The sequence below is a fragment of the Prochlorococcus marinus str. NATL2A genome (assembly GCF_000012465.1).
GTDB classification, from domain to species: domain Bacteria; phylum Cyanobacteriota; class Cyanobacteriia; order PCC-6307; family Cyanobiaceae; genus Prochlorococcus_B; species Prochlorococcus_B marinus_B.
Genome location: NC_007335.2, coordinates 1,167,273 through 1,224,943 on the forward strand (window position 1 = coordinate 1,167,273; position 57,671 = coordinate 1,224,943).

Below are 57,671 nucleotides of genomic sequence, written 5' to 3' on the forward strand. Positions count from 1 at the left end.
TAAGGAAATAGCCTTTGGAAATTCAACTTCAATCTGTCTTGCCATACAGAGATAGCTAATTCCTATTTGTCTGTATAAAAAGATATCTTCATCAGTAGCAGGAATAAAACTAACTTCCTTCTTATCAGCGCTAATTTTAGTTGGATTAGATTCTGACTTTATTGAGGAACTACAACTTGATAAAAATATTGAAGCGGCAAAAACAGAAATAGCCAAGATTGTTTTTATTGGAGATTTTTTCATTTTTCTCAAGTGATTTTAGTCCATAAAAAAAATCTGATGAAAAAAAATTTATTAAAAAATCTTTACTTTCAGATAAGATATATATCATACAATAGGGCCCATATAAATAGATTTTATAAAGTCATTAGTTGGGATTCTTAACCCTTATCTCATGGTGATTCTCAACTATTTTCAACTTATCATTAAACCAACTATAAATCGTTCTGGATCTAAATTTATCTTGGTCTATTAAGCGAGTATGTTCTAATACGTGCCAGTTATCATAATTAGACTCAAAGATCAACTCATGTTCATCAACTTGCCTAATATTTGATATCCCTGAAGAATCAGATAAATAAGAGCAATCACGAATTAATTGATGGCCTTGTAATCGAGCAGTTATTTCACCCTCACTTTTATAATTTGGCTTTTTAATAAAAAAATCTTTTTGATCTTCGCACCACCAATTAAACCGATAGCTTTCAAATTCCAAATCACTTTGAATTAACTTACTTACATTTATATACATTTCCAAATTAATAGCCTCTTCTTCATCAAAAAAATATTGTCTTTTAGAATGCCATAAACCAATATTTCGACCAAACCACCTCCTTAAACTACTATCAAAATCAATTCTAAGTCTATCGATACCTACTGAAGATTTTGTAGTTCTTCCAATACCAGATGTATGAGAAATAGCCATTTTCTGGAACTGAGAAAATTTAAAAGGTATCTCTTAATTATTAGCTAATTCCTAAAACGAGTCTCATTACCTTAAGGTATGCGTAATTATTTAGATTGCTCGACACTGTGGATAGTGCCGAAGCTAACGACAGACGGCAGTTAAAACTGTTGCTTGTGGCATCTCGCCACCATCTCTCAAGGAGTGATATTCGTTTGTCAATTGAATATTTAGAAAGAGAAGATTATGGATTTAACGTCACTCTAGATTTTTCAGATCCCTCTGAAAACCCAGAATTACTTGAACTTTATAGATTAGTAGCTCTTCCTGCACTAATAAAATTAAAACCTTCGCCTAGACAAGTATTTGCTGGGAGTTCAATTTTTGAACAAGTTAAAACATGGGTCCCAAGATGGCAACACGAAGGATTAAGTAACTCAATAGGAATAAGTCTTAGAGGCAAAACAATTGAATCCGATCAAACACAAAAAGAACTTTTACTAGAGGATGACCTACTAGTTCTTAGACAAGAAAATGAGACACTCACTAAAAAAATACATTCCCAAGAAAGCCTACTGAGAATGGTTGCTCATGAATTGAGAACTCCATTAACAGCCGCTGGTTTAGCTCTTCAAAGCCAAAAACTTGGTCAAATCAGCATGACTAAGTTTCAAGACGTCCTTAAGAGAAGGCTTGAAGAAATTGAAATACTTTCTAAGGACTTATTAGAGGTTGGCAGTACTCGTTGGGAAACTTTATTTAATCCTCAAAAAGTTGATCTTGCAAGCATATCTGCTGAAGCAATTCTCGAGCTTGAAAAGCAATGGCTTAATCGCAAAATAAAAATAAACACCGATATTCCAACTGATTTGCCATCCGTTTTTGCAGATCAAAGAAGAATGATGCAGGTTTTGTTAAACCTCATTGAAAATGCTTTGAAATTTTCCGAGGACGAAGGTGAGATTTTTATAACAATGCTTCACAGAACAAATCAATGGGTTGAAGTAATTGTTCGAGATAATGGGCCTGGTATCCCCCAAGAAGAGCAACAAAGAATATTTGTTGATCGAGTGAGGCTTCCACAAACTTCTCAAGAGACAATCGGCTTTGGCATTGGTCTTTCAGTTTGTAGAAGAATTGTTGAAGTTCATGGAGGTAAGATCTGGGTGGTTTCTAAACCAACTGAAGGTGCATGTTTCTATTTCACTGTTCCTGTATGGCGTGGCCAAGATAAGGTTCAAGAAGCCTTGACGAGTGGCAACGCGGGCCCGTAACTTTTATTTGTGATAACAATTACTTATTGAGTGATTTATCACTGCATCTGGCCCCATCGTCTAGAGGCCTAGGACACCTCCCTTTCACGGAGGCGACAGGGGTTCGAATCCCCTTGGGGCTATAAATAAAATTTCTTTAAATTTAAAAATTTTATGAGGGAAAACATTGTCAGTTTTTCTCAACCTTTGATTAGATACACATAAGTAGTCCATTCGTAATCCCTTTTTTTTTACTGAAACATTACATAAAAAATAATATTCGGATAATCAGAAAAAAATAACTAATCCCTAAAACTCTCTTAAATATTGGGATCCAAGAAAAGAAATGATCTTGTGACGGTCTCAAAAGGTGAACTTAAAAATTAGTAATATCAAGATAAAACAGCTAAAAGTTACCACTTCTTGGTAATCTCACTTTCTAATTTAAGTTTTTATGGCTTACTCAGAGACAAAAGTAGTACTTGGCGGTCTTGCACATATTCCTATAATTATCGGTTTTTTCTACCTAATTCGCAGGCAATATTCATTTGGTGCAATGCTGCGAACTGGTAAGAATGCTCTAAGCGAGAAAGTAACCAAGGCTACTCCTGCCAAAGCTGCTACTCCTGCCAAAGCTGCTACTCCTGCCAAAGCTGCTACTCCTGCCAAAGCTGCTACTCCTTCAAAAGCTTCTGCGGCAAAGAAACCTCATGCAGATGTACCGGTTAATACCTACAAACCAAAAGCACCTTTCACCGGAACAGTAACTGAAAATTATTCCGCACTTAAGGAAGGAGCAATTGGAAAAGTACAACATATAACTTTTGATCTTTCTGGAGGAGACCCTGACTTTAAATATGTTGAGGGTCAAAGTTGCGGCATACTTGCTGCAGGTGAAGATGCGAAAGGCAAACCCCATAGACCGAGACTTTATTCAATTGCAAGTACTAGATATGGTGATAACTTTGCAGGAAATACACTCTCATTATGTGTTCGCCAACTTCAGTACGAAAAAGATGGTGAAACTATAAATGGAGTTTGCTCTACTTATTTATGCAACCTATCCCCTGGGGATAAGGTCAAAATCAGTGGGCCTGTAGGGAAAGAAATGCTTCTTCCTGAAGAAGAAGATTCAAACATAATAATGCTTGCTACAGGTACTGGTATAGCTCCAATGAGGGCATATCTTAGAAGAATGTTTGAACCTACTGAAATAGAAAAACATCAGTGGAATTTCAAAGGAAAAGCTTGGTTATTTATGGGTGCACCTAAGACAGCAAACTTGCTTTATGATGCTGATTTTGAGCACTACAAATCAAAGTTCCCTGAAAATCTTAGATACACAAAAGCTATATCTAGAGAACAGAACAATACAAAAGGAGGAAGAATGTACATACAAGATAGGGTCCTTGAACATGCAGAAGAAATATTCGACATGATTGAGAATCCTAAAACTCACATTTACTTGTGTGGATTAAAAGGAATGGAGCCAGGTATAGATGAGGCAATGACAACAGCGGCTTCTGCAAAAGGTTTAGATTGGTCTGAACTTAGACCTAAACTTAGAAAAGCAGGCAGATGGCATGCTGAAACTTACTAGATAAATAAAAAGTCTGGAAAGCGATAATTATTAATTACTTTATAAATATTTTTTCTATATTTAACTAATCAATATCAATTTTGTTTTTAGGCATCCGTCCACCAAAAATGGAGGAATGTATGGAAGCAACTTGAATTTAATATTTCTCATCTGATTGGCAAGGAATTTATTAATGAGCATGCCAGTAACAAATCCATTGAGAATAGGGCTTCGCCAAGAGCGAGTAGTACCTCCTCAATGTCTGGTTATATTTGGGGCCTCTGGAGATCTAACACACAGGAAACTAGTTCCTGCTCTATTTGAACTCTTTAAGCAAAGAAGATTACCAAGTGAGTTTGCCATTTTAGGCTGTGCGAGAAGACCTTGGACTGATGAAATATTTAAAGAAAAAATGGAAGAAGCTCTTTCTTCTCAAATAAAAGAAAGTCCAAAAGAGTGGGAATTATTTTCTCAAAATCTTTTTTATGAGCCTGTAGATCTGCAACAACCTGAACACCTAGTAAAACTTGGAGAAAGACTTGAAATAATTGACAAGCTAAAAGCGACTCACGGTCATCGAACTTTTTACCTTTCAGTATCTCCAAAGTTCTATGGAAGTGGATGCAGAGCTTTAGCTGCAGCTGGATTATTGAAAGATCCAAAACGAAGTAGGGTCGTAATCGAAAAACCCTTTGGAAGAGATTTCAATAGCGCTCAGTCACTCAATTCTCTCGTTCAGGGATGTGCCCAAGAAAGTCAAATATTTCGAATAGATCATTATTTGGGTAAAGAAACAGTTCAAAATATTCTTGTTCTCCGATTTGCAAACACGATCTTTGAACCTATTTGGAATAGAAATTATATATCGAGTGTTCAAATTACCAGTTCTGAAACAGTTGGAGTTGAAGATCGAGCTGGATATTACGAATCTTCAGGCGCCTTAAGAGATATGGTTCAAAATCATCTAACTCAAATGCTTGCTCTAACAGCAATGGAACCACCTGGGCATTTTGATCCAGAAGCCATAAGGAATGAAAAAGCTAAGGTTCTTCAGGCAGTTAAGCTTGCGAATGAAGAAAAGCCTTGGGAATGTTGCGTTAGAGGTCAATACTCAAAGGGAGGTAGCGATGAAGAACCACTCCTAGGTTACAGAGATGAACCAGGTGTTGATCCAAACAGCACAACCGAAACATATGTAGCTATGAAGCTTTTCATAGATAATTGGAGATGGCAGGGGGTCCCTTTTTATGTAAGGACTGGAAAACGTTTAGCTAAAAGGCTTAGTGAGGTTGTTCTCACATTTAGAGAAGCACCTGTTCACCTTTTTGATGCTGCAGGTGGGTGCCCAACTTCAAACCAATTAATTCTTAGAATTCAACCCAACGAAGGGGCTGAATTTAGTTTTGAGGTTAAATCTCCAGGGTCAGGGATGAGAAGTAGACCTGTAAATATGGAGTTTTCCTATGATGAATCCTTTGGAGAGCCATCAGATGAAGGTTATGTGAGACTCCTTGCTGATGCAATGCTCGGAGATCCAACATTGTTTACTCGAAGCGATGAAGTAGAGGCTGCTTGGCGTTTATATACTCCTCTACTTGAAAAGATTGAGGATTCTCCTTGGGAATTACCTATTTATCCTTATGAATCAAGGACATGGGGGCCGACTGAATCAGACTTACTTATTGGCAAAGATCAACTTCTATGGAGAAGACCTTGAAAAAATTGAATCCAATTCTTTTATTTGAACCAAATTAGATGTCTCCTCAATTAACCCTACAAACACCCCTTCAGTTACCTCCAACTGAAATTCCTACCTATCTTGAGCAACTATGGTCTCATGATGAGCGAGGAGATAAAGGAGCCAACACTTTTTGTTTAATTGTCTGGCAACCTGCTTGGATTGAACAAAAGCTCGTCAAAACTGGGCATATATCTGGACCCATAGTAGGGAATCAAAGAAATGACCTTATAGAAGCTGCAAGAGAAATCATCTTAAAAGGTGATCTTCCTAACAGTACTTCACCACTAGATTTTAGAGTTCAATCCTCAATTCATGGCGAAGAGTTAATTGAAAATGTAGACGACCTAAGGGGACAACACATTGACACCTCAATTAGTAATTTGCAACCCCGAAGATTAATAACTATTGCACCAACTATTGACAAAGAAAATAATTTAGAAACTTTAGTAGCAGCATATTGCCCACTTCCCGAAGAAAGCGGAGGCAAAACAGCATGCGGCGACGTGATTGTTTTAAGAGGCAATAAAGCTGCTATCAATGATGGGCTTGAAATTGTAGAGAATCTTGTTCCCGAGGAACTTCCATCTTGGCTGTGGTGGAATGGAAGAATTGATGAGGCTCCTGAATTCCTCAATGCACTATCTCTCCCAAATCGAAGATTAATTGTTGATACTGCACTTGGTGAACCAATAGTCTGCTTAAATTTATTGCTTCAAAGAATCCAATCTGGACAAGCTGTTAACGACCTAAATTGGCTTCGCCTTAGAGGTTGGAGAGAAACCTTAGCGATGGTATTTGATCCTCTTCAAAGAAGAAATGCCCTTGAAAATTTACAAAAAATTGATATAGATATTGAGGGCACACAAACAGTTCAAGGTCTTTTACTTGCTGCATGGATTGCCGATCGTCTCAACTGGAAACTAGAAAGTAGTATCTCCTCAAAGAAAGATCAACTGAAAGTAAATTTTCTTCGTCCTGACAAAATTCTTGTTCAAGTTGGTATAACTTCTCTACCAATTGGTAAGCCAAGCATAAATCCTGGTCAAATAGTTGGTCTGAGATTAATTGCAAAAGCCAATAACAAACAAAAAAGCGATATTTGTGTAATCCTCGCATCAGAATCTGGAGAATGCATGAGATTAGAAGCGGGAGGGATGGCAAGAATGGAACTTATTGAACAAGTCGTTCCTATTCAAAAGAACTCTTTAGAAAATGATGTAGCTCGTTTACTTTCTAGTAGTAGAGGCAATACGAGTCCTTTGCTTGAGAGTGCGACACCAATAGCAAAAGAAATGCTTGATTTAGTTAATCAAGCAAACTAAATATAGTCATTAGATGGCATGCGTAATCTCTGCAATATCAAGTAACAGTGGTAAAACTCTTTTAAGTCTTCTTTTAATTTCTTGGTTAAAAAGTATAAATAAAACAGTTCAAACCTTTAAAGTTGGGCCTGATTATTTAGACCCTCAACAACTCACTGCAGTTTCAAAAAAAGCTTGTCGCAATCTAGATTTAGTTCTCTCTGGAGAAAGTTGGGTTAAAGAAAATTTCAATCACTACGGAGGCTTAACTGATTATTCGTTTGTTGAAGGGGTAATGGGATTATTCGATGGAATTGGCAGTAGCTCAAAGGGGAGCACCGCTGAGTTAGCTAAGGTTTTAAACCTGCCAGTAGTCCTTATTGTTGATGCTAGAGGGAAGGCTGCATCACTAGCAGCCTTGATAAAAGGATTTAGAGAGCACGATAAAGAATTAAAAATTGCAGGCGTTGTTCTCAACAATGTTCAAACTCCTAGACATGAAAAAATATTATTTGAGGTTCTTGATCAAATCAATATAAAGTCATTTGGTTCTCTTCCGTTATGCAAAGACTTATATCTTCCAGCAAGGGATTTAGGTTTAGCTCCGGCTCATGAAATTTTAGACTTAGATATTAAAGTTAAAAAGTGGACATCAATAGCCAAAGATTATCTAGATATAGAGAGTTTTAGAAAGCTTTTATTACCTCCAGAATCTAACAACAAAACAGTTAGCTTTTTACCAAAGAAAGAATCAGGCTTTATGCACCCAATAGCTATCGCTGAAGATGAAGCTTTCCATTTCAGGTATCAAGAAACAAAAGAATTATTAGAAGATAACGGAATGCCAACTATTACTTGGAAACCTCTTGAAAACGAACTGATCCCAAAAGAAGCTAGAGGATTAATAATACCTGGAGGTTTCCCTGAGCAACATGCACACCAATTGAGTAATTCAAGAATAAGCCTGAACTCAATAAAGATATTTTCAAAAAAGTATCCTATATACGCTGAATGTGGTGGAATGATGCTTTTAGGTGAAAGTATATTTGATATTGAAGGGAGAGAATATTCAATGGCTGGAATATTACCATTTAAGGCTAAAAAGGGTAATTTAAAAATTGGTTATCGAGAAGCAACAAGTAAAAACAAAAGTCCTATTACCACTCTTGGCAGTAAGTTAATAGGACATGAATTTCATCGCTGGGAAATAATTAATGAACGGTATAATTCAAAAATAAATCCACTATGGGATCTTAAAGGATGGAATATGGAGATTAAAAATGAAGGTTTTTGTAATCATTTAATTCATGCAAGCTGGGTACATCTGCATTGGGCAAGTTCGCCTCTTATTCTAGAAAATTGGAAAAGAAGTGTTATGAATAAGGTCTAAAGCAAATCTATTTGTATAAATAACATTTTACAAATCAATCCATTAATAATTTCTCTAAAAGAGCTTGATTCATCTTGCTTTTATTATCACCAACGATCCATACTCCTTTACTCGCTCTGCTTACAGCAACATATACAAGCCTTCTTCTAAATTCAAGATCTTTCGGCCAAAAGGCATCAGAAGTTATAAACACTTCTCCAAAAGTACTTCCTTGACTCCTGTGTATTGTAAGTACGGAAGCAGGACCTAAAGAGGCGAATGAATCTCTGATAAAAAAGAAAAGTTTCCAAGTCGAGGCACTATTTTTTCGTCCTCTCTCTCTTGCCAAATTGCTCAATTCATTCAAAGAAAGATCCAAATCTTTACGAGCTTTAGAACCTATTTGAGGCATTAACCTCAAAGAAAATTCTTTTTGATCGCAGTTAACTTTAGCTACCTGAGTTTCAATAACTGGTAAAGGGTTTTCAAAATCTTGATGGATTCCTAAAGAGGCCAAGTCAAAACTATTTGGAATAACATCTTCTACCACCATCTCTCTATTGGAACTAATCAAAATATCTGGTTCTTCACCCAGCTCATCCACATTTAAAGACGCATTTACCATTACAGCTTTACGGCTTATTAAAACCTCTCCAGGTAAAACCTGATATTGATCTGCCATCTCACCATGTATAGCTCTTCTTGCATGAGGAACTAAATTATCAACAATACGGTTCGTATAACACAAAATTCTTGCTCTATCGTGATCATCCTCTAAGGAAGATAACCTCAATGCTAATTTAGCTCTTTCAAGCCAACTTGTTCTATCTAATATTCCAACATTACCTTTCTTAGAATTAATAACCTTTACTAATGGTGGTTGCATACAAGGGATTTGCCCGTCTCTAATTACTTTTGCCAATTTCAGAACAGGCCCTTGATGACGAACAACTTCCCTAAGTTCAGTATTTACAGCTCTTTTCATTAAAAAAACTGAGCTAGTACTTTCTCCCACTGGTGGTAGTTGAGCAGGATCGCCAACAAAAACCAAACGAGTCGAATTGCATCTTGCGCATTCAAGAGTTATCTCCAATAATTTGGAATCAATCATTGATGCTTCATCAATTAAAACAAGTCCTAAATTCTCCAAAGAGCTCTCTGTTTGATCTGTTTTTTCACATATTTCTATATCCGCCTGTCTCTTTAACTTAAGTCGAAGCAAACGGTGAATAGTAGAGGGGAACCATGTGGGTTGAATAGATTCATTTTTCAACCCCTCCCTTAGTACACCTACCGCTTTATGAGTTGGTGCAACTACTGTCCAACACAAACCTAACTGATCGACCTTTTTTAATAATTTCATCGATAAATATGTTTTTCCGCTACCTGCAAAGCCTTTCATTACAAAGGGCTTAAAGGAATACGGGGCCTCTAGCCATTCACAGAAAATTTGAAGAGATTTTTCTTGATCCTTAGTTAAAACAACACGATCTTCTTTTGGTTTTACCTCTTTCACAAAGAAACTAATCCAATCATTTGCAAAATATGCAGAGGGGAACCAATGAAAAAAATACCTGGTAAAGCAACAATTGGTCCAAGAATACTTCCTACCAATACCTCAATTTTTGTGTGCCCTAATGATTCTTTCAAAGTAGTTTCTGATGATAATTCGTTGGAATTATCTTTTAAAATTTGATTGACTTTAGCTGCTGTTAAGCCTGCCGACCTTCTTATGCCCGAAGCGTCGTACATCACAATAAAAGCAATTGTTGAAGCCAAAGCAAATACTGGATCATTAAAACCAAGCTGAAGTCCAATTCCTGCAGCAGTTCCTGTTACCAAAGCCGAGTGACTGGAAGGCATACCTCCTGTTTCAATAAGTACTGACGGTCTCCACCGTTGCTTAAAAATTAATTCGAATAATAATTTAGAAAATTGAGCAAGACCACATGCTGCTAACCCCCAAGCCAATACAGCATTATCAAGAATATAAATAAATTGAAATTCGAAAGCTGAATTAAGATTCATCTATCTCTACTTGTAATGTAATCAGCCAATGCAAGAAGAGGTTTTGATTTTTCTGGCCAAGGATCAAGAGCACTTTTTGCTTTAGCTACTAAAAGATCTGCTCTCCTTCTTGATTCATCAAGACCAAGTAATTTGGGGTAAGTAGTCTTATCAGCAATTAAATCCTTTCCTGCCGTTTTTCCCAATACTTCACTACTTGCAGTTACATCAAGAATGTCATCAATTATTTGGAATGCCAATCCAATCCCTCTCGCATAGATACTTAGTGCCTCTAGGAGTTTCTCATCAGCTCCGCCAATCAATGCTCCGCAAGTGACACATGCCTTAAGCAGAGCTCCTGTTTTATGAAGGTGAATGTACTCCAAAGTTTCTAAATCAACTTCTTTCCCTTCACAATCGAGATCAACTACTTGTCCTCCAACAAGCCCAGGAGCCCCTGCCGCTAAAGAAAGCTCACCAATTATTTTCAATAGTCTCTCTGAAGGTATTCCCTCTGTTCGAATTGACACCATCTCAAAAGCTCTGGTCAATAGAGCATCTCCAGCAAGTATGGCCACCGCATCTCCGTAAACCTTGTGATTAGTTGGACGCCCTCGACGAAGATCATCATTATCCATTGAAGGCAGATCATCATGGATAAGAGACATTGTATGAATCATTTCCAGAGCGACTGCTGTTGGCAATGCTTTTTCAAGTTCGCCTCCAGCGAGTTCGCAGGCAGCAAGACAAAGTATTGGTCTCAATCTCTTCCCTCCCGCTAAAAGGGAATAGCGCATAGATTCCCTTAATTTTTCTGGCTTTTCAGGGCCCAGAGACGCATCCAGCGCATCTTCAACGCGAGTTCTAGCTTTCTCTAGATACTCAGCGAAGTCAAAAGAAGCGATTGCTTCCTGCATGCAAAAATTCGATTCTTACCAATTCTCTCAGGACATTGTGATTCATGGAAGTAAATGACTAATAGTTAAAGGTAATCCACAATGTTTCTGCCACCTATCAACAGTATTTGCTAGAAGCATTGTTACTGTCATAGGCCCTACACCGCCTGGGACAGGAGAATAAGCAGCTACTTTATCTTCAATTTCAAATATCTTTACATCTCCACAAAGTTTAGTCTTTTTGAGCTCTTTCATATTTTCTTCATCAGGCGGAAGTCTATGAATGCCTACATCAATAACAACGCAATTCTCACTTACATGATTTTCCCCAATCAAATAGGGCTTGCCAGCTGCTACTACTAGTAAATCTGCCTCCTTTGTCAAAGAAGGTAAATCTTTAGTTTTTGAGTGAGCAATCGTGACAGTGGCATTTGCAGCTTCAAGCATTAAAGCCATTGGCTTACCAACAAGAATACTGCGTCCAACTACAACAGCTCTTTTCCCTTCGATTTTAATTTGATTTCGCTCAAGCAGAGACATAACACCAGCAGGGGTGCATGATCTTGGGCCTTTTTCTCCCTTTATTAATCTTCCTAAGTTCAAAGGATGTAGACCATCAGCATCCTTATCAGGATCAATACTCCTTAACAAGGCGGTCTCATCAAGGTGCGAAGGTAATGGTAGTTGCAATAAAATCCCATCTACGTTCTTTTCTTCATTCAAGCTTTTAATGATTTCTGTAAGTTCCTCCAATGAAATATCTTCTTTTAAATGCTTTGCAAAACTTCTAACACCTATTCGATCGCATGCTTTTTCCTTGTAATTGACATAAACTCCACTGGCAGGATCATCCCCAACCCTAAGAACAGCAAGACCAGGACGACGTTTCGCAACTTCAAGACCAGATTCGATAGCCTGTTGAAGTATGAGTTCAATCTCCTGAGCAAGTTTTTTTCCATCTAAAATTTTTGGCATAAGTAAAATGAATACGATTTCAATTAATCAACGCTCTAAACCTAGCGTCAGAGTAGGTGAGAAACTCTTTGGCTAAATTACCCAGTCCACAAAAAATTTGGAGGATATGGTTAGGGAGTCAATCTCCCAGACGTCCAATACTTCGCTGGTCAGCCACTGACAAGTTAGGTCTACTAATGGTCTGTCTATTAGTAGCAATATTTTCAAGTTATAAGTTACTTGCTGTTCCGGATCTCAAACCTGGAGATATTTCTCAAGTCAATGTAATAGCCCCTAGAGATGCAAAGGTAATAGACACAACGGATTTAAAAGAAAAGAAACAAGACTTAAAAGAAAGTTTTGTACAATCAATAGACAAGAATAAATCAAGTGATTTAGAAAAGACTGTCTCCAAGAAAATCAATATACTTCATACAAAAAAATACAACAATTTTGGAATCGATTTCAATGAATTCAACATAACAAAGCCAGAGAAAGATTGGATATTAAATGTTAAAGATAATGAATGGGAAGAATGGAAAGAAGAGATCAAAAATGTTTCAAAAAAAATGCTTTCTCAGGGAATTATTAATACACTTGCACTTGATCAACTTAATGAAGCCTCTTCACTTCAATTAATAGATTTAGGTGAGAAAGATTCTCCAAATAGAACATTAGGTGCAAAAATATTATCAAGTAGTTTTCATCAAAAAAGTAATTTAAAAGTTGATAAACTAAAAACTAATATATTAATCGAAAATCTAATCAATCAAGAAGGTATAAACACAATAAATGTTAAAGAAGGCAGTATAATATCAAGAAAAGGTAAGCCAATAACTTCACAAGAGTTTGATATCCTAGAACATTTTAATAAAGTAAGTCGAAGTCCTAGGCCCTTAAAGTGGTTAATTACTTTCTCAGAATCCATGGGAAGTTGTGGATTACTTCTTATGATTATGAGAAGAGAAAAGCCTAGACTTCAGGCTAGGCATGGATTACTATCCTTAACTTTATTACTTGTAGTTCAACTAACAAAAGATTGGCTTGGGCCTATAGCAAGTCCAATGCAATTAATATTACCTCCCACTTTGCTTCTTTCTCAAGGGATAGGCACAATAACATCATTGGCTTGGATGGCTGCTGCTAGTCTGATTTGGCCATCATCTCTTGGTGAATCAAGTGAAGTCAGACTAATAATTGCTTGTATCGCTGGTTCATTTATTGCATTTTTAGGCAGAAGGATGAGAAGCCGAGCACAGGTTCTTCAAATAGCTGTATTTATTCCTTTTGGGGCATTATTAGGGCAATGGTTTATTCTTAATCAGGTAATTAAAGAAAATAATATAGAATTTAACAATCTATCTATTGATCCTAATTCTCTTTTTAATGAGACCATTATTATTAGTTCAATATTAATGGTAACAATATTAATTATTCCTATTCTAGAAAATACATTTGGATTACTTACTAGAGCAAGATTAATGGAACTTGCTGATCAAGAACGTCCTTTACTTCGCAGATTATCTAGAGAAGCTCCAGGGACGTTTGAACATACTTTAACAATTTTGAGCCTTGCCGAGGAAGGAGCAAGAGTCATTGGAGCTGATGTTGACTTAATAAGAACTGGGGCTCTCTACCATGATGTAGGGAAATTGCATGCTCCAAATTGGTTTATTGAAAATCAGAAAGATGGAATAAACCCACACGATGAAATAAAAAACCCATATAAAAGTGCCGATATTCTTCAAGCCCATGTCGATGAAGGATTGAAGCTTGCGAGGAAATATCGACTTCCATCTCCTATTGCTGATTTCATCCCAGAGCATCAAGGTACTTTAAAGATGGGATATTTTCTTCATAAAGCTAGAGAAAGTGATCCTTCTGCTTCTGATAAACGTTTTAGATATAAAGGCCCTATTCCTCATTCCAAAGAAACTGGAATACTCATGCTTGCAGATGGATGCGAAGCAGCATTAAGAGCTCTTGACTCTTCTTCTTCAGATAAAGATGCATGCAAAACAGTTAGAAAGATCATCCAATCTCGTCAGGTTGACGGTCAATTAGAAGAAAGTAGTTTAACGAGAGCAGAAATAGAAATAATTCTTAGAGCTTTTGTCTCTGTATGGAGGAGAATGCGTCACAGACGCTTAAAATACCCAAGCTTCAATCCAAGGTGATAATCAAAAGACTTTTTGAAATCTTTAATATGAGTTAGAGCCTTATTCTTCTATGTCCTCTTCTACACCAGTAGATCAGAGCTAATAAATTAAGCAGAGAGATTAGTAATGTCAAACCACTTATTCCAAAAATATCATTAACTTTAATTAGTCTGATTATTCCATAAGGCAAAGTTCCTGAAAGAGTCATTGACAAAGCAACTATTGATAAAATTACCCCCCATCCTCTTTGAGCAAATAGACCTGCTGAAGCAACAATTCCAGTTACGGCAGCTGGCCAAGCAAGACTAATAGCAAGAGTGATATTGGCTGTTTGAAGGGGAGGTCCTGATCCAACTACTAAAGCAATAAAAGGAATCGCAAGTATATTTGAGATCAAACCAAACCAAGTAAGCGTCCAGTAGCCGCGCATTCCTTAATCCCCTTAAAAAACTATTCTCTTAAAAAAAATCATAAAAATGATATTAATAATTTAATTTACGCGAGAGAAGGTTGCAAACAATTAGCTGGATAGCAAACGGTTCTCCATGTACCATTTCCTGCAAGAACTTGTACACCAATACCTCTATCTTTGATAGTGCAACTCAACCCTTGTCCAGTGCACCAAATTTTTGCGGCTTTAAGTGCTGCATCAATAGTTTCATATGGCGCATCAAGGACGTGATGAGGTGATCCATCTAATCGAGTAAGTCGGTAAAGATTTCTTTTTAAAGCCATTTATGTGCGCCTATCTAATTGTCACATCACATATTAATCATTGATTCATAGATTAGTGCAATTTAACTTAAAAAAATTTACGGAAAGCTTTTAAAGATAGTTAATGAAAGCTAACTAGGTTATCAAATCCCTTTTTTTTCTACCTTAGCCAAATCATGTTGTGGATGAATGGATTTCCTTCCATGAGCAGCTACTAATCTATTAAGGGCATTTATGTATGCTTGAGCAGCGGCAACAACAACGTCAGTATCTGCAGAATGGCCAGAAAAGAGATTTCCATCTCTTCTTATTCTAATAGTAACTTCACCCAGAGCATCTATCCCCTCTGTAACTGACTTTACTGAGAATTCAATCAATTCATTAGGTTCTTCAGTTAGGGAATCCAATGCTCGGACTACTGCATCAACAGGACCTGTTCCAAGAGAGACGGCGGTCTTCTCCTCTCCATCTTCTCCAACAACAGTTACTGTTGCAGTTGGCATTAGAGAAGTTCCACAGCTTACTTGGACCAATTTCAATTGGAACAATGCTTCTGGAAGCTGAACTTGTTCACTAACAATGGCCTCTAGATCACGATCTGTTATCTCTCTTTTTCTATCGGCTAAATCTTTAAATCTAGCGAAAGCGTCATTAAGATCTTCTCTGTTTAAATCATATCCAAGGTCCTCTAGTCTTGCTCGAACAGCACTCCTACCACTTAATTTCCCCAAAGAAATCTTATTGTCAGACAACCCTACTGTTTTTGCATCGATAATTTCATATGTAAGCCTATTTTTCAATACTCCATCTTGGTGTATTCCAGATTCATGCGCAAAAGCGTTTGCCCCAACAATTGCTTTGTTCGGTTGTACGACCATCCCAGTCAAATTTGAAACCAAGCGAGAAGACTTAGTTATCTCCTCTGTTCTAACTGCTGTCAAAGGAGTAGGGGATTCAGGAGGCCTACCAAAAAACGGATTAAAATATGATCTTCTTACATGAAGCGCCATAATTAATTCTTCTAAAGCAGCATTACCTGCTCTCTCTCCTATTCCATTAATGGTGCATTCAAGTTGTCTCGCTCCATTCTTTACAGCTTCAAGGAAGTTTGCAACAGCAAGTCCTAAGTCGTTGTGACCATGAACTGAAAGAACTGCCTCATTGATATTTGGAACATTTTTGTTGATATTTAATATCAAATCTCCAAATTCAGAAGGGGTTATATAACCAACTGTATCTGGAATATTTATTGTATTAGCCCCTGAGGATATGGCTAGTTCTATTACTTCATACAGAAAATCTAAATCACTTCTTGCGGCATCTTCACAGGAAAATTCAACGTCATCTACAAAACTTTTAGCATAGCCAACCATATCTGGAACGATATCAAGTACTTCTTTTCTGGATTTCCTTAATTTATGTTCAAGATGAATATCACTGGTTGCAATGAAGGTATGAATCCTTTTTTTTGGGGCTGGAGCAATCGCATTGGCACAAGCTTTGATATCAGGTTTTGAGGCTCTTGAAAGTCCGCAAATGATAGGTCCTTCTTCGCCTCCTACATTCTCAGCTATTTTCTGAACTGCAGCGAAATCCCCAGGACTAGCGAAAGGGAATCCTGCCTCAATTACATCAACTCCTAATCTTGCTAATTGTTGAGCAATAGCTAACTTTTCTTCTAAATTAAGACTAGCTCCAGGAGATTGCTCTCCATCTCTTAAGGTGGTGTCAAAAATTAAAACTCGGCCCGGATCTTTGGCCATAGCATGAAATATATAAAGATAATCAGACCAGTTTAAGATCTATATGAATTGAGTTAATTGTAGTATATTTATTTTAATTATCTACAAATACTATTAGATTTCTAATTATTTAGTTAATCTTTGATAATTTTAGAATAACAAAATTGTTAATTAAATATAAAATTCAAATAAAATTCTCAGTTAATACTCTAATTCAAGTATCTAATTTTACTTGTTTTAAACTATAACTTATATAACTTAAAGTTCTTCTTTTCTTGTGCTGTTGAAGAGTATAAGTATTCAAGAATCAAATCCAACAATCTGGGAGTTTTAATGACTAAAGGCAATCTCGCCATAGTCCTGCATGCCCATCTACCTTACGTGAGAGCAGAAGAACCTGGTTCATTGGAGGAAGACTGGTTCTTTCAAGCTTTAGCGGAATGTTATTTACCACTTTTAGAAACACTTGAAAATGCCTCTAGATCAAAAGATCAAGCACCAAAAATCACAATAGGATTATCTCCTACTTTGCTTTCGCTTTTGGGAGATGAAGTTTTAAAAAATCGATTTGAAGAATGGGTGACTATTAGATTAGAAGTTCTTAATACATTAGATACAGACTGCGTAAAAGCAGTCCTACATCTTAAAGGCCACTTAAAACGCCAACTAGAAAGCTGGAAGATTTGTCAAGGAGACCTAATAGGAAGATTTAAAACATTACAAACATTGGAGGTGATTGATATTCTTACTTGTGCAGCCACTCATGGATATCTTCCTCTTTTAAGAGAAAATCCTGAGGCTGTAAGGGCTCAATTAAAAACAGCAGTAACTGAACATAAGCGTCTTTTCATGAGCGCGCCATTGGGTATTTGGTTGCCTGAATGTGCCTATTATGAAGGCTTGGATGAATTAATGGCTGAATCAGGATTGAGATATGCAGTCCTTGATGGTCATGGCTTGTTGAATGCAGATCCAAGGCCAAGATATGGTCTGTATGCTCCTATTTGTACAAGAAAGGGAGTAGCTTTTTTTGGCAGAGATAGTGAATCAACTCTTCCAGTATGGTCAGCAAGGGACGGCTATCCTGGCAATCCAAGCTACAGAGAATTTCATAGGGACTTGGGCTGGGATTTATCAATAGAGAACCTAAAAAAGATAGGAATTAATGGGAAAAGGCCCTTAGGAATCAAATTATTTAAGATTACCTCTCAAAATACATCTTTAGAAAATAAACAAGAGTATGACCCAGAGGTGGCAAATGAGAGTGTTGAAAAAGATGCAGATAATTATTTAAAGGAAAGGAAAAAACAACTTATAAAGCTTGAAAAATCAATGCAAATAGAGCCATTATTAATCGCTCCTTTTGATGCAGAACTTTTTGGTCATTGGTGGTTTGAAGGCCCGAAATTCCTATCCCATTTATTTATCAAATCAAAAAAAGAGGGTATTAAATTAATTACTTTAAAAGAGTCTCTTAAATTGACACCCAAAATCCAATTATGCAATCCTTCTCCATCTAGTTGGGGACAAGGTGGTTTTCATAATTATTGGTTAAACAAATCAAATGCATGGATTGTTAATGAATGGAGCAAAGCTGGAAGAGCAATGGTAACTATTTGTTCAGATAGTTTAATAAAAGAATCAAATATCAAAATTATTAATCAAGCTGGAAGAGAACTTTTACTATGTCAGTCTTCAGACTGGAGTTTCATTATTAAGGCAGGAACTACTACCGAGCTGGCAAGAGAAAGAATAAATTTGCATCTAAAAAGATTTTGGATGTTAATAAATACAATAAAAAATAATAAACTTATCAATGAAAAGATTCTAGAGGAAATAGAAAAAGAGGATTGTCTATTTCCTTTAATTTCTTTTATTGATTGGGAAAAGAAAAGCTAAATTTTTTCACGCTTGTTTATAAGTAAACCAGTCATTCCCAACCTGACCTTTGATGGGGCGATGTAAAATAGTTTGAGCATCACAATAAACAGTCTTGGCAAAGGAAGCGTATTAGTTAAATATCCGAACCAATCTTTTTTGGGTAATTTAAAAAAAGTATCAAAAAAAGATCTTAATAAAGTTTCGTCAAAGCTCATTAGTCTTTGAAGTCCAAACTGATAAAGACGATGTCTTTGAACTAATTCATTTGTCCATAGGGTTTTCCATCCTCTTATAGCTATCTGAGATGTAGGCATAAGAGGTTCTTTTTTAATTACTTTTGCTATTTCACTTGCTAATGAGGGTGCTCTCCTTAAAAGGGATCCAACAAGATATCCCGAAGCAGGATGAACCATACTGGCCGAGCCACCAAAGGCCAAAAGGGGTTGATCTCTATAAGGCAATGGCAAGTTCATTGGAAAAAGACAATGTTCTTCATGGAAAATTTCGTCTATTTGAATACCTTTATTAGATAGTCGTAAATTTAATCTTGCTTTTAATGATTCAAATGAAATTGGAGGTGAACAAGCCAAAGATGTTTCTTCTACAAAATAACTACCATCTCCAAGGTCCATAGCATAAAGGAAAGAAGGTGGCTCCTCTAATTCATTGGCATTTAAATGGTCTGATCTAAAATCCATCAATACAAAACGATTTTTCTCTACAGGAGCAGAACTAAATTTCCCAACCACCCCATATGCCGCTTGCTTAGCGATTTGATCATGCTTAGGCCTCCTGATAAAAGGGGTTTTATAACCACTTGCATCAATAACGAGCCTAGCAAAATATTTTTTTCCGGAAGTACAAATAACAACGGTCTCTCTTTCTCTAAAATCAATATTATCAACAGTTTCTAGTTGCCAAGAAAGTCCATTACATCTCTCAAGAAGAGCCTCCTGAAAATTAATTGAATTAAAGAGGCCGTAATCAAGATGATGATTTGTACAAATATTACCTTTTCCACCTAATCCATCTCCAAAAAAGCTAACAGTATCTTCCCATCTATATTTCAATAGTTCTTGCATATTTAAAGACTCAAGTTCAGATGCCCAAATCCCATAAGTGTTTGGCCAAGGTTCTAAAGGAGACTTAGAAGCTATCGCCTGAACATCAAGTCCGTGTTGAACCAACTCAGCAGCGATGCATAGAGCAGCAGGTCCTGCTCCCATAACTAATACATCAGCGACATTATTCAATTTCAATTTTTTGACGTTGGATCAGTATTTATTGATTCCTTAGTTGATGATGATTGATTCTCATCATCATCATTAATTTGCTCTGGGGGAACTAAAACAACCTCCGATAACTTATCGCCATTATCAAGCTTTTGAATTCTTACGCCGGTTGCAGCTCTGGATTGTTGAGAGATTTTATCTGCGCTAGTTCTAACAATTACTCCTCTTTCACTAACTAATAATAATTCTTCTCCTTTACCCAGAACCCTTAAACCTACAAGTTCATCTCCATCTTTCCTGAATTTTATAGCTCTTAACCCCATTCCGGCTCTTTTTTGCAAGCGAAATTGTGTCATAGGAACTCTTTTCCCTAGTCCGCTTGCAGAGGCAACAAGTACCCAAGGACCTTCAGATTCTGATGATTCACTATGTAGTTCATCTTCTTCACTTTTATCAACATGATCAGCCAACTCAGTAGACAAAACATCCATACTTACAAGTGAATCTCCAGACTTAAGATTCATTGACTTGACCCCTCTTGCTGATCTTCCTAAAGGGCGTAATTCAGAATCATTTAATCTAAAATGTATTGTCATTCCATTTTTGGAACCAATCAAAACACTATCTCCAGACTCAGCCAGTCGAACCCAAGTCAAAGCATCACCATCCTCTAAACCTATAGCAATTAGGCCATTTGCTCTGATCTTGCTAAAAGCTGAAAGAGGTGTCCTTTTTATATACCCCCCTCTAGTAAGCATCAATAAATAGTTTTCATCATCAAAAGAACTCACAGAAAGCAATGAAGTAATAGCTTCTTCACGCGGAATTGGAAGCAATTGAACAATAGGTGTCCCTTTTGCAGTTCTACTACATTGAGGAACTCTGTAAGCAGGAAGAGCATAAGAAATACCTCTATCACTAAAAAGGAGAAGGCTGTCATGGTCATTACAACTAATAAATTTTTTCACCTCTTCCTCTCCTTGGCTTCGCGTTCCTGCTTTACCTCTAGTACCTCGACTTGTTGCTTCAAATTCATTAACAGGCATCCTCTTTAAATATCCTGTCTCGGTCAACAAAACAACTGATCTTTCATTCGCAATTAAATCAATATCCTCAAGGCCTCCGCCAAGATCGAGAATCTCTGTTCTTCTTTGGGTATTATATTTTTCTTTTATTTCATTTAATTCTATTTTTGTTATTTCAAATACCCTTTCTTTCTTATTCAAAATATCTTTTAAATCTGTTATTTTTTTAACTAAATCCTCATGTTCAAGTCTTATCTTATCTGCCTCTAAAGCGGTCAGTCTTCGTAACTGCATCTGCAAAATAGCATCAGACTGAATATCTGTTAAGCCATGAAGTTCTTGTAATTTATTTTTTGCTGTAGTCGAATCTGATGCTGATCTGATAAGACTAATTATTTCATCTAGCTGATCTAAAGCTAATAATAATCCTAATAATATATGATCTCTACTCTCCGCCTTCTTTAAAAGATATTTTGTTCTTTTCTCAATAGTTTCTACTCTAAAATCTAAAAATACCTGCAACATCTTTCTAAGTGACAATATAACAGGCTCACCATTAACTAATGCAAGCATATTTGCACTAAAATTAGTCTGTAAAGGAGTAAGTTTAAATAAATTATTTAAAACAACCTGAGGATATGAATCTCTTCTTAATTCAACAACAATTCTCATACCATCTCTATCACTTTCATCTCTAATGTCTGCAATACCTTCAAGTTTTTTATCGTTCACCATATCAGCGATTCTTTCAATTAATCCTGCTTTATTTGTTTGATAAGGAAGTTCAGTAATTATCACTGCGTCCCTATCAGGTCTCCCTGGATTTTCAATTGTTTCTATTTCAGCCACTCCACGCATAGTGATTGAACCTCTCCCAGAAAGATATGTTTCCTTAATTCCACTCCTGCCAAGGATCTGACCACCGGTCGGAAAATCTGGACCTTTAATTATATTCATCAAATCTATTTCTTCTAACTCAGGATTAGAAATTAAAGCCATCAATCCATCAATCAATTCGACCAAATTATGTGGAGGTATGTTAGTTGCCATACCTACAGCTATTCCAGAAGAACCATTTAAAAGCAATTGTGGAATTCTTGCCGGTAATACTGTTGGTTCTTGTACTGATCCATCAAAGTTATCGGCGAAATCAACTGTTTCAGATTCAATATCTTCAAGCAAGCTGTCTGTAGTCAAAGATTGTAATCTGGATTCTGTATATCTCATTGCGGCAGGAGGATCATTATCAACAGATCCAAAATTCCCATGCCCATCTATTAAAGGCATCTGCATGGAAAAATCTTGCGCCATTCGGACCAAGGCGTCATAAACGGCGGTATCACCATGAGGATGGAATTTACCTAAAACTTCTCCAACCACACGTGCGCATTTCCGGTAAGGTCTATCGCTAGTAAGTCCAAGTTCATACATCGCATAGAGAATCCTTCTGTGAACTGGTTTAAGTCCATCTCTTGAATCAGGTAAAGCTCTCCCAACAATCACACTCATCGCGTATTCCAAATAGGAACGCGACATTTCGTTTCTTAAGTCTGTCTGAATGATCCGATCGTCGGATTCCCCAGGACCAGTACTATTAGGTCCCAATGGATCAGCCATATATAAAGGTTTTACCAATTATAAGAACATCTGAGCATTAATAAACCTTTTAAAGTGAATAACCATATATCTGAAAGTAAATCACCTCCAACAAAATCAACAATTACAAAAACATGACATAAACGCCCCTTAAAGCCCTCCTTTAAACATCTAGTTAATCTAAAAAATAAGCAAAATCTTGATTATCTATTCCCAACATTTGCTCAATTTGGCACTTCAGTTGGTAGTTTGACGAGAACTTACAAAATTTAGGTGTGAATATTCAACTAGGACGCACCAAAATTGTTCGAAGAGCCTACGGGATTGATGAAATTGCATTGGTTCCGGGAAGAAGAACAGTTGACCCTGGCATCACAAAAACCAATTGGAAAATCGGTGGGATTGAAAGGGATATTCCCATAATCGCAAGCGCGATGGATGGTGTCGTAGATGTAAACATGGCCGTAGCCCTGTCAAAATTAGGAGCCCTAGGTGTTTTAAATCTAGAAGGCGTACAAACTAGATATGAAGATCCAAAAGAAGTTCTAACTAAAATCCAATCAATTGGGAAAGAGGAATTTGTTCCCCTAATGCAAGAAATCTATAATAAGCCGATCAAAGAAAAATTAATTTTAAAAAGAATTCAAGAAATCAAAGATAGTGGGGGTATTGCTGCTGTAAGCGGGACCCCATTAGCAGCAATTAAATATAAAAATTTAGTCAAAGACTCAGGTGCAGACTTATTTTTCCTTCAGGCGACTGTAGTTTCAACAGAACATCTAGGTAAAGAGGGTAGTCAAAATCTTGATCTTTATGATCTTTGCAAAAACATTGGCATACCGGTTGCTGTGGGTAATTGCGTTACTTATGAAGTCTCTTTAAAGCTTATGAAAGCAGGCGCTGCCGCAGTGATGGTTGGTATTGGACCTGGAGCCGCATGCACCTCCAGAGGAGTATTAGGAGTTGGAATTCCTCAAGCAACTGCTATTTCTGATTGCGCTGCTGCAAGGGATGATTTTCAAAAAGAAAGTGGGAAATATGTCCCAATTATTGCTGATGGAGGAATTATCACTGGTGGGGATATTTGCAAATGCATAGCATGTGGTGCTGATTCAGTGATGATTGGTTCCCCTATCGCAAGATCTCATGAGGCTCCAGGTAAAGGTTTTCATTGGGGTATGGCAACACCAAGTCCTGTTCTACCAAGAGGTACAAGGATTCAAGTTGGAACAACCGGTAGTTTAAAAAGTATTCTTTGTGGACCAGCAATTCTTGATGATGGAACCCACAATTTGTTAGGAGCAATAAAAACCTCAATGGGAACTCTAGGCGCGACTAATATCAAGGAAATGCAAAATGTTGAGGTAGTTATCGCACCTTCTTTGTTAACAGAAGGAAAGGTTTACCAAAAGGCGCAACAGCTTGGAATGGGAAAATAAAGCTACCGAAAGATTTCAGAATTAAATACAATGGCTACAATTGAGTAGTGAGAGCCTTTGCTCTCACACTCCTCACACTTAAAAATGCCCGACTTGTTCGGGTTTTTCCTATTAAAAGGGGCCTAATGAATATTCAAACTTCGTTTAAAAATGGCAGCAAAACTTTTTATAGGCAAAATACAATTGTTATGATCAAGTTCTTAAGACTTCTAAGGTATGTCCACAGCTTCTGCAGTAACTGATTCCTCTTTCGAACAAGAAGTCCTCCAGAGCGATGTTCCTGTTTTGGTTGATTTTTGGGCACCTTGGTGCGGACCATGCAGAATGGTTGCTCCAATTGTCGAAGAGATCTCAAAAGACTTTGAAGGCAAAATAAAAGTTTACAAATTGAATACCGATGAGAATCCTAATGTTGCTAGTCAGTATGGGATAAGAAGCATCCCAACGCTGATGATCTTTAAAGGAGGTCAGAAAGTAGATACCGTTGTGGGAGCAGTCCCTAAAGCCACCCTCTCAGGAACAATTTCCAAACATCTCTAATCCCAAAATTTAGAATTTCTAGAGCCCATTTCAAATGATTCATAGGTAAATCTTTTGACAAAAATTGGATTAATAGATTATGGAATGGGTAATCTTTTTTCCGTTCAACAAGCATTTAAAAGGTTTAATCAGCCTTTAGATATTATTTCTGATATCAAAACACTTCAGTCTTGTGATGCTTTAATTCTTCCAGGAGTTGGTGCTTTTGATCCCGCAATGATGAATTTAAGAAAAACTGAACTAGTACCTTCAATAATTGACTGGGTAAATAATGGTAAACCACTTTTTGGAATTTGTTTAGGATTACAGCTTTTATTTGAGGCTAGTGATGAAGGGACTTCAGAAGGATTAGGAGTTATCAAAGGTCATATTCGCAGATTACCTCAAGAAAAAGACGAAAGGATTCCGCATATTGGTTGGTCTCCAATATATAAAACAAATGAATGTCCTATTCTAGAAAATTATCCTGGTTCTAATTGGATGTATTTCGTCCATTCCTACTCAGCATGTCCTTTAGAACCAAAACATACCGTAGCTGTAACAAAATTTGGTAAAACTGATGTCTCATCTATGGTCTGGCATAAAAATACTGGTGCCTGTCAGTTTCATCCCGAAAAGTCAGGAGTCGCAGGACAAAAAATTATTTTTAATTGGATTAATTGGTTAAAAAAAAACAAATTTTAGTTTGAAAGGGAAATTGAAATTAATGTCTGGGAAAAGGATAGAAAGTCCTTTAAGCCAAAAGACAAGACCAACCTCCTCAAAAGTAAGAGAGGCACTAATAAATATTCTTGGGAACAAGCTTAGAGGAGCAAGTTGGCTAGATCTTTGCAGTGGAAGTGGAGCAATGGCATGTGAGGCTCTGCAAAAAGGAGTAAAGAGGGTTCTTGCAATTGAAAAGCAGAGGGAAACTGCAAAAATATGCAAAAAAAACCTTATTGATGTATCAAATACTATGGATCAATCAATACATATTGAAGTCATTTGCAATGAATTGATCTCATTTCTCAAAAAAGGACCAAAAAGTCAAAAAATTCAGTTTGTTAAAAATTGCCAAAATCCTGAAAAATTTGCTGAAAAATTTGATTTTGTTTTTCTAGATCCTCCATACGAATCTGAAGTATATGAAATTACTCAAGAACTTTTATTATCTAAAGAATGGATTAAAGAATCAACTACTTTGATATGCGAATGCTCGTCAAAATCAATACCAAGAATACATAATGGGTGGAAATTAAATAAAGAGAAATTTTATGGAAGCACCTCTCTCATTTTTCTTATTCCCAATCAGGCATAGAACTGCTCCGACGGTACTGATTCCATGCACTAACAAAAAGGCCTAATAATGTTATGGGAACTAGTCCAAGAACAATCCCACATAGCAGAGGCTCAATCATTGGCTCGTACTTTTATGATTAATAATCCCAATTCTTTCATGTCAAAGAGGTTTTAGTGAATCTTCCGTCATCAAAAGCATTAATTAAGGAGAACCAAGAAATTAGCTCTTGGAGAATATTTTTATTAACTTCTGCCACTCTAATCCTATTAATTTTTTTTTGGAGAATGGGGGATTTCAAGCAAGATCCTTTCATAACTGAAACTTTATCTATTCAAGGTGACTCTTTGTCAGGAAGTAAATTATTCAAAATCAATTGTGTCGGTTGCCATGGGATCTCAGCTCAAGGTTTTGTAGGGCCCGACCTCCATGAAGCGACTCAAGAAATGAGTGATAAAAAGATTATTAATCAAGTTATTCGAGGATTGACTCCACCAATGCCAAGTTTTGAAATCGAACCTCAATCAATGGCTGATCTGCTGGAGTATATGCATTCACTCAATTAATAGTGGCTATAAATAAAACTCTAAAAGTAATACTTGTCGAGCCAGCGGGGCCAATCAATGTTGGGAGTGTTGCAAGACTCTGTGAAAACTTTAGTGTTCATGAATTACGACTAGTTTCACCTAAATGCGATTATTTAGCTCAAGAAGCAAAAAAGATGGCTGTAAGAGGATTGAAGATCTTAGAGAAAGCAAAAGTGTATGAAGATCTAAATTCAGCACTTTCAGACTGTTCAAGAATTATTGCCACTTGCGGTAGAAAAGAACATGGAGAAATCCCTCTTAATTCAAATAAAGATGCTTTGAGCTGGGGTCTTAAATCAGAAAGAGAAGATACAATAGCTTTAGTTTTTGGAAGAGAAGACAGAGGTTTATCTAACGAGGAGCTTTTAAAAGCAAATAAAGTGATTAGTCTTAATACCAGCGAGGATTATCCATCATTAAATCTTTCACATGCAGTCGCAATTGTTCTTCATCAATTCAACCAATTGAATGATCTTGATTTATTAAAACGCCATACTAAAATAAGCTCTCCTGCTAATTTAATTAAATTAGAAGATTGTATTAATGACGCAGGTAGTCTTTTGCTTGATATTGGTTTCTTGATGAAACATACCTACAAAGCTAAAATGACGAAGATCAAACAATTACTCTTAAGAGGTGAGATAAAAGATGATGAAGTTGCACTAATTAGAGGTATAATTAGCCAAGCGAGATGGAAGATTAAAAATAAAAGTGATTAATCAAAATAACAAGCTACAATAAATAGCAAAGATATATATTCTTTAATTTTAAAGTGAAAAGACACCTGAAAGTAATAGCAAATATATTCCTAACAAGCATAGCCTTATCAATTTTACTTGGTAGTTTTCTAAGAATTTTTGGTCCCATTAATCAAAGCCATAGAATAAACAAAGGAATCAATATAACAAGGAAATCCAGAAGGTCAGTTAAAAAAGAATTACTAACTAGAAAATCCAATTTATTATCACTCTACAATGATAAATTAGAAAATTTTGAAAGCCTGGAAAAATTAATTAATAAATGGGAAAACCATATAATCAAAAACCCAGGTTTAGATGTTAGTGCTTTTTTTATATCATTAGATGACCAAGTCTATGCAGAAATAAAATCTGACATAAAGCTTTCTGCAGCAAGCAGTATTAAGGTACCTATTCTAATTATTTTACTTAGAATGCTAGAGAAAAAAGAAATAATTTGGAATGAAAAGTTGATACTTTCAGAAGATGTAATCGGTGGCGGCTCAGGCTGGATGGCATATCAAGAAATTGGTGAGATTTTCCCCGTTTATGAAGTAGCATCAGAAATGATTAGAGTTAGCGATAATACAGCAACAAATTTACTAATAAAACGTTTGGGAGGTATCAAAATAGTGAATCAAAAATTTAAAGAAATTGGGCTGAATAATACACAAATAAATAACTATCTTCCTGATCTAGATGGAACGAATCTCACATCAACGAAGGATCTATCTTTAGCAATGGCTCTTGTTGATAATGGTTATCTACTTAATGTTAGTTCGAGAGATATTTTCAGAGAAATAATGCGCAAATCAAAAACAAATACATTAATACCCTCAGGAATTTTAAGAGGTCTTGGGAAAGAATCCAAAGACATAGACTATCATCTTTCATTAAAAGGTTATCTAGTTCACAACAAAACTGGTGATATTGGAATCTCATATTCAGATACTGCTCTAATTCAAACTCCTAATAATTCAAGAGCCTTCGCAAGTTTTATAGTTGAAGGTCCATTTAATGATCCAAGATCAACTGAGTTGATAAGAAATTTGTCGGCAGAGTTAGTTCCTTTTCTAAGGCAAGATCAAAAATCAAGTAATCCAAATTAGATTTTTTACCGACTTAAACAAACTTTTGCAATTCATTATCATTTTTTTTTTGAACTTTATCAATCTAAAGAGGCAGGTTTATGAAACAATCTTCTTACCAGTAATAAGAAAGTGAGTTCAACAAGAAAACGCAGAGTTTTTCCATTCACTTCAGTGATTGGACAAGAGGAAATGAAGCTAGCGCTTCTCTTAAATGTAATTGACCCTAGAATTGGCGGAGTAATGATAATGGGTGATAGAGGCACAGGCAAGTCCACAACCATAAGAGCACTTGCAGATCTATTACCTGCAATTGAAGTCGTTGAAGGAGATCCCTACAACAGCTCTCTTGAGGATCCAGACCTTCAAAGCAATGATGTCAGAGAGAGAATAGACAGTGGTAGTGACATTCAAAAAGGTGAAAAACAAGTTCCGATGATTGATCTACCCTTAGGTGCCACTGAGGATAGACTTTGCGGAACTATTGATATTGAAAAGGCCCTTAGTGAGGGAGTTAGAGCTTTTGAGCCAGGACTACTAGCCAAAGCAAACAGAGGGTTGCTTTATGTTGATGAAGTCAACTTGCTAGATGATCACCTTGTTGACGTACTTTTAGACTCTGCTGCATCAGGCTGGAATACAGTTGAACGAGAAGGTATTTCGGTTCGACATCCTGCAAGGTTTGTACTTATTGGTTCAGGAAATCCTGAGGAAGGAGAGTTAAGGCCTCAGTTACTTGATCGTTTTGGGATGAGTGTAGAGGTAAGAACAGTAAGGGAGGCAAAACTACGAGTTCAAGTTGTTGATCAACGTACAGCTTTTGATAATGATCCTGAATCTTTTAGCGATTCAGTTCAAGAGAAACAAGAATCACTTCAACAAAAGGTTGTTGATGCTCAAAATATACTTAACGAGGTTTTTATCGAGGAAGATCTCAGATTAAGGATTTCAGCAGTTTGTGGTGAACTTGATGTTGATGGACTTAGAGGAGATATCGTAACAAATAGAGCAGCTAGAGCCCTTGCTGCCTTTGAAGGGAGAAAAGAAGTAACCGAAGAAGATATTGCTCGTGTCGTGTCGACAGCTTTAAGGCATAGGCTTCGAAAAGATCCTCTTGAACAAGTTGATTCTGGAGATAGAGTAATAAAAGCTTTTTGCAAAGTATTTGAAAGGAATGAAAGTGATGATGTATCTGAATTCGAACTAGCCACAGCTAACTAAGTGAGAATAATAGGAATTGATCCAGGGTTAGCAAGGGTAGGTTACGGAATTATTGATGAAATAGAAGGGAAAAAAATAATGATTGATTGCGGAATTATAGAGACAAAATCAACACAAAAAGAAGAAGAAAGACTTGTAGAAATTTCAAATGATTTAAGCTCGATAATAAAAAAATGGAATCCTAATTCTGCAGCGGTAGAAAAGTTTTTTTTCTACCGCTCTAGCACAACGATTAGTGTTGTTCAGGCTCGCGGAGTGATAATGATGACTTTAGGAAAGTACAAGCTTCCGATTCAAGAATTCCCCCCAATGCAAATCAAACTTGCTGTTACTGGTTATGGTCATTCCGACAAGAATGATGTTTTAAATTCTGTTATGCATGAACTCAATGTCACTTCACCGCCAAAGCCAGATGATGCCGCAGATGCTCTAGCAATAGCACTTACGGGAATTTATCTTAAATAAATTAATCTGTAATTAACATATACTATTTATGAAAAATTTTTATGATGATATTAAATCAACAAAAAAGAGTTTAAGAAATGAATATAATTTAATCCGTAATTCAAATTCATCTGTAGTATATGAGAAAGTAAAATTAAATGTTAAATCAGCATTAAAAATACTTTTAAATAAATATCATGTTGAAGGAAAATATATAGGAATTTATTGGCCATTAAAAGGTGAAGTGGATATAAGATTTATTAAAGAAATTAATAGTCTAAAAGTTGCTTTACCTTCTAGTTCTAAAAGCAAAGGGATAAGCTATCATCATTGGTCAAACAATCAACTGGAAATAGATTCAAACAGTATTCCTGCACCAACGAGAAAAGATGCCATTAACCCTAATGATATTTCTATCCTATTTGTTCCCGCAATAGCGATAGATCAAGAAGGTTACAGATTAGGTTATGGGGGAGGATACTTTGATCGTCTTCGACAAAAAGATTTGTGGTTTTCAATACCATCATTTCTAGTTATCAGTAATAATTGCATATCTAAAAAACCATTACCTCGAGAAAAATGGGACATGCCATTTAATGGTTGGATTAGTGAAAAAGGTCTACATCAAATTGAAGCAACTAATTAATTAGTTAAGCTTTAGGATAAGTAAATTGCTTGATCTAAAGAGGTGACTGAAATCAAAGAAAAATCTTTCATCAATACTTATGGGAGTGATTCATTAGACAATCTTATAGAGCGTCTACAATCGACTTCAGATTCCAAAAGACGTTACGAATATATTTTATGGCTAGGAAAAAGTTTGCCATTGCTAGATGAAGATCTTCACCTGGTAACCACTCAAGTAAAAGGATGTATTTCAGAAGTATATGTTCTTGGAATTCTTTTGAATGGAAAAATCCATTGGAAAGGATATTCAGACGCCCTTATAACTAAAGGGTTGCTAGCTTTTCTAATAAAAGGTCTGAATGATCTAACACCTTTTGAAGTACTCTCTATAGATGAGAAATTTATTGAGATGACAGGATTAAGTAAAAGCTTAACGCCATCAAGAGCAAACGGTTTTCTTAACATATTCCTAAAGATGAAAGAGCAAGCCAAAAACCTCTCAATACCTAGCTCTGACAATGAATAAATAAGATTCAAACGAAATTATCGCTCTATAAGAACATGAAAAAAGTTGGTATCGGTTTACTTGGCCTAGGAACTGTTGGCCAGGGTGTCGCAAATATAATAAGCCAACCAAAAGATAGGCATCCTTTGGTTGGAGAACTTGAGCTTGTAAGTGTCGCGGTAAGAAATCTCAAAAAGAAAAGAGATGTATCCATCCCAGATTCAATACTTACAACGAACCCAACTGAAATAATAAATAATCCCAATATTCAAATAGTTGTTGAAGTAATGGGCGGTATAGAGCCAGCTAGATCATTAATTATCCAAGCGATAAGAGCAGGAAAATCTGTTGTTACTGCTAATAAAGCAGTAATTGCAAGACATGGTGAAGAGATTTCAAATGAAGCAAAAGCCGCTGGGGTTTATGTCCTCATTGAAGCAGCAGTTGGAGGGGGGATTCCAATAATTGAGCCTTTAAAACAATCTCTAGGAGGAAATCAGATAACAAAAGTAAGCGGAATAATAAATGGAACAACTAATTACATACTCTCCAGAATGGATAAAGAAGGAGTTAATTATGCTGAAGTTTTAAAAGATGCCCAAATCCTTGGTTATGCAGAAAGTGATCCTGCCGCTGATGTAGAGGGATCAGACGCAGCTGACAAAATCGCAATTCTTAGTGGCCTTGCTTTTGGTGGAGCAATTAATAGAGCTAACATACCAACAACCGGAATAAACCTACTAGAGGATATAGATGTTAACTACGCCAGGAAGTTAGGGTATGGAATCAAGCTTTTAGCAATATCCGAGAAAGGAGAAACTCAACCAACCAGTGAAGACAGTCAACCACTTTCCGTATGGGTTGAGCCAACTTTAGTACCTGAAGACAATCCATTAGCAGGCGTAAATGGAGTTAACAATGCAATCCTTGTAGAAGGTAATCCCATTGGCCAAGTAATGTTTTTCGGACCAGGTGCAGGTTCCGGCCCAACTGCATCAGCTGTTGTTGCAGACATACTTAACATTGCAGGTATTCAGTCTATGAGTGAAGATAAAATCTTTAACTTAGACCCTCTTCTATCAGCGAAAGGTTGGAGAAGTTGTCATGTAGCAGAAAAGGAACAAATAACTAAAAAGAATTATATACGGCTTATTGCAGAGGATAGTCCAGGGGTAATTGGAGAAATCGGGACTATTTTTGGAAAGAAGAAAATATCCATTGAATCAATTGTGCAATTTGATGCAAAGGATAAAAAAGCAGAGATAGTAGTTATTACTCACAAAATTAATCAAGGTCAACTTGAAGAGGCTCTTTTAGATATAGAAAACTTGCCACAAGTCAAGAGAATTGCATCACAGATGGGTTGCCTTTAGCTAACGAAAGCTAGTCAAATCGAAATTAAGTTGCTAATTATATAAATAGAACAAAGGAAATTTTATCGTAAATTTCTTTTTGGAACGAAACCATGAAAACATCCAAAAACGTAATTGAGAAAACCAGAAAAAAAACAGAAAAAAATATTAATCAAGGAGATTGTGTGTATCTAAAGAATCAAGAAGAACTTTTTCAAGTATTAGGTATAGATAATGCTTATGAAAAATGTTGGGTTAGGGAATGGCCTCTTAATGCTAATGGATCGCCTGTTTTCGAGATATCAATTAAGCAAGTATCTCCAAATCAATAAATATTTTTCTCAGGTAGAAGTAATTATAAAATCTCATACTAAATGTTAAAACTAAATTGTATAAAAAATATTTTAAAAGTATCAAGTATTTTACTAATACTCTTGCAGTTATCTTGCTCCCAATATAAGAAAAGAGAAAATATTATTGTTGCAAGTGCAGGTAAAATTGAATCCCTTGACCCTGCTCAAGCAAATACACTTAGGACATTACAAATATTAAGCGCTCTTGGAGATACTCTATACAAAATAAATAAGGAAGGGAATCTATCACCAAGCTTAGCTAAAGATTTACCAAAAGTAAGTAAGAATGGTTTGCTAATAGATATTCCACTCAAAGAAAATATTTCTTTTCACGACGGAAGTATTTTCAATGCGGAAGCGATGGCATTTAGTCTTAATCGATTCAGAAAAATTGGAACTTTAAATTATCTATTAAATGACAAAATAGAAGATATTGAAGTCAAAGGAAAATTTCTTTTAAGAATAAAATTAAAAAAACCATCGAGTTCATTAGCAAGTCTTTTAACATCAGTAAATTTGACACCTGTCTCTCCTAATTCATATTCAAACTATAAAGATAGTTTCAATAATAAAAAGTTTATAGGGACAGGACCTTATTTCTTAGAAAGTTTCAACTCAAGTCAACAAATAATAAAGCCATTCAAAAATTATTGGGGAGAAAAACCCCTAAATAAAGGTATTAACTTTATAAATTATAGTAATTCTAGTACTCTTTTTGGAGCTATCAAAACAAAGGAAGTTGACGTCCTGATCTCAAATTCTATAGATGATTTGCAGCGATTAACATTAAATAATATGGCTAAGAAAGATCAACTAAAATCAGGAGAGGGTGAACCAATAGAGATAGGATACATTACATTTAAAAGCAATAAATTACCTTTAAAAAATAAAGTAGTTAGGAAGGCTCTTTCCTACACTATTGATAGAGAATTAATTAGTCAACAAGTAAGTTTCGGAACAAGAGAACCATTAAGATCAATTGTGCCTCCTCAACTACATAAAAAAGAATTTAAGCCATGGCCTAAATATAATCCTAATACTGCAAGATCTTTATTAAAAACAGAAGGCTACTGTGGAACAGAAATTCTTTCTATTCCATTAACATTTAGATCTAATGTACCTGCAGATAAATTACTTGCCCTTACTTGGAGAGATCAAATCAAAAGAGATTTATCTGATTGTTTAGAAATAACTTTAAATGGAATTGAGTCAACCACAGTTTACAAACAACTTTCCGAAGGGGCTTTTGAAGCGGTTATATTAGATTGGACTGGGGCATATCCTGACCCAGAAGCATATTTAACTCCCTTACTAAGTTGTAATGAACTAAATAATAATTCTTGCCTCAAGGGTGAAGCTGTATTCAGTGGTAGTTTTTGGGGTGATAAAAAATTACAAGAACTCTTGGAGAAAAGTGAAGAACTAGAGGGAGAAAGCAGACTCAATAATTTGATAAAAGTTGAAAAACTTGCAGCACAAGGAGTTGCCTACTTACCAATTTGGCTCGTTAATCCTAAAGCTTGGTCTCTAAAAGATATAAGCCAACCAGAATTTTCAAAAGATGGATTAATTATCCTGAAAAACTTAGAAAGAGACTAGTTTTGTCAACTAAAAAGGCCCTTTTCAAATATATCCTTTCAAGATTAACTCTATTGCCAATAATGCTTTGGATCATTTCGAGCTTAGTTTTTATATTGTTAAGAATTGCCCCAGGCGATCCGGTAGATGCAATTCTAGGCACTCGAGCGAATGAATTTGCAAGGGAAAGCCTAAGAATTAAACTTGGATTAGATAAACCTCTAATTAATCAATATATTGAATATTTAAATCAATTAATTCATGGAAATTTAGGAATCTCATTAAACACACAAGAACCTGTAAAAGTAATTATTTCAAAGGCTCTTCCAGCAAGTTTGGAATTAGCTATATTTTCAATATTAATAGCATCATTATTAGGTTATTTAATTGGTTTTTTAGGAGCAGTTAAGCCAGAAAGCAAAATAGATTTTTCAGGAAGGATTTTTGGCATTGGTACCTATGCTCTCCCCCCTTTCTGGGCAGCAATGTTAATTCAAATTATCTTCGCTGTTTTTTTAGGTTGGTTACCCATTGGTGGAAGATTACCTCCTGGAGCTATCCCTCCGCCCCCAATCACTGGTTTCTTACTTTTAGATAGTATTTTAGATAAAAACGTTGAAATCATTTTTAATTCTATTCAACATTTAATATTACCCTCCGTCACTCTAGGGATCTTATTAAGCGGAATATTTAGTCGAGCATTAAGATTAAATCTAGAAGAAATTTTAAAAAAAGATTACATTGAAGCCGCCAAAAGTAGAGGTATAAATAACTCCAGAGTATTAGTTAAACATGCCTTACCAAATACTCTTCTCCCAATATTGACAATTACTGGCTTAACAGTTTCTTCTTTAGTTGGTGGAGCACTTTTAATTGAAATAACATTCTCATGGCCTGGAATAGCTCTTGGACTTCAAGAAGCTATAAATCAAAGAGATTATCCTGTTGTACAAGGAATAGTTGTTGTAATATCTAGCCTTGTTGTAATGATTAGTGTTTGTATAGATATCGCTATTGCATATATTGATCCAAGGGTTAGTTACTGAATATTGATAAGTTGTTCAATTATATTACTGTCTAAGATATGAAACTTAAGCTCGCCTTTAGTTAAATTCGTATTCAAAGGGACTGTTTTATTCTCTTCTAATTTTTCTAGGAAGTTGATGATCTCAAAAGCTAATAAGCTCTGAACAGAAAGTGGATGATATCCAACTATTGATTCTCCTAGATTAAATAAATCCTTACCTTTAGACTGATTCATTTGTCCCTCTACTCTAATAGGTGAAAAATGGCTAGCTCTCTCAATTAAAAGAACTCTACTTAATGGGCTTGAACTCAAAGCAAGCATTAATCCTAGTTGTTCACTAATAGAAGGAGTAACTAAATCAAAAGTTCCTCCTGTAAGGAAAAGAGGAATATTTATTTTATTTTCTAAATTTTTTGGCCACAAAAAACTCCCAAAACTGTTCATACCAACAATAGCTGAAAGATTTTCTATACCTTTAGTATCTGACAAAGTAATATCTATTAGTTGACATTGTAAAAGTGAAGATAAATTAGAAAGAGAAAGATTATCAAGGACCTCTTGACATCTATTTTCAAGTTGGTCATCTATTTTTACTCCTGAAGCCAAAATAGCTGTGAGAGCTCCTAACGAATGCCCCATCAAGACAACATTCTCTGCCGATAAATCAATTGTTCCTGATTTTTTTGCCTTGAGGATGCTATCGATATCGTTCAAACGTTCAGGAATTATTTCAGCACCTGGTAAAGGTAGTCTTCCTTTTACCAAGGCTTCCAATGCTAATGAGTCACTACCTGGATGATCCAAGACAACAACAGGCCAACCATTGTGACTAAGACTTCTTGCAAGCCAATTAAAATGATTACGATCTCCTCCTAAACCAGGCATTAAAAGAACCCAATTTTTTCTATTTTTCTTCCTAAAAGATGGGTTCCAAACCTCTAAAATCAAAGGCTCTTTTCGATGAGAAACAGTTAAGGAAAATAATTCATATTCGGTTTCTTTTATTTCAAGAGGTAAAACATTCATTTCCTCTCTCTTAACTGATAAATCATTAGTTGAGACTAAATCAGTTATGAGTTTCTGTTGTTTGTTTAACTCACTTCTCCAATTATTAGCTACTTCAATCCACCCATCCAAATCAATGTGAATTGCTTTAACAGAAAGAGAATTTAAAAGATCAAAAGTTGTCACCTCATCTTTTTCATTTAAAAGTTTTTCTAGAGTATCGAGAACACTTTCGCCAGAGCTGTCTTCATCCATAAGTATTAGATCACTTACTTCATCAAGCAATTTTCGTCCTGACCAACTTCTCAAAATTTGTCTTGCCATACTTTTATCTCTTACCAACGGTGTACTTAAAAACTTTGCCAAACCTTTCCTTTCCTTAAAGCCAAGTAAATTAAGCCAACTAGCTAATTCAGAATTTTTTTCCTCTGCACCATTACTCCAATCAATCAATTCTTTTATCGAAATTGGGATGGACATTCCATCGAAATGAATTTCAAATCTCTCTGCTGCTTGAAGTTTTGGATAAAAACAATAAGGAGCTAGTAAGCTTCCAACTGTTCCAAGAACAACTAATTTTTTAATGAATGAATTTGTTCTCAACTTCTAGTGTTAGAAATTATTGGGAGAAATTCCCTATATCCCTAAGACTAATCATAAAAGCTCGTTTGTGGACAGGGATAGGAGCAGGAGGGGTATTATATTTAAGTCCGATAATATTCAATAGTTTAGGTTTTTCAGCAGAGCAAATCGGTAGAGGAATAACCACAGCTGCATTTGCTGGAATAACGACAAGATTTGGTACGGGATATTTACTTGACAAAAAATTTAGCTCTATAAAAACAATTAAAGTTGCATGTTTATTTGCAATTTTATCGGATTTTATACTTTTTTATTCGCAAAATTTCTTAGCTTTCCTTTGTGGTCAGTTTTTCTTAGGAGCTGCAGCTGGAATATATTGGCCTTCTGCTGAATTAGCTATTCCACTAAATTGTAATACCAAAATAAAATCAAGTGAAGGTTATTCTCTTGCAAGAAGTGCTGATGCAATTGGAGTCACATTAGGAGTCTTACTAGGTACTATAGGATCTTATTTTGAATTCACAAGAATAATATATTTGTTAGATATTTTATGCATGTTATATATATTAAATATATTATTAAATAAGCTAGGCATAAGTAGAAAGAAAATCGCTTTCAAGATCAAAGACGATTCAGATATTAAATATAAATCTCTAGAAAAAAAATATAATCTAAAATGGATAATAAATTTATTACCTTTATTATTAATAACTCTATTTGTGACAGGAGTAATGAGTTTATTGCAAAGCATCCTTCCGATAGATTTAGCGAACGGAGGTATAATAAGGCAATCATTCACAGACCAAAAAGTAGCTACATTATTAACAATAAAACTAATTTTACTTGCTATTTTTCAATGGCCAGTCGGTTATATTTTAAGAAATAAAAATTCACCTTTTAAATTCAGATTATGCTTAATATCGCTACTCATAGGTTTTATTTTTTTATCACTTTCAAATTTCTTACTTGACGGATATCTATTAATACTTATAGCTTTCATACCACTAACAATATCTCTATGTATATTTCTACCCTCTGCTTCAAATGCAATTATAAAGTCTGCTCCAATTAAATATCAAGGTTCAGCAATAGCCTTATATTCTCAATGTTTTGGCATTAGTTCTTTAACAGTACCTTGGATGGCAGGAAAATTAATTGATACCCATGACACAGCCCTTCAGCTATGGTTAATTGTTAGTATTATTTGTATACTTTTAGTACCAATATCTAAGAATATTAAATAATAAAATTTTTAATTTAATTCCTATTCATCTCTTCAATTCTTAATTCCCTTAGATATAGAAAAAGAGGAGCTGAAAAAGCAAATGCGATTGTAAATGTAGTCAATATTACAATCCATAGATTTTTCATCTCTAATCTCTTTGATTCAGAAATTATCCAAACGAATACAGCTGATGACCCTATAAAAAGATCTCTAGATAATGACTGAGAGGCTGGATTATTATTAGCTAACTCTATAAATAATTGAATATCAAAAGCAGGTCCATAGCTTTTTGCAAATTCAATATTTGCAAGTGTAGGTAAAACGGCTCCTAATATAGCCAAAAACAAATAAACCCATTTTAACCATTTAATCTGTCTTACCATAAGTAATTTTTAATTTAATAAGAAATAATATATCAGAAGAATTATAAAGTTTGTCTGTTTTATGAATAAAAAAAATATCATAGTTCTACCTATGAACCTAACTTACTATATTAGAAATAACATAATAATTTGCGAATGAGAATTGATGCTCCTAAAGAAATACTTAGCCTTCCTAACCTTAAATTAGCGGTGATCGGTCATGTTGAATGGGTAACATTCTTAAAGGTTGATCAGCTCCCATTAGCGGGACAAATTTCGCATGCAAAAGATTGCTTTGAAGAAGCAGCAGGTGGTGCGGCAGTCGCAGCTGTTCAGATGGCAAGGCTAATAAATAACCCTGTTGACTTAATCACATCATTGGGCAAAGACAATTATGGTGAAAAATGCTACGAAAGACTCACTAAACTTGGTTTAAATTTAAAAGTAGCTTGGCGTGAGAAACCAACTAGAAAAGGGATTAGCCTAATCAGCAAAGATGGAGAAAGAGCAATTACAGTTATTGGAGAAAGATTACAGCCAATCGGTTCTGATAATTTACCTTGGAGTGATTTGAAAAATTACGATGGTGTTTTTGTTACCGCTACTGACAAAGAAGGAATAAGATTCGCTAGGAAAGCTAGATTCCTCTCTGCGACTCCCCGAACAGGTCAACAAACCCTAAAGAATTCAAAAGTAAAACTCAATGCATTGATTGGGAGTGGTCTTGATCCTGGTGAAAAGATAAATTACGAAGAGCTTGAACCTAAACCAGACATATACATTTCAACAAAAGGTGAATCAGGTGGAACAATTTTTCCCGAAAATATTAAATACAAACCCATTACTCCTAGTTCTGAAGAAATAGATACCTATGGTTGTGGGGACAGTTTCGCGGGAGCTGTGACTACTGCCCTCTCAGCAAAGCTAAATTTAGAGCAAGCGATTAATATAGGTGCATATTGCGGTGCTGAATGCTCAACTCATTACGGGCCTTACTAAAATGAAAAAGCGAGAGTATAAAGATTCCAAAAAAATCAATAATAATTCTATTACATATAACTTTATAATCCTAATTTTTTCAATTATTTATCTTTTTACCGAGTCAATAATAACCATTATCAGTTTATTTAAAAAAGGTGTTTTTAAAAAAGAAATACTTTCAAAGAGAACAGATCTAGGCTTCGACTTGATAATTAAGAGAAAATAAAGAAACAAATGAAAGAGAACTCAATTTGACAATCTTCATTTAACTGGCTTTATTCCTAGATGTTGCTTTAATTAGATAAGATCATAATAATCAATAGTGAAACTGATTCCAATATTAATAATAGTATTCTTTTTTTATATATTCTTAACTTTAAAAAAGAGAAATAAATTTTCTAATAGAAAGACTTTAATAGAAAGATTCAAGAAAAGGTTCAAGAATATCAATGTTCGTCGAAAAAGGATCTCTGAAGAATTTACAAATTCTCTTTTACTTGATCCTTGCAAAAACATCCCTTTAGGTACATGGTATTCAGAGGATGAGCTAAGAGAAAAAGCAGATATTCATAGATCTAGATTAAGTAAATTTGGTAAATCAAAAATTAATGGCGAAATGCTATTTGTTGGACCAAAAGGAGGGATTTACAAGATAAGTGGAGATGGAAAGAAAAAATATGTGTAAATCTTGAAAGACAAAAAGTAATAATTATAAAAAATCTAATTGTTGCTAAAGTGAAGAAGATAAATCATGAGTAAATTGAATTTTTCCCTAACAGTCTCATTTGGAGAATTAGAGCTATCTAATCTAACTTTTTGGAGCCTTGTTGCTATTACAGTATTATTCGTAGTATCTTTTATTTTATCAACAATTCCTCTTACAAAAAATATTTCTTCAAAAAAATAGATTTCAAGCAGCCTTTTTATATTCTGAAAAGTCTCTATTAGCCCAATGTATTCTTTTGATAGATAAATTAGCGATCGAAATCTTCTTATCTTCTTCTTTCATAGATACTAAATTCCTATTATCTAAAAATTGATTTGAAACTTCATTAGATGAGACGCTGGAGCTGGAGATCTTCAAACGATATCTATCAGCAAGATTTTTAATAGAAAACCCCTTAGCATCAGACCGATGTGGCCAAAAATTCTTCACGATAAATAAAGTCTCTTTTTTTAAGAAAACTAAGAAAAAGAGAATTGCAAGTAATTCTCTTTTTTATTAACAAATAATTTCGATCGATTCTTAGATTTTACGCTGAAGGCATAGAAGGTTTATCTCCTTTACATTCAAGACTAGCCCTAGTAGAAACTCCTGTAGTTGGATTCACACCATCAGCTATTTTACAGAGATTTCTTTGATCTTCACTGTCAAGAATCGCAAATGTAAAATCAGCTCCTTCAATTTGAGCACCAGCAAAACTGCTACCTGATGCAATCATATTTACTAGAATGGAATTTCTAAGATCGGTCTTCTGAAAATTAACCCTGTCCGAAAGAGTATCAGTAAGATCTACACCATTAAGGTTGGAACCTTTGAGGTCTGACAAAGTTAGTGTTGTTCCATGAAGATCGACGTTACTGAAATCAGCATCTCTTGCCATTGCACCAGCGATAGAGGAAAGATGTAAGTCTTCACCATGAAAATCGAATCCTGTGATATCAGAACGAACATAACTTGGGACTTCGTCTCCTTCTCCCTTAACTGCCACATTGGCACCAGCAAATACAGGGGTCACCCCAAAAAATATGATTAAAAAGCTGAGTACATATTTGATAATTTTTGAAAAAAGAAGATCAAATTTCATGAGTAAAAATGATAACCCACCTGATTAATGCAATTATCTCTCCTATTAAAGAATTTTAAGTACATTGATAAGACAAATTAATGTAAGAGGGATTATCTAGTGGTTATTACAAAAGAGGTCTTCCAGAGATAAATTCATGCATTACTGGGTTCATCCAATATAGACCTACAAATAACATTAAAAACACATTAAAAACTATCAAAACACCACCAAGTAAAAAGGTCTGATCATTCGAAGTATTATTTTCTCTCGTGTTTTGAACAATGGCTTGAAAATTCTGGTTCATTTTTCTCAATAAGACCCGACCAAGTTACTAGAAAAAGAGAAATAATGAGGCTCTAACAGGAGAATTAACAGGATCTTTCTATTTATTTAAGATTTGAAAAATATTTCTGTTGATAATTTTGGAGAAAAGAGGCTTAGATCTTTCTATCTTTTTAAAAATCAATCTCCCATTCAAGTATTAATATCTTTCAAAGACTGATTCACTTATGCCATTCATTCAAATCAACACATCCTCCAAAAGTGTTGTAGAAAATGATGATTTGCTCCAAAAAGATATTTCAAAAATGATTGCTGTTTTAACCGGAAAACCGGAAAATTACGTAATGACGATGATCCAAAGAAATGCCAAAATGACATTTGCTGGATCCGATGAACCATGCTGTTTTATCAAGGTTCAATCAATTGGCTCACTAAACCCATCCTCGATGAGCAAGGCTTTGTGCGAGTTAATTGCATCTAAAACCAATATAAATACAAATAGAATTTATATTGAATTTTTCGACGTTAAAGCCTCAAATTGGGGATTCAATGGTTCAACATTTGGATAGGAAATTTATTATCTTTTGTAATCATTGTTGAAAATATTTTAATTGAATCAACCAACTATTCATTTAACTAAGAGAGTTTACAACCCTTTTCAGTACATAATTTCTCAATAGAAGGTCGAAAAGTTAATTTTAATCTGTATTTTGCCCATATCCCATAAATAAACTCAATAAATTTATCAAAAATGGGCAATTTTGTTGGTGCATAAATCCAACCCAAGCCAATCAAAGTATAAGCCTCTTGAAAAACCTTAATATCCTTAATTACTGAACCATCACTTTTCAAAGCATGGATTCTCTCCATCGCTTGTTTATAGGTAATGCCATATTTAAGATCTAAATAAAAATCAGAAGTATTTATATCAATAAAACTTAGGTATCCCTTTTGATTTCTTGATTGCAAGAAATCAACCTCTCTTTTGCATAAGGGGCATCCTCCATCAAAAAAAATAGTAAGCTTGGCTGTGTTCATAAAAAATTTCAAAACTTTTAAGAGCTTTATTTAAGAAATAAAGGCTATCTTCGTTGTTCAATGTAAATAAACACTTGATAGCAGCACAAATAAGAGCGATCTTAATGATATCTAACTGATAAAAAAAATGGGTGCACTATTTATTTTCATATTAATCTCAGTATCAGTAATTTCCGCCTTGCTTTTCTTCAATAAAGGGGAGAAAGCTCAAGAGATCAAAAGCACTCTTAAAAACATATATGAAAATTTTAAAGAACTCTTCTCAAATTTTAAAAAGCTTTTTTTGATAGTTAAAGAGCTAATTCAATCAAAATTAGATCAAGGACCTACTCAGCTGAAAGATGAATCAACAGAGTCGCAACCTGAGGCAACTCCTGAACCTGAGGCAACTCCTGAACCTGAGGCAACTCCTGAACCTGAGGCAACTCCTGAACCTGAGGTAACGCCTGAACCTGAGGTAACGCCTGAACCTGAGGTAACGCCTGAACCTGAGGTAACGCCTGAACCTGAGGTAACGCCTGAACCTGAGGTAACGCCTGAACCTGAGGTAACGCCTGAACCTGAGGTAACGCCTGAACCTGAGGTAACGCCTGAACCTGAGGTAACGCCTGAACCTGAGGTAACGCCTGAACCTGAGGTAACGCCTGAACCTGAGGTAACGCCTGAACCTGAGGTAACGCCTGAACCTGAATTCATCCCAACTAGCGAATTAGAAAAAACTTCTGAAAATTCAATTGATGACGAAAATATTGATATAAAAACGGAGTAATTTTTTAGATTTCTTCCCAATAAAAAGCCTCATCAAATTTGATGAGGCTTTTTTATTGAAATTTAAGTTTGAATCAACTAACTCTCAGTTGTTGCGAGAGAAGCTACTGATCCAACAACACGACGGAAATCAAAGCCCATGGCTCTAAGAGCATGCCAAATATGACCTTGAATAAAGAAAAATCCAAAGTAATAATGAACATTTGACAATGCTGCTCTAGTTGTATGACCTAAAAACGCAGTGCTATCTGAGACATCTCCCGTGTCTACCCAATAAGGAGAAATTCCAAATTTCAAAGCTAAAGGCTCTCCATACCAGTCAATTGGATAAACAGTTGTATTTTGTGCGCACCAGAATGCAGCAACAATTGCCATCCAACCAATACCAGCAAGAGACCAGGAGAGAACGGCTTCTGCTGAAAGCAATCCTTTACCTTTGAACTCAGTGTATTCGCCTAGTTGTTTTGTAGCGATGTGCCATGCACCACCACTTATTTGAACGAATGCTAAGAATGCATGACCGCTCATTACTTCTTCTAGGCTGTCAATGGTAAGGAAGTCGAACTGATGCCCGTAAACCATTCCAAAATCACCATATCCAGGGAAGATTGTTCTGATTTCACCTATGGCTGGATCATAAATTCCATGCCACCTTGCCCACTCGACGAACCAAATATTTGCAACCCCAAAGAAAATCAAGTGATGTCCAAGAATGAATGTCAAATTATCTGGATTGTCCCATTCAAGTTTGAATTTCTTGGTGGTAGGAATTGGACCATCTTTCAAGTCCGGGTCAAATAAGAGTGAATGAGCTAATCCAGCTGTTCCATATACAGCTGAAAAAATCAAATGGAAAATAGCAATTGTTGCTACACCAGCTCCGGTCCATACTCCTGCTTCATCAAAGCCGAGGCCAAGAGATGCTAGATGAGCAAGAAAAATGGAACTTTGATGTCCCATTGGTATTTCTGGGTTGTAGCGAGCAAGCTCCCAAAGGGTACTTCCACCAGCTGCAAAGCAAATCAGGCCTGTGTGTCCGATATGTGACCCTATGAATCGACCAGCGCGATTGGTCACCACAGAATTGCCAACCCACCACCCGTAGGTGACGTCTGGGTTTCCGTAGGTCTGCATAATTAAGGAATTAAAGTCGAAATTTTGGCTACCATACACTTTTTGGAATTGTTTTTACCAGAATAGTTAGAGGTCTTTATAGGTCTCTCTCATTTTTTACCAAAAAAGCTCTATTTATTTAAAAATAGACAAAAAAAATACCCCCCATAATAGAGGGGTATTTTTGTTTTTTTTTTAATCTATCTTGGAGCTCTTCCATTGAAACCAGCGCCTTCAACCCTGACTGTTGCGCCTTCAGTATTACCAATTGCTTCGGAAACTTTCTTGAAGTCAAATCCTAAAGCACGTAAAGCATGCCAGAAATGACCCTGTAAGAAGAAAAATCCAAAGTAATAATGAACATTAACTAAAGCAGCCCTAGTTGTGTGACCAAAGAAAGCTGTTATGCCAGTGCTATCTGCTGTATCAATCCAATATGGAGCAACTGAGAACTGTAACTTCAAAGGCTCACCAAACCACTCAATGGGATAAACGGTTGTATTGGTAGCAGCCCAGAATGCTGCAACAATTGCCATCCAACCTATACCTGCAAGAGACCATGAAAGGACTGCCTCTGCAGAAAGCAATTCAGCTCCTTTGTACTTACTCCATTCACCAAGTCTCTTGTTTTCCCATTGAGTTGAACCTGCAACCATATGAATAGTTGCTCCGGTCAATTCTGCAAAAGCAAGAAATGCATGTCCACCCATTACATCTTCGAGACTATCAATTCCGATGAAATCAAATTGACGATTCCATATCATCGTCAAATCAAGATTGTAATTGACCTGTCTAACCGAACCAATAGCTGGATCATATATGCCGTGGATTCTTGCCCATTCAACAAAGGCTATGCAAGCCATTCCAAAGAAGAATAAATGATGGCCCAGGATAAACGTCTGATTATCCGGATTATTCCATTCCAATTTAAACTTTCTAGCTCTTGGAACCTCACTATCTGCAACATCAGCTTCAAAATAAACTGCATGCAATAAAGCACCACCTCCGTAAACCATTGACAAAACCAAGTGAACAATGGCTACGGCTGCTACACCAACACCAGTCCAAGCTCCAGCCTCGTCAAAACCTACGCCAAAGGCGGCAAGATGCCCCAAGAATAAGGAGCTTTGATGCCCCATAGGGATCTCTGGATTGTAGCGAGCAAGTTCCCAAAGGGTACTTCCTCCAGCCGCGAATGCGATCAAGCCTGTATGCCCAATATGGGAGGCTATGAATCGACCAGAACGACTTGTGACCACAGAATTACCAGCCCACCACTCGTAAGTAACGTCTGGATTTCCATAGCTCTGCATAATGTCTAAGCGAATCAGGGAAATATGCGTGCAGATTACACTCTGTTCAATTGATATGTGCAGAATAGTTAAAGGTCGTTATGTTTGAAATTCTTTTTTCCGGATAATTAAGAGAGACGCAAAGTCTTTTATTAGCTTTATCAAATCAATGCTTCGAAAGAATTTATTCGACCAAGTAAAAAAAAACAAAAAAAAGAGAGGATTAAATCCTCTCTTTTAAAAAACAAGTTTTTAATTGTTTATTCGTAAAGCTGAGCAGGAAGAGGCTCCTTAAGAATTCTCTTAAAATCAAATCCCATAGCTCTTAAAGCATGCCATAGATGACCTTGAAGGAAGAAAAATCCAAAGTAATAATGAACATTTGCTAGAGCCGCCCTAGTCGTATGACCAAAGAAAGCTGGACCTCCTGAAAGATCAACACTATCTATCCAATAAGGAGCAATACCAAACTTCAAGATCAATGCTTCGCCATACCAAGCTTCTGGGTAAACGGTTGTGTTCTGTGCACACCAGAAAGCAGCAACAACAGCCATCCAACCAAGACCTGCACAAGAGAAAGAAAGAATTGCTTCTGCAGAAAGAAGACCAGCTCCTTTGAACTTGGTATATTCACCAACTTGCTTAGTAGCGATATGGAAAGCTCCACCTGTTATTTCCAAGAAAGCCAAGAAAGCATGGCCTCCCAAAACATCTTCAAGACTATCAATAGCCAAGAAATCAAACTGATGGTTCCAAATACTGGTCAAGTTAAGGTTGTACTCAACTTGTCGAACAGCTCCTATAGCAGGATCATAAATTCCATGGATTCTTGCCCATTCAACGAACCAAATACATGCAACACCAAAGAAAAGTAAATGGTGACCAAGTATAAAAGTCTGATTATCTGGGTTGTCCCACTCAAGTTTGAACTTTCTTGCTTGAGGGACCTCTGAATCTTGCATATCGCCAACGAATAGCACCGAGTGCAATAAGCCACCGGCTCCATAGACCATGGAAAGAACCAAATGTACGATTGCAATAGAGGCAACTCCTGCCCCTGTCCAAGCACCAGCCTCATCAAAGCCGATACCAATTGAAGCTAAATGAGCAAGAAAGATCGAACTCTGATGTCCCATTGGAATCTCAGGGTTGTATCTCGCTAGTTCCCAAAGGGTACTTCCACCTGCTGCAAAGGCTATTAAGCCAGTATGAGCAATGTGTGCAGCAATGAATTTACCTGATTTGTTTGTAACCCCAGCATTTCCAGCCCACCAACCATAGGTGACATCCGGGTTTCCGTAGGTCTGCATGATTTAAGTTTTTTGGCGTAATACGGTGAGCACACCTTACAGGCACCTGAATTCAAAAACTACCAATAGTCATAAGGCGTATAAAGAAGTAGTAAAGTTTTTTTTCTTCAAATTGGCTCAACCCCCAACTAAACTAGGTTTTCATGGAAATACTCAAGAAAAATTTAAATATCAAAAATGAAATCTGCTTTACAACTTGAATTACAAGACCTTCATGGACTTCCTTATGTAGCAACAATAATTTGGTTTGTTCTGCTTGGAGTTTCTCTTTTAGCTGTGGTTTTTTATCTTTTTCAGAAAAATTCACCATCCAAAAGAAAAGTTGATGAGGTTTCTCCCACTGAGAAGAAATCTCGTGCAAAAGGGTTTTAAATGACTAAGAAAATTTTGTTTTTCAATGTTAGTTCTCAAATTAATGTAATATCCTCAAACACGGGTTTGGCATAGTGGCCACCTGGGTTAACTATAAAAACAATTTTTTTATTCAATGATTGATTTTTCTCACCTTCTTGATTTTGCCACTCAGCTTCCACACCCATCAGATATTGGTTTAATCAAACCATCCGGTGGATTTAATATAGCCGCAGCTCTTTGTGGACTTGGAGCAGTTTTTGGAGCGTCTCAATTCTTCTACTATTCTGATGATTCAAAAAGGATCGATCCTTGGGCTAAGCCTGACAACTACAAAAACTAAAGAAAGTTAAAACCTCTTTAATTTTTTTCAATAAAAAAAGAGTCTCGTCTTTTGACGAGACTCTTTTTTAATGCTGAAAGACTCAGAAAATCAATCAGTTAGAGTAACTCTTGCTCCATCAAGATTACTAATTGCATCAGTAACCTTTTTGAAATCAAAGCCTAGAGCACGTATTGCATGCCAAAGGTGTCCTTGAATAAAGAAGAAACCAAGATAGTAATGAACATTCGCAAGCCAAGCTCTTGAAGTATGACCACTAACGACACCAGTCATATCAGCAGTATCAATCCAATATGGAGAGATTCCAAACTTAAGAGCTAATGTTTCTCCGTACCAAGCCTCTGGATAAACAGTTGTATTGGTTGCACACCAGAAAGCGGCAATAATTGCCATCCAACCAATACCAGCAAGAGACCAGGAAAGAACTGCTTCAGCAGAAAGAATATTCTTCCCTTTGAATTCTGTGTATTCTCCAGTCTGCTTCGTAGCGATATGGAAAGCACCACCTGTGATCTCAACAAATGCTAAGAATGCATGACCACCCATAACATCCTCCAGACTATCAATAGCCAAGAAATCAAACTGATGATTCCAAATGTTGGTCAAGTTTAAGTTGTACTCGACTTGTCGAACAGCTCCTATTGCAGGATCGTAAATCCCATGTATTCGAGCCCACTCAACAAACCAAATACATGCAACACCAAAGAAAATCAAATGGTGACCAAGAATAAAAGTCTGATTATCTGGATTATCCCATTCAAGCTTGTATCTTGCTGCCTGACGATGTTCAGGACGATCATCAGCAAACAAACCTGAACTATTTTGGGTATCTTCGCTAAAAATCAGAGAGTGCAATAGACCTGCACCCGCATAAACCATTGAACAAATCAGATGGAATACTCCGATAAAAGCAATTGATGTTCCGTCGAATACTGTTCCAGTTGGATCAAATCCAATACCAATAGAAGCAAGGTGTGGGATGCTCACCATTCCTTGGTGTCCCATTGGAATATCTGGGTTGTATCTAGCGAGCTCCCAAAGTGTGTTGGCACCAGCTGCGAAACAAATCAATCCTGTATGAGCAACATGCGAGCCAATAAATCGGCTTGACTTATTTGTTACGACAGAATTACCAACCCACCACCCGTAGGTGACGTCTGGGTTTCCGTAGGACTGCATAATTGAGGAAATTGAAGTCGAAATTCGACCTACCTTACATTTAGTGCAATAAATTTGCTTGAAATCGTAAAAGGTCTTTATTTAATGCACAAAAATAATCAATAGAAGAGCTTTAATTATTCATTGATTTTGCTTACAAAACTAGTATCAAAAAGGATTTGAGAATCCTAGTTAAATAGCAGTCAATATTTTAATAAAAAAAGCCCCGCAAAAATTACGGGGCTTCAGAGATTATCCAATCAATTGAATTAGTTAGTCATTAAGAGTGATTTGTGCCCTATCTAAACCAGCTACAGCATTTGTAACTCTCCTAAAGTCAAAGCCTAATGCACGAATAGCGTGCCATAAATGACCTTGTAAGAAGAAGAATCCAAAATAATAATGGACATTTGTTAAAGCAGCTCTTGTGGTGTGACCTGCTAGTGCAGTGCTCTCACTTACCTCTACAGTATCGATCCAATAGGGAGAAATTCCAAATTTCAAAGCTAAAGGCTCTCCAAACCAAGGTTCAGGATAAACAGTTGTATTTGTTGCGCACCAGAATGCTGCGACAATCGCCATCCAACCAATACCTGCCAATGAGAAAGATAAAACAGCTTCGGCAGAAAGGATCCCAGCTCCTTTGAATTCTGTGTATTCTCCTACCTGCTTAGTTGCGATATGGAAAGCACCACCAGTTATCTCAACAAATGCTAAAAACGCATGGCCGCCCAAAACATCTTCAAGATTATCTATAGCTAAGAAATCAAACTGATGGTTCCAAATATTGGTCAAATTAAGGTTGTACTCAACTTGTCGAACAGCTCCTATTGCTGGGTCATAAATCCCGTGAATTCTGGCCCATTCAACAAAAGCAATACAAGCCACCCCAAAGAAAATAAGATGGTGACCCAAAATAAATGTCAAATTATCGGGATTGTCCCATTCAAGCTTGAATTTTTGAGTAGTAGGTCCTGGCCCATCAGCCAAATCCCCATCAAAGAGCAGAGAGTGAGAAAGAGCTCCTCCTGCATAAACAAGAGAAGCAATAATATGGACAATTGCTACTGAAGCAACATTCGCTCCAGTCCAAACACCTGCATCATCAAATCCAATTCCAATAGATGCAAGATGAGCGAGAAAGATAGAGCTTTGGTGCCCCATGGCTATAGAAGGATCAAACCTAGCTAGCTCCCAAAGAGTGCTAGCTCCTGCAGCAAATGAAATTAGGCCAGTATGACCAGCATGGGCTGCAATGAACTTTCCAGCGCGGTTGGTAACCCTTGAATTACCAGCCCACCACCCGTAGGTGACATCTGGATTTCCATAGGTCTGCATATAAAACAGGGGGAATATATATTTTACAGACTACAAGTTAGTAGACTTTTTAACTATAAAAAACCAAAACAAACAAGCATTGATTAATAATCAAACATCATTTTATACTCGCATATAAGTAAAACTTAACAGTAAAATTAGTGACTAATTATACAAAAAGTCATTATAAGTTTAGTGTCTCGAAATACAAAAAAAGATAAGTTCTACTTAACTATTGATACCGTTTTTTTTTTGTTGTTGGAAGAGCGCAAGCACTCTTCCGATGTTGACAGAGAAACGAACTTCGACTTCAATTCCTATCAACAAAGACTGTCATAACAAAAATCAATCATAAGTGTGAGAACAAATAATTCTTTTCATACATCCAAAACAAATTGATTAACAATGAAGTTTTATAAATCCAAGAAAATTCTTAGGGATATACGTACCATTACCAACGAAAATCTCTTCTAAGATTTGCTCAGTTTCATTGCAACACAAATCGTACTTAAAAGGCTAACTTCAGCTGAGGTTGATCGCATTATCGAAATGGCCTGGGAAGACAGGACACCTTTTGATGCTATCGATTTTCAATTCAATCTCAAAGAGAAAGAAGTTATTAATTTAATGCGATCTAATTTAAAAACATCTTCTTTTAAAATGTGGAGAAAAAGGGTTACTGGAAGGAAACTTAAGCATGGCTTCCCTGACAAGAGGACAAGGTTCAAGTCAGCAAATCAAAAGTGAAATTCAAATTGATAAAAAATTGTCCGATTTGCTTGAGAGATTTTCAATGGAGAAAAAAATGGGCTAAAGACTGGGATAATGTCATTTACTGTTCAGAAAGATGTAGAAGAAGGAAAAATCAAAATTAACCATGTTGAGTTTTTCGCACTTAAAAAAGAAACCAGTTATTTTAGGAAATTAACTTCTTAATTTTTTTTGAGAAGTAACAAATTTATTAATCGACTAAATTGAGAAAGATTTTCCTGATTTTTCCAAATCAATTATTCAAAATAAAAAAACAATTTACTGACGTTAATCATATTGCTCTAATTCAAGACAACTTATTTTTTGGTTGTGATTCTCAATGGCAACAAAAGTTTCATTGTCAAAAAATAATTTTCCACAAAGCTACAATGGACTCTTACGAAGAAGATCTCAAATCTCAGGGTTTCAATGTAATTTATTTACAACATAAGAGAGAAAGCAGAACGGAAGATAATCTCAATTATCTATTAGAAAAAGGTTTTAATTATTTCATCACTTATGAAGCATTTGATTGGTCGCTAGAAAAAAGAATTAAGGATTTCTCTTTGAAAAATAATATAAAGTTGGAAATAAGAAAAAATGATATGTTTTTAACTTGTCCAGATATATCTGAAGAAATACTTAATCAAAAAAAAATTTATGGAATGCAGAAATTTTATAAGATTCAAAGAAAAAGCCTAAATATACTTATCGAAAAAGATGGCTCGCCAACAGGGGGGGCATGGAATTTTGACAACATGAATAGAAAGAAGCTCCCAAATTCAATTGAAGTTCCAAAAATACCAACTATAAAAACAAATAGATTACTAAACAAAGCGAAGAAAGAAGTTTCTACAAATTATAAAGATTATTATGGTAGAATAGCAAACTTTAATTATCCATTGTCTCATAAAGATGCTGAAGAATGGTTAGATAATTTTTTAATTGAAAGATTTAATTTATTTGGAGATTATGAAGATGCAATACATTCAAATCATAGGACACTTTGGCATAGTGTTCTTTCTCCATTAATTAATTCCGGATTACTTACTCCGAGACAAATAATAGATAAATCATGGGAGTTTTATCAATCAAACAATATTGGGATTAATTCCTATGAAGGATTTGTTAGACAAATTATTGGCTGGCGTGAATTTATCCTATTAATGTATAAACGAAATAGTTTAGAACTAAGAAATGGAAATTTCTGGGATTTTGAGGACAAACCAATACCCTTAAGTTTTTACACTGGTCAAACAGGAATAAGGCCTTTAGATGACTCAATAAGAAATATTTTAGAGACAGGTTATGCACATCATATAGAAAGACTAATGATAGTTGGAAATTTAATGCTTCTATGCAGATTCCATCCAAATCAAGTATACAAATGGTTTATGGAATTATTTATAGATTCATATGATTGGGTTATGGTTCCAAATGTTTATGGAATGAGTCAATTTTCAGATGGAGGGCTATTTACAACCAAACCATATATATCTGGCTCTAATTATATTCGAAAAATGTCTAATTATAAATCTGAAGATTGGTGCTCAACTTGGGATAGTCTTTTTTGGACATTTATAGATGATTATAAAAATAAGTTCAAGGACCAATATCGTTTATCTATGATTTTAAGGACTTTAGAAAAAATGGACCCTAATAAAAAATTGAACCACAGACGCAATGCTAATGAGTTCATGTCTAAACTAAGTTAATAATTTCAACTCAGATATTTAGAACAACAAATTTCTATAAACTTTGTCTAGGTGTTGTTTTTACTCCAAAAGAGCGCTCTCGAAAAGCAGTTAATTAACTATAATTATGATTTGATTATTCAGAGTGAAGCTGAAAGTTGGTGATCAGATTCCATCATTTTCTTTGAAAGATCAAAAAGGGAATATCAGAACATCAAATAATCTGAAAAAGTCTCTGGTTTTGTTTTTTTACCCGAAAGATGATACACCTGGTTGCACTATCGAAGCTTGTGGCTTCCGAGACAAATATGATCTTTTCAAAATTCTAGGTGCTGAGGTGTGGGGAATAAGTAATGGTAGTACTCAAAGTCATCTAGGATTTGCAAATAAAAATAAACTTCAATATCCATTACTTTGCGACCAAAACAATATTCTTAGAAATCAATTTGGAGTGCCGAAAAAACTAGGATTCATAGAAGGAAGAGTAACCTACATCATAAATTCTGAAGGAGTAATAAAACATATATTTGAAGACCTTCTTAATGGTCCAGCTCATATAAAAGAAGCTATAAAAGCATTAAAAAAACTTCAATAACAAATTTAATAATCATATGAATATTTTTGATGAGGCTAATGATTTATTAGATAATTTCATTTTCGATCACCTTAATTCATACCATCAACTAAGAAATTACGATTATGGGATCGAAAACAGGACTAATGTTTCTCAGATTTCTAAATATACATCTCATAGAATCCTTTACGAATTTGACATAATTGAAAAATTGAAAAAGTATGATAAGAAACAAAAGTACACTGATGAAATCCTTTGGAGGATCTACTGGAAGGGTTATCTTGAAAATTACAAATCCATATGGTTTGAATATATAAATTTCAAAGAAAACTCAAATAATTCATACTTAATTAGTTCTGCGATGAATGGTAAGACAGGTATAGATTGCTTTGATACATGGATAGAGGAGCTTAAAGAAAATAACTATTTGCATAATCACGCAAGGATGTGGTTCGCAAGTATATGGATTTTCACTCTGGGACTTCCATGGCAATTAGGAGCGAGGCTTTTCATGAAACATCTACTAGATGGAGATGCTGCATCAAACACCCTTAGCTGGAGATGGGTGGCTGGTATGCACACGAATAAGAAGCCTTACTTAGCATCTAAAGAAAACATCAATAAGTACACAGTTAATCGATTTAGAGATACTCCAATCAGCATCTCGAGCAAAATTAATATCATAAAACATAGTCAACATCAATCGAACAAACTTCCAGTTCAAAGAAGTTTCCCTAATAGTAATATTCTAATAATGTTTGATAATGATATGGATATCATGAACAGATCAACGTTATTTAATTCATACTCAAAAGTTTATATATTGCGTAATATACCCATAAATAATGAATTTGAGCTAAGTGAAAACGTGAGTCAATTCAAACGAGGTCTAATTGATAAAATAAATAAGTTAATCCCAAACTCAAAAGTATTAAAATTAACTGACCTAGGAATTAATTTGTCTGGTCACAGTATAATTGATGTTATCTACCCAGGAATTGGGCATAACCTAGATTCAATAAATAAATTTGCCAATCAAAATCAAATCATTATTAATTATATATATAGAGAAGAAGATCTTAAATGTTGGAATTATACAAATTCAGGATTTTACAAATTTAAAACTTTATTTTATAGACTGAATATGATCTAAAATCTTATCAATTCATATTAAATCAATGCAAACATGCTTATCTACATCGACCACAATTAAAACAAATCATAATTATAGTAAAACAACATATTGAAATAATTATGGTTAGATTAAATGAAATCAAGATGCAAGATGGAAAAATATTCTTAATCACTGGAGCCAATAGCGGTCTTGGTTATGAAACATCAAAATTCCTTCTAGAAAGAGGGGCAACAGTAATCATGTGTTGCAGAGACTTGCTCAAAGGGGAGAAAGCCAAAAAAGAACTTTTAAAATTTAAGTTTTCTGGAAAAATTGAACTAGTTGAATTAGATTTATCCGATTTAATTAATGTTAAAAAATTTGCTGAATCAATAAAAAATACATTTGATCACTTAGATGTCTTAATCAATAATGCTGGAATAATGGCTCCCCCAAAGACTCTTAGCAAGCAAGGTTTCGAAATACAGTTTGCTGTTAATCATCTTGCACACATGTTTTTAACCTTAGAGTTACTACCCATGCTTGAAGAAAAAAATAATTCTAGGGTTGTCACAGTAACCTCAGGCGTTCAATATTTTGGAAAAATTCAATGGGAGGATCTACAAGGAAATCTTAAATATGATAGGTGGGCTTCATATGCGCAGAGCAAGCTTGCAAACGTAATGTTTGGATTGGAACTCGATTCAAAACTTAAGGAAACCAATTCAAAAACTTCTTCACTACTAGCTCATCCAGGATTTGCACGTACAAATTTACAGCCAAAGTCTGTTGAGGCTAATCAATCATGGCAAGAAGAACTTGCTTATAAATTGATGGATCCCATGTTTCAAAGCGCGAAAATGGGAGCATTACCTCAAATAACTGCCGCCACATTAACTAGCGCTTCGGGAGGAGAACAATATGGACCTAGGTTCAACTTCAGAGGGTTCCCGAAAATCTGTAGAAATGCTCCAAAAGCATTAAATCAAACTTCAAGAAAAAAATTGTGGGACATAAGCGAAAAGCTCATAAAAGATTTTGATACCCTCTCAAAACAAAGTAAGTAATTCTTCTCCTTTTTCACATATTTCTTGTTGTGAAGGGCATTCTGTTTTTCCAGTCCAATGAATTAAGCCTTTTCTAATTGAACAATTACATTTATCCTCACCAGTTAATTCATTGAGTTCTTTCCCTGTCCAAGGAGATGCCTTATCACTAAGCATTATTTCTTTCAATCGATCAGAAAACGACTTATTTAAACCGTCAAAAACTTGCACAGACTGAAGGAAATCATCAAACGCCTCGGATTTATCGTCATAGTTTCTTTTTTCTAATTCTTTATCAAAAACAGCTCTCATAAATTTTGTACAATTAATTGCTTCAGAATTAGTGAATGGTTTTAACTTTTGACTTAAGTATTCACGATTACTGACTATTGATTCAAGTGTAAATAACATTTTTTCTAAATTTTTTATCTTATTAACTGAAGACAAATCAATATTTTGGTTATCATTATCAGATAAGGACTTAGTAACTAAATCAGTAATATGCTCGGTTAGGCTTTTGCCAGACATCATTGCCTGTCGCTTAACTTTAATTAATAAGTCTTTTGAGATTTTTATATTAAACTGGCTTTTAGTCATTTATTTAAAAGCATGACTGGGATAACTATAGTCATTTGTTTAACAATAGCAAGAACATGAACAAAAAAAAAAGATTCTCTTCGAACGACAATGTACTTTACTGTTTTTACTATCTTTACTACTTTTACTAGTAAAGATAGTAAGTTTATCTTTCTAGTTAAGTGATATCAATTTTCCACTCTAGTTCACTTTTTAAGTTAGAAGGTCCAACAAAACTTCCTCTTAGTGGTGCTACAAGTTCAGATTTTGAAGAAGAGGCCAAAGCAACATAATTATGATTAATCAGTCCGCACCCACTGGGGTCAAAACCTCTCCATCCAAAACCAGGTATATAAACCTCTGTCCATGCATGTAATTCATACTTATCAGGAGCTTGATCCATAAATTGATATCCGCTTACAAAACGACTGGGTATACCAACACATCTACAAGTTTCCATTAACAATATTGCTAAATCTCGGCAAGAACCTACTCTCTCGCTCAGAGTCCTTCCAGAAGTCCATGCTGGTCCAATATGTCTTGGAGTATATTTAACTCTATCTTTAATTAATTCAATTAAATGATATAAAAAATCCAAAACATTATTATTTATTCCTGCTAAAGCCTCTTGGGCAATTCTAATAGCGGCAGGATCATGCTGGCCATTAGGAAACCATCCTTTAATAAAACCAATTAATGAATCATTGGATTCAATCTTCAAAGGTAAACTTAAATCATAATCATTCTTCAACTGATATAAATCTGGGTGGATATTTGTTTCTATATCACTTTCTGTTTTTATCTTTAAAGAATTTGTAGACCCTGTAAATAGCAATTTAAAAATATCATCTCCATTATCTGATAGCAAAGGGAAAATAGAATATGGAGAGGGAAAGATTTGCAGATCGAAATTAGATAATTCCTGAAAGCTATTAGACCTTGGCTTAAGACAAATTAAATGCTCTTCTAGTGATACCGGAATTTCATAATTATAAACTAATGTATGAATTATTTTCTTTTTCATCCTTGTAAAGATTCAAAATCAAACTTTTTATCATTTCTAAAATAAATCCCATGTATAAGATCATGCAATTTATTTAAATCAATTTGAAGACTATCAATAGCCTCATGTAAACCATCTTTAATCAAGTGATCGATTCTTACAAAGCTCCATTTTGAAAGCAATAATCCTATTAAACATTCAAGATCATTTGGTTTTTTTGAAACGGGTGAATTTTGAATTTTACTCAAAGATTCATTAATACCTTCGAGGCAAAATCTAACTGATCTTGGAAAGATAGGGTCCAGCAACAAAAAGCTAGCAATTGCATTTGGTGTTATTGAACCTTGCTCAGATATTCTAAACATTTGATAAGCACCCGCTGATCGTAATAAAGAAATCCACTGAAGCTCATCCAAGGCTCCTCCAAGTTCTTTTAGATTTGGTAAAAGTAAAAAGTATTTTACATCTAATATCCTAGAAGTTTTATCAGCTCTCTCAATCAACCTTCCTAATTTACTAAAATTCCATGCTATATCATGACTAAAAGTAGCATCAGTAACTCCATAAAACAATTGACAACCTCTTCTAATTTCAAATAATTGTTCTTGAGCAGGTTGATGCCAGATCACCTCACCTTCTTGAATACTCCAATATAAACTATTAATTTGTTCCCACATTTCAGAAGTGATCACATCTCTTATTTGACGTGCATTTTCTCTTGCCATACAAATACAGCTTAAAATGCTATTAGGATTTTCTCTATCTTTAATAAGGAAATTTGCGACATCACTAGGAGTTTTATTTAGATAGCTTTCATCAAACTTATTTCTATCTCCACTAGCGTCTACCAAAGGCAACCAAGGCTCAGCA

Annotated in this window: 62 protein-coding genes and 1 tRNA gene (2 of these 63 cut by a window edge); 37 read left to right on the plus strand and 26 right to left on the minus strand. The window is 35.4% G+C overall.

The features are described from left to right. Positions 1 to 243 carry the 5' portion of a hypothetical protein gene (locus PMN2A_RS06525; RefSeq protein ID WP_011294761.1) on the minus strand. 210 nt of this gene lie to the left of the window's left edge, so only the first 243 of its 453 coding nucleotides appear in the window; its start codon is at positions 241 to 243; the stop codon falls past the left edge of the window. Positions 244 to 367: 124 nt separating this feature from the next. After that, entirely contained in the window at positions 368 to 925 is a 558-nt protein-coding gene (locus tag PMN2A_RS06530) for a hypothetical protein (RefSeq protein WP_011294762.1), read from the minus strand. A gap of 107 nt (positions 926 to 1,032) precedes the next feature. On the opposite strand from PMN2A_RS06530, the gene PMN2A_RS06535 reads away from it, so the two are divergent. From PMN2A_RS06535 to PMN2A_RS06560, 6 genes are all read left to right on the plus strand, one after another. Next, a complete protein-coding gene (locus PMN2A_RS06535) occupies positions 1,033 to 2,178 on the plus strand; it encodes a histidine kinase (RefSeq protein ID WP_011294763.1) in 1,146 nt (381 codons plus the stop codon). A 49-nt stretch (positions 2,179 to 2,227) separates the two neighbouring features. Continuing rightward, positions 2,228 to 2,300 (plus strand) — tRNA-Glu (locus PMN2A_RS06540). A 311-nt stretch (positions 2,301 to 2,611) separates the two neighbouring features. Continuing rightward, entirely contained in the window at positions 2,612 to 3,757 is a 1,146-nt protein-coding gene (locus tag PMN2A_RS06545; protein ID WP_011294764.1) for an FAD-binding oxidoreductase, read from the plus strand. A gap of 172 nt (positions 3,758 to 3,929) precedes the next feature. Next, on the plus strand, positions 3,930 to 5,453 hold the full coding sequence (gene zwf / locus PMN2A_RS06550; RefSeq protein WP_011294765.1) for a glucose-6-phosphate dehydrogenase: 1,524 nt from the start codon (positions 3,930 to 3,932) through the stop codon (positions 5,451 to 5,453). Positions 5,454 to 5,491: 38 nt separating this feature from the next. Continuing rightward, a complete protein-coding gene (locus PMN2A_RS06555; RefSeq protein ID WP_011294766.1) occupies positions 5,492 to 6,799 on the plus strand; it encodes a glucose-6-phosphate dehydrogenase assembly protein OpcA in 1,308 nt (435 codons plus the stop codon). Between the two features lie 13 nt (positions 6,800 to 6,812). Then, complete coding sequence (locus PMN2A_RS06560; RefSeq protein ID WP_011294767.1) at positions 6,813 to 8,168, plus strand: cobyrinate a,c-diamide synthase; 1,356 nt, start codon at positions 6,813 to 6,815, stop codon at positions 8,166 to 8,168. A gap of 34 nt (positions 8,169 to 8,202) precedes the next feature. Here PMN2A_RS06560 and PMN2A_RS06565 read toward each other — a convergent pair whose 3' ends face one another. Genes PMN2A_RS06565 through folD form a run of 4 tightly spaced genes read right to left on the minus strand, consistent with a single transcriptional unit; the run spans position 8,203 to position 12,025 of the window. Beyond that, complete coding sequence (locus tag PMN2A_RS06565; protein WP_011294768.1) at positions 8,203 to 9,663, minus strand: ATP-dependent DNA helicase; 1,461 nt, start codon at positions 9,661 to 9,663, stop codon at positions 8,203 to 8,205. Continuing rightward, positions 9,660 to 10,175 carry a divergent PAP2 family protein gene (locus tag PMN2A_RS06570; RefSeq protein WP_011294769.1) on the minus strand — a complete coding sequence of 172 codons (516 nt, stop codon included), beginning with the start codon at positions 10,173 to 10,175 and terminating at the stop codon, positions 9,660 to 9,662. Before PMN2A_RS06570 ends, PMN2A_RS06565 begins: the two co-directional genes overlap by 4 nt. Then, positions 10,172 to 11,071: a geranylgeranyl diphosphate synthase CrtE gene (gene crtE / locus PMN2A_RS06575; RefSeq protein WP_011294770.1), complete on the minus strand. Its 900-nt coding sequence runs from the start codon at positions 11,069 to 11,071 to the stop codon at positions 10,172 to 10,174. Before crtE ends, PMN2A_RS06570 begins: the two co-directional genes overlap by 4 nt. Positions 11,072 to 11,113: 42 nt before the next feature. Beyond that, the gene (folD, locus tag PMN2A_RS06580; RefSeq protein ID WP_011294771.1) at positions 11,114 to 12,025 is read right to left on the minus strand and encodes a bifunctional methylenetetrahydrofolate dehydrogenase/methenyltetrahydrofolate cyclohydrolase FolD; all 912 of its coding nucleotides are present in this window, start codon (positions 12,023 to 12,025) and stop codon (positions 11,114 to 11,116) included. Positions 12,026 to 12,093: 68 nt separating this feature from the next. Here folD and PMN2A_RS06585 point away from each other — a divergent pair, with 68 nt between their 5' ends. After that, positions 12,094 to 14,181 (plus strand): HDIG domain-containing metalloprotein, encoded by a 2,088-nt coding sequence (locus PMN2A_RS06585; protein ID WP_011294772.1) that lies wholly within the window; start codon positions 12,094 to 12,096, stop codon positions 14,179 to 14,181. Between the two features lie 34 nt (positions 14,182 to 14,215). Here PMN2A_RS06585 and PMN2A_RS06590 read toward each other — a convergent pair whose 3' ends face one another. The 3 genes from PMN2A_RS06590 to PMN2A_RS06600 form a co-directional block, all read right to left on the minus strand. Beyond that, entirely contained in the window at positions 14,216 to 14,593 is a 378-nt protein-coding gene (locus tag PMN2A_RS06590; protein WP_011294773.1) for a hypothetical protein, read from the minus strand. Between the two features lie 65 nt (positions 14,594 to 14,658). Beyond that, positions 14,659 to 14,898 (minus strand): hypothetical protein, encoded by a 240-nt coding sequence (locus tag PMN2A_RS06595; RefSeq protein WP_011294774.1) that lies wholly within the window; start codon positions 14,896 to 14,898, stop codon positions 14,659 to 14,661. Between the two features lie 122 nt (positions 14,899 to 15,020). Further along, positions 15,021 to 16,640 (minus strand): 2-isopropylmalate synthase, encoded by a 1,620-nt coding sequence (locus PMN2A_RS06600; RefSeq protein WP_011294775.1) that lies wholly within the window; start codon positions 16,638 to 16,640, stop codon positions 15,021 to 15,023. Positions 16,641 to 16,952: 312 nt separating this feature from the next. Here PMN2A_RS06600 and PMN2A_RS06605 point away from each other — a divergent pair, with 312 nt between their 5' ends. Then, positions 16,953 to 18,518: a glycoside hydrolase family 57 protein gene (locus PMN2A_RS06605; protein ID WP_011294776.1), complete on the plus strand. Its 1,566-nt coding sequence runs from the start codon at positions 16,953 to 16,955 to the stop codon at positions 18,516 to 18,518. Here the strand turns inward: PMN2A_RS06605 and crtL are convergent. Next, positions 18,515 to 19,759: a lycopene beta cyclase gene (crtL, locus tag PMN2A_RS06610; RefSeq protein WP_011294777.1), complete on the minus strand. Its 1,245-nt coding sequence runs from the start codon at positions 19,757 to 19,759 to the stop codon at positions 18,515 to 18,517. The genes PMN2A_RS06605 and crtL overlap by 4 nt on opposite strands. Beyond that, complete coding sequence (gene gyrA / locus PMN2A_RS06615; RefSeq protein WP_011294778.1) at positions 19,756 to 22,374, minus strand: DNA gyrase subunit A; 2,619 nt, start codon at positions 22,372 to 22,374, stop codon at positions 19,756 to 19,758. The genes crtL and gyrA overlap by 4 nt, the downstream gene beginning before the upstream one ends. Before the next feature lie 254 nt (positions 22,375 to 22,628). On the opposite strand from gyrA, the gene PMN2A_RS06620 reads away from it, so the two are divergent. The 4 genes from PMN2A_RS06620 (at position 22,629) to rsmD (ending at position 25,629) form a co-directional block, all read left to right on the plus strand. Beyond that, positions 22,629 to 23,792, plus strand: coding sequence for a GuaB3 family IMP dehydrogenase-related protein (locus tag PMN2A_RS06620; RefSeq protein ID WP_011294779.1), 1,164 nt, complete (start codon positions 22,629 to 22,631; stop codon positions 23,790 to 23,792). A 216-nt stretch (positions 23,793 to 24,008) separates the two neighbouring features. Further along, entirely contained in the window at positions 24,009 to 24,332 is a 324-nt protein-coding gene (gene trxA / locus PMN2A_RS06625) for a thioredoxin (RefSeq protein ID WP_011294780.1), read from the plus strand. A 54-nt stretch (positions 24,333 to 24,386) separates the two neighbouring features. Next, on the plus strand, positions 24,387 to 25,016 hold the full coding sequence (gene hisH, locus PMN2A_RS06630; RefSeq protein ID WP_011294781.1) for an imidazole glycerol phosphate synthase subunit HisH: 630 nt from the start codon (positions 24,387 to 24,389) through the stop codon (positions 25,014 to 25,016). A gap of 22 nt (positions 25,017 to 25,038) precedes the next feature. Continuing rightward, positions 25,039 to 25,629, plus strand: coding sequence for a 16S rRNA (guanine(966)-N(2))-methyltransferase RsmD (rsmD, locus tag PMN2A_RS06635; RefSeq protein WP_011294782.1), 591 nt, complete (start codon positions 25,039 to 25,041; stop codon positions 25,627 to 25,629). On the opposite strand, the gene petG is transcribed toward rsmD, so the two are convergent. Then, positions 25,610 to 25,729, minus strand: a complete 120-nt coding sequence (petG, locus tag PMN2A_RS10145; protein ID WP_011294783.1) for a cytochrome b6-f complex subunit V — start codon at positions 25,727 to 25,729, stop codon at positions 25,610 to 25,612. The two genes, rsmD and petG, sit on opposite strands and share 20 nt — an antisense overlap. A gap of 55 nt (positions 25,730 to 25,784) precedes the next feature. On the opposite strand from petG, the gene PMN2A_RS06640 reads away from it, so the two are divergent. The 11 genes from PMN2A_RS06640 (at position 25,785) to PMN2A_RS06690 (ending at position 35,146) form a co-directional block, all read left to right on the plus strand. Further along, positions 25,785 to 26,174: a c-type cytochrome gene (locus PMN2A_RS06640; protein WP_011294784.1), complete on the plus strand. Its 390-nt coding sequence runs from the start codon at positions 25,785 to 25,787 to the stop codon at positions 26,172 to 26,174. 2 nt (positions 26,175 to 26,176) lie between these two features. Continuing rightward, complete coding sequence (locus PMN2A_RS06645; protein ID WP_011294785.1) at positions 26,177 to 26,914, plus strand: RNA methyltransferase; 738 nt, start codon at positions 26,177 to 26,179, stop codon at positions 26,912 to 26,914. Between the two features lie 53 nt (positions 26,915 to 26,967). After that, a complete protein-coding gene (locus PMN2A_RS06650) occupies positions 26,968 to 28,041 on the plus strand; it encodes a serine hydrolase (protein WP_011294786.1) in 1,074 nt (357 codons plus the stop codon). Between the two features lie 111 nt (positions 28,042 to 28,152). Next, entirely contained in the window at positions 28,153 to 29,241 is a 1,089-nt protein-coding gene (gene bchI / locus PMN2A_RS06655) for a magnesium chelatase ATPase subunit I (protein WP_011294787.1), read from the plus strand. After that, positions 29,242 to 29,706: a crossover junction endodeoxyribonuclease RuvC gene (gene ruvC, locus PMN2A_RS06660; protein WP_011294788.1), complete on the plus strand. Its 465-nt coding sequence runs from the start codon at positions 29,242 to 29,244 to the stop codon at positions 29,704 to 29,706. It begins immediately after the preceding gene. A gap of 28 nt (positions 29,707 to 29,734) precedes the next feature. After that, entirely contained in the window at positions 29,735 to 30,331 is a 597-nt protein-coding gene (locus tag PMN2A_RS06665) for a 5-formyltetrahydrofolate cyclo-ligase (RefSeq protein WP_011294789.1), read from the plus strand. 42 nt (positions 30,332 to 30,373) lie between these two features. Continuing rightward, positions 30,374 to 30,838: a SufE family protein gene (locus PMN2A_RS06670; protein ID WP_011294790.1), complete on the plus strand. Its 465-nt coding sequence runs from the start codon at positions 30,374 to 30,376 to the stop codon at positions 30,836 to 30,838. A gap of 35 nt (positions 30,839 to 30,873) precedes the next feature. Next, the gene (locus tag PMN2A_RS06675) at positions 30,874 to 32,190 is read left to right on the plus strand and encodes a homoserine dehydrogenase (RefSeq protein ID WP_011294791.1); all 1,317 of its coding nucleotides are present in this window, start codon (positions 30,874 to 30,876) and stop codon (positions 32,188 to 32,190) included. Between the two features lie 92 nt (positions 32,191 to 32,282). Next, a complete protein-coding gene (locus PMN2A_RS06680; protein ID WP_011294792.1) occupies positions 32,283 to 32,501 on the plus strand; it encodes a hypothetical protein in 219 nt (72 codons plus the stop codon). 42 nt (positions 32,502 to 32,543) lie between these two features. Continuing rightward, positions 32,544 to 34,121, plus strand: a complete 1,578-nt coding sequence (locus PMN2A_RS06685) for an ABC transporter substrate-binding protein (RefSeq protein ID WP_011294793.1) — start codon at positions 32,544 to 32,546, stop codon at positions 34,119 to 34,121. Between the two features lie 2 nt (positions 34,122 to 34,123). Continuing rightward, positions 34,124 to 35,146, plus strand: coding sequence for an ABC transporter permease (locus PMN2A_RS06690; RefSeq protein ID WP_011294794.1), 1,023 nt, complete (start codon positions 34,124 to 34,126; stop codon positions 35,144 to 35,146). Here PMN2A_RS06690 and PMN2A_RS06695 read toward each other — a convergent pair. Next, positions 35,140 to 36,735, minus strand: coding sequence for an alpha/beta hydrolase (locus PMN2A_RS06695; RefSeq protein ID WP_041711022.1), 1,596 nt, complete (start codon positions 36,733 to 36,735; stop codon positions 35,140 to 35,142). The two genes, PMN2A_RS06690 and PMN2A_RS06695, sit on opposite strands and share 7 nt — an antisense overlap. On the opposite strand from PMN2A_RS06695, the gene PMN2A_RS06700 reads away from it, so the two are divergent. Continuing rightward, a complete protein-coding gene (locus PMN2A_RS06700; RefSeq protein WP_011294796.1) occupies positions 36,720 to 37,958 on the plus strand; it encodes an MFS transporter in 1,239 nt (412 codons plus the stop codon). The two genes, PMN2A_RS06695 and PMN2A_RS06700, sit on opposite strands and share 16 nt — an antisense overlap. 13 nt (positions 37,959 to 37,971) lie before the next feature. Here PMN2A_RS06700 and PMN2A_RS06705 read toward each other — a convergent pair whose 3' ends face one another. Further along, positions 37,972 to 38,322, minus strand: a complete 351-nt coding sequence (locus PMN2A_RS06705) for a DUF2834 domain-containing protein (protein WP_011294797.1) — start codon at positions 38,320 to 38,322, stop codon at positions 37,972 to 37,974. Positions 38,323 to 38,457: 135 nt separating this feature from the next. Here PMN2A_RS06705 and PMN2A_RS06710 point away from each other — a divergent pair, with 135 nt between their 5' ends. From PMN2A_RS06710 to PMN2A_RS10805, 3 genes are all read left to right on the plus strand, one after another. Then, complete coding sequence (locus PMN2A_RS06710; RefSeq protein WP_011294798.1) at positions 38,458 to 39,300, plus strand: PfkB family carbohydrate kinase; 843 nt, start codon at positions 38,458 to 38,460, stop codon at positions 39,298 to 39,300. 304 nt (positions 39,301 to 39,604) lie between these two features. Then, positions 39,605 to 39,967, plus strand: a complete 363-nt coding sequence (locus tag PMN2A_RS06720; RefSeq protein WP_011294799.1) for a hypothetical protein — start codon at positions 39,605 to 39,607, stop codon at positions 39,965 to 39,967. Positions 39,968 to 40,033: 66 nt separating this feature from the next. Then, positions 40,034 to 40,189, plus strand: a complete 156-nt coding sequence (locus tag PMN2A_RS10805) for a hypothetical protein (RefSeq protein ID WP_187146441.1) — start codon at positions 40,034 to 40,036, stop codon at positions 40,187 to 40,189. Between the two features lie 3 nt (positions 40,190 to 40,192). Here PMN2A_RS10805 and PMN2A_RS06725 read toward each other — a convergent pair whose 3' ends face one another. The 3 genes from PMN2A_RS06725 to PMN2A_RS06735 form a co-directional block, all read right to left on the minus strand. Continuing rightward, entirely contained in the window at positions 40,193 to 40,438 is a 246-nt protein-coding gene (locus tag PMN2A_RS06725; protein ID WP_011294800.1) for a hypothetical protein, read from the minus strand. Positions 40,439 to 40,535: 97 nt separating this feature from the next. Further along, positions 40,536 to 41,090, minus strand: coding sequence for a pentapeptide repeat-containing protein (locus PMN2A_RS06730; protein ID WP_011294801.1), 555 nt, complete (start codon positions 41,088 to 41,090; stop codon positions 40,536 to 40,538). Positions 41,091 to 41,196: 106 nt separating this feature from the next. Continuing rightward, on the minus strand, positions 41,197 to 41,376 hold the full coding sequence (locus PMN2A_RS06735; protein WP_225866300.1) for a hypothetical protein: 180 nt from the start codon (positions 41,374 to 41,376) through the stop codon (positions 41,197 to 41,199). A 205-nt stretch (positions 41,377 to 41,581) separates the two neighbouring features. Here PMN2A_RS06735 and PMN2A_RS06740 point away from each other — a divergent pair, with 205 nt between their 5' ends. Further along, on the plus strand, positions 41,582 to 41,923 hold the full coding sequence (locus PMN2A_RS06740; RefSeq protein WP_011294803.1) for a phenylpyruvate tautomerase MIF-related protein: 342 nt from the start codon (positions 41,582 to 41,584) through the stop codon (positions 41,921 to 41,923). Positions 41,924 to 41,990: 67 nt separating this feature from the next. Here the strand turns inward: PMN2A_RS06740 and PMN2A_RS06745 are convergent, their stop codons facing one another. Next, positions 41,991 to 42,392, minus strand: coding sequence for a thiol-disulfide oxidoreductase DCC family protein (locus PMN2A_RS06745; protein WP_011294804.1), 402 nt, complete (start codon positions 42,390 to 42,392; stop codon positions 41,991 to 41,993). Between the two features lie 127 nt (positions 42,393 to 42,519). Between PMN2A_RS06745 and PMN2A_RS06750 the strand changes: the two genes are divergently transcribed. Beyond that, complete coding sequence (locus tag PMN2A_RS06750) at positions 42,520 to 43,161, plus strand: hypothetical protein (protein WP_011294805.1); 642 nt, start codon at positions 42,520 to 42,522, stop codon at positions 43,159 to 43,161. Between the two features lie 77 nt (positions 43,162 to 43,238). Here PMN2A_RS06750 and PMN2A_RS06755 read toward each other — a convergent pair whose 3' ends face one another. From PMN2A_RS06755 to PMN2A_RS06765, 3 genes are all read right to left on the minus strand, one after another. After that, positions 43,239 to 44,294 (minus strand): chlorophyll a/b binding light-harvesting protein, encoded by a 1,056-nt coding sequence (locus tag PMN2A_RS06755; protein ID WP_011294806.1) that lies wholly within the window; start codon positions 44,292 to 44,294, stop codon positions 43,239 to 43,241. Positions 44,295 to 44,473: 179 nt separating this feature from the next. Then, the gene (locus PMN2A_RS06760; RefSeq protein WP_011294807.1) at positions 44,474 to 45,586 is read right to left on the minus strand and encodes a chlorophyll a/b binding light-harvesting protein; all 1,113 of its coding nucleotides are present in this window, start codon (positions 45,584 to 45,586) and stop codon (positions 44,474 to 44,476) included. 239 nt (positions 45,587 to 45,825) lie between these two features. After that, a complete protein-coding gene (locus tag PMN2A_RS06765) occupies positions 45,826 to 46,875 on the minus strand; it encodes a chlorophyll a/b binding light-harvesting protein (protein ID WP_011294808.1) in 1,050 nt (349 codons plus the stop codon). Positions 46,876 to 47,052: 177 nt separating this feature from the next. On the opposite strand from PMN2A_RS06765, the gene PMN2A_RS06770 reads away from it, so the two are divergent. Then, complete coding sequence (locus PMN2A_RS06770) at positions 47,053 to 47,247, plus strand: hypothetical protein (protein ID WP_011294809.1); 195 nt, start codon at positions 47,053 to 47,055, stop codon at positions 47,245 to 47,247. A 115-nt stretch (positions 47,248 to 47,362) separates the two neighbouring features. Next, on the plus strand, positions 47,363 to 47,569 hold the full coding sequence (locus PMN2A_RS06775) for a hypothetical protein (protein ID WP_011294810.1): 207 nt from the start codon (positions 47,363 to 47,365) through the stop codon (positions 47,567 to 47,569). 90 nt (positions 47,570 to 47,659) lie between these two features. On the opposite strand, the gene PMN2A_RS06780 is transcribed toward PMN2A_RS06775, so the two are convergent. Both PMN2A_RS06780 and PMN2A_RS06785 read right to left on the minus strand, forming a co-directional pair. Next, on the minus strand, positions 47,660 to 48,748 hold the full coding sequence (locus PMN2A_RS06780) for a chlorophyll a/b binding light-harvesting protein (RefSeq protein ID WP_011294811.1): 1,089 nt from the start codon (positions 48,746 to 48,748) through the stop codon (positions 47,660 to 47,662). A 252-nt stretch (positions 48,749 to 49,000) separates the two neighbouring features. Further along, on the minus strand, positions 49,001 to 50,065 hold the full coding sequence (locus PMN2A_RS06785) for a chlorophyll a/b binding light-harvesting protein (protein ID WP_011294812.1): 1,065 nt from the start codon (positions 50,063 to 50,065) through the stop codon (positions 49,001 to 49,003). 456 nt (positions 50,066 to 50,521) lie between these two features. On the opposite strand from PMN2A_RS06785, the gene PMN2A_RS06790 reads away from it, so the two are divergent. From PMN2A_RS06790 to PMN2A_RS06810, 6 genes are all read left to right on the plus strand, one after another. Beyond that, positions 50,522 to 50,791, plus strand: a complete 270-nt coding sequence (locus tag PMN2A_RS06790; RefSeq protein ID WP_011294813.1) for a TIGR03643 family protein — start codon at positions 50,522 to 50,524, stop codon at positions 50,789 to 50,791. After that, positions 50,788 to 50,919: a DUF2256 domain-containing protein gene (locus tag PMN2A_RS10150; RefSeq protein WP_011294814.1), complete on the plus strand. Its 132-nt coding sequence runs from the start codon at positions 50,788 to 50,790 to the stop codon at positions 50,917 to 50,919. The genes PMN2A_RS06790 and PMN2A_RS10150 overlap by 4 nt, the downstream gene beginning before the upstream one ends. 99 nt (positions 50,920 to 51,018) lie before the next feature. Next, positions 51,019 to 52,509, plus strand: coding sequence for a cryptochrome/photolyase family protein (locus PMN2A_RS06795; protein ID WP_011294815.1), 1,491 nt, complete (start codon positions 51,019 to 51,021; stop codon positions 52,507 to 52,509). Between the two features lie 124 nt (positions 52,510 to 52,633). After that, entirely contained in the window at positions 52,634 to 53,083 is a 450-nt protein-coding gene (locus PMN2A_RS06800) for a peroxiredoxin (RefSeq protein ID WP_011294816.1), read from the plus strand. 16 nt (positions 53,084 to 53,099) lie between these two features. Next, positions 53,100 to 54,215, plus strand: coding sequence for an FAD-binding domain-containing protein (locus PMN2A_RS06805; protein ID WP_011294817.1), 1,116 nt, complete (start codon positions 53,100 to 53,102; stop codon positions 54,213 to 54,215). Positions 54,216 to 54,316: 101 nt separating this feature from the next. Next, the gene (locus tag PMN2A_RS06810; protein WP_011294818.1) at positions 54,317 to 55,243 is read left to right on the plus strand and encodes an oxidoreductase; all 927 of its coding nucleotides are present in this window, start codon (positions 54,317 to 54,319) and stop codon (positions 55,241 to 55,243) included. On the opposite strand, the gene PMN2A_RS06815 is transcribed toward PMN2A_RS06810, so the two are convergent. From PMN2A_RS06815 to PMN2A_RS06825, 3 genes are all read right to left on the minus strand, one after another. Next, entirely contained in the window at positions 55,226 to 55,819 is a 594-nt protein-coding gene (locus PMN2A_RS06815; protein ID WP_011294819.1) for a hypothetical protein, read from the minus strand. The genes PMN2A_RS06810 and PMN2A_RS06815 overlap by 18 nt on opposite strands. Before the next feature lie 157 nt (positions 55,820 to 55,976). Next, on the minus strand, positions 55,977 to 56,822 hold the full coding sequence (locus PMN2A_RS06820) for a transglutaminase family protein (protein WP_011294820.1): 846 nt from the start codon (positions 56,820 to 56,822) through the stop codon (positions 55,977 to 55,979). Further along, on the minus strand, positions 56,819 to 57,671 hold the 3' portion of the coding sequence (locus PMN2A_RS06825) for an alpha-E domain-containing protein (RefSeq protein WP_011294821.1). 122 nt of this gene lie beyond the right edge of the window; 853 of the gene's 975 nt are visible here — the last part of the coding sequence; the start codon falls outside the window, past its right edge; the stop codon is at positions 56,819 to 56,821. Before PMN2A_RS06825 ends, PMN2A_RS06820 begins: the two co-directional genes overlap by 4 nt.

Excerpts from the sequence above, each read along its gene's own strand:
- PMN2A_RS06530 (WP_011294762.1), bottom strand. The coding sequence starts at position 925 with ATGGCTATTTCTCATACATCTGGTATTGGAAGAACTACAAAATCTTCA.
- PMN2A_RS06545 (WP_011294764.1), top strand. The coding sequence starts at position 2,612 with ATGGCTTACTCAGAGACAAAAGTAGTACTTGGCGGTCTTGCACATATT.
- zwf (WP_011294765.1), top strand. The coding sequence starts at position 3,930 with ATGAGCATGCCAGTAACAAATCCATTGAGAATAGGGCTTCGCCAAGAG.
- PMN2A_RS06555 (WP_011294766.1), top strand. The coding sequence starts at position 5,492 with ATGTCTCCTCAATTAACCCTACAAACACCCCTTCAGTTACCTCCAACT.
- PMN2A_RS06560 (WP_011294767.1), top strand. The coding sequence starts at position 6,813 with ATGGCATGCGTAATCTCTGCAATATCAAGTAACAGTGGTAAAACTCTT.
- PMN2A_RS06570 (WP_011294769.1), bottom strand. The coding sequence starts at position 10,175 with ATGAATCTTAATTCAGCTTTCGAATTTCAATTTATTTATATTCTTGAT.
- crtE (WP_011294770.1), bottom strand. The coding sequence starts at position 11,071 with ATGCAGGAAGCAATCGCTTCTTTTGACTTCGCTGAGTATCTAGAGAAA.
- folD (WP_011294771.1), bottom strand. The coding sequence starts at position 12,025 with ATGCCAAAAATTTTAGATGGAAAAAAACTTGCTCAGGAGATTGAACTC.
- PMN2A_RS06590 (WP_011294773.1), bottom strand. The coding sequence starts at position 14,593 with ATGCGCGGCTACTGGACGCTTACTTGGTTTGGTTTGATCTCAAATATA.
- PMN2A_RS06595 (WP_011294774.1), bottom strand. The coding sequence starts at position 14,898 with ATGGCTTTAAAAAGAAATCTTTACCGACTTACTCGATTAGATGGATCA.
- PMN2A_RS06600 (WP_011294775.1), bottom strand. The coding sequence starts at position 16,640 with ATGGCCAAAGATCCGGGCCGAGTTTTAATTTTTGACACCACCTTAAGA.
- PMN2A_RS06605 (WP_011294776.1), top strand. The coding sequence starts at position 16,953 with ATGACTAAAGGCAATCTCGCCATAGTCCTGCATGCCCATCTACCTTAC.
- gyrA (WP_011294778.1), bottom strand. The coding sequence starts at position 22,374 with ATGGCTGATCCATTGGGACCTAATAGTACTGGTCCTGGGGAATCCGAC.
- trxA (WP_011294780.1), top strand. The coding sequence starts at position 24,009 with ATGTCCACAGCTTCTGCAGTAACTGATTCCTCTTTCGAACAAGAAGTC.
- rsmD (WP_011294782.1), top strand. The coding sequence starts at position 25,039 with ATGTCTGGGAAAAGGATAGAAAGTCCTTTAAGCCAAAAGACAAGACCA.
- petG (WP_011294783.1), bottom strand. The coding sequence starts at position 25,729 with ATGATTGAGCCTCTGCTATGTGGGATTGTTCTTGGACTAGTTCCCATA.
- PMN2A_RS06665 (WP_011294789.1), top strand. The coding sequence starts at position 29,735 with ATGAAAAATTTTTATGATGATATTAAATCAACAAAAAAGAGTTTAAGA.
- PMN2A_RS06675 (WP_011294791.1), top strand. The coding sequence starts at position 30,874 with ATGAAAAAAGTTGGTATCGGTTTACTTGGCCTAGGAACTGTTGGCCAG.
- PMN2A_RS06680 (WP_011294792.1), top strand. The coding sequence starts at position 32,283 with ATGAAAACATCCAAAAACGTAATTGAGAAAACCAGAAAAAAAACAGAA.
- PMN2A_RS06685 (WP_011294793.1), top strand. The coding sequence starts at position 32,544 with ATGTTAAAACTAAATTGTATAAAAAATATTTTAAAAGTATCAAGTATT.
- PMN2A_RS06700 (WP_011294796.1), top strand. The coding sequence starts at position 36,720 with ATGAATTTGTTCTCAACTTCTAGTGTTAGAAATTATTGGGAGAAATTC.
- PMN2A_RS06705 (WP_011294797.1), bottom strand. The coding sequence starts at position 38,322 with ATGGTAAGACAGATTAAATGGTTAAAATGGGTTTATTTGTTTTTGGCT.
- PMN2A_RS06710 (WP_011294798.1), top strand. The coding sequence starts at position 38,458 with ATGAGAATTGATGCTCCTAAAGAAATACTTAGCCTTCCTAACCTTAAA.
- PMN2A_RS10805 (WP_187146441.1), top strand. The coding sequence starts at position 40,034 with ATGAGTAAATTGAATTTTTCCCTAACAGTCTCATTTGGAGAATTAGAG.
- PMN2A_RS06730 (WP_011294801.1), bottom strand. The coding sequence starts at position 41,090 with ATGAAATTTGATCTTCTTTTTTCAAAAATTATCAAATATGTACTCAGC.
- PMN2A_RS06735 (WP_225866300.1), bottom strand. The coding sequence starts at position 41,376 with ATGAACCAGAATTTTCAAGCCATTGTTCAAAACACGAGAGAAAATAAT.
- PMN2A_RS06740 (WP_011294803.1), top strand. The coding sequence starts at position 41,582 with ATGCCATTCATTCAAATCAACACATCCTCCAAAAGTGTTGTAGAAAAT.
- PMN2A_RS06745 (WP_011294804.1), bottom strand. The coding sequence starts at position 42,392 with ATGAACACAGCCAAGCTTACTATTTTTTTTGATGGAGGATGCCCCTTA.
- PMN2A_RS06750 (WP_011294805.1), top strand. The coding sequence starts at position 42,520 with ATGGGTGCACTATTTATTTTCATATTAATCTCAGTATCAGTAATTTCC.
- PMN2A_RS06755 (WP_011294806.1), bottom strand. The coding sequence starts at position 44,294 with ATGCAGACCTACGGAAACCCAGACGTCACCTACGGGTGGTGGGTTGGC.
- PMN2A_RS06760 (WP_011294807.1), bottom strand. The coding sequence starts at position 45,586 with ATGCAGAGCTATGGAAATCCAGACGTTACTTACGAGTGGTGGGCTGGT.
- PMN2A_RS06765 (WP_011294808.1), bottom strand. The coding sequence starts at position 46,875 with ATGCAGACCTACGGAAACCCGGATGTCACCTATGGTTGGTGGGCTGGA.
- PMN2A_RS06770 (WP_011294809.1), top strand. The coding sequence starts at position 47,053 with ATGAAATCTGCTTTACAACTTGAATTACAAGACCTTCATGGACTTCCT.
- PMN2A_RS06775 (WP_011294810.1), top strand. The coding sequence starts at position 47,363 with ATGATTGATTTTTCTCACCTTCTTGATTTTGCCACTCAGCTTCCACAC.
- PMN2A_RS06780 (WP_011294811.1), bottom strand. The coding sequence starts at position 48,748 with ATGCAGTCCTACGGAAACCCAGACGTCACCTACGGGTGGTGGGTTGGT.
- PMN2A_RS06785 (WP_011294812.1), bottom strand. The coding sequence starts at position 50,065 with ATGCAGACCTATGGAAATCCAGATGTCACCTACGGGTGGTGGGCTGGT.
- PMN2A_RS06805 (WP_011294817.1), top strand. The coding sequence starts at position 53,100 with ATGAATATTTTTGATGAGGCTAATGATTTATTAGATAATTTCATTTTC.
- PMN2A_RS06810 (WP_011294818.1), top strand. The coding sequence starts at position 54,317 with ATGGTTAGATTAAATGAAATCAAGATGCAAGATGGAAAAATATTCTTA.
- PMN2A_RS06815 (WP_011294819.1), bottom strand. The coding sequence starts at position 55,819 with ATGACTAAAAGCCAGTTTAATATAAAAATCTCAAAAGACTTATTAATT.
- PMN2A_RS06820 (WP_011294820.1), bottom strand. The coding sequence starts at position 56,822 with ATGAAAAAGAAAATAATTCATACATTAGTTTATAATTATGAAATTCCG.